General features: G+C 71.8%; 50 protein-coding genes and 2 tRNA genes (1 of these 52 cut by a window edge). 11 read left to right on the top strand and 41 right to left on the bottom strand.

The window, feature by feature from the left end:
- From ABT288_RS18450 to ABT288_RS18440, 3 genes are all read right to left on the bottom strand, one after another.
- On the bottom strand, positions 1–1,151 hold the 5' portion of the coding sequence (locus ABT288_RS18450) for a carbohydrate kinase family protein (protein ID WP_351608540.1). 7 nt of this gene lie to the left of the window's left edge; the window shows 1,151 of its 1,158 coding nt (coding positions 1–1,151); its start codon is at positions 1,149–1,151; its stop codon lies beyond the left edge, outside the window.
- A 64-nt stretch (positions 1,152–1,215) separates the two neighbouring features.
- The gene (locus tag ABT288_RS18445) at positions 1,216–2,505 is read right to left on the bottom strand and encodes a glucarate dehydratase family protein (protein WP_351608538.1); all 1,290 of its coding nucleotides are present in this window, start codon (positions 2,503–2,505) and stop codon (positions 1,216–1,218) included.
- Positions 2,502–3,398, bottom strand: a complete 897-nt coding sequence (locus tag ABT288_RS18440) for a 5-dehydro-4-deoxyglucarate dehydratase (RefSeq protein ID WP_351608606.1) — start codon at positions 3,396–3,398, stop codon at positions 2,502–2,504. Before ABT288_RS18440 ends, ABT288_RS18445 begins: the two co-directional genes overlap by 4 nt.
- 274 nt (positions 3,399–3,672) lie before the next feature.
- Between ABT288_RS18440 and ABT288_RS18435 the strand changes: the two genes are divergently transcribed.
- Positions 3,673–4,902 (top strand): MFS transporter, encoded by a 1,230-nt coding sequence (locus ABT288_RS18435; protein ID WP_351608535.1) that lies wholly within the window; start codon positions 3,673–3,675, stop codon positions 4,900–4,902.
- Here ABT288_RS18435 and ABT288_RS18430 read toward each other — a convergent pair.
- The 10 genes from ABT288_RS18430 to hrcA form a co-directional block, all read right to left on the bottom strand.
- Positions 4,854–5,858 carry an adenosine deaminase gene (locus ABT288_RS18430; RefSeq protein WP_351608534.1) on the bottom strand — a complete coding sequence of 335 codons (1,005 nt, stop codon included), beginning with the start codon at positions 5,856–5,858 and terminating at the stop codon, positions 4,854–4,856. The two genes, ABT288_RS18435 and ABT288_RS18430, sit on opposite strands and share 49 nt — an antisense overlap.
- 20 nt (positions 5,859–5,878) lie before the next feature.
- The gene (locus ABT288_RS18425; RefSeq protein ID WP_351608531.1) at positions 5,879–6,784 is read right to left on the bottom strand and encodes a ribonuclease Z; all 906 of its coding nucleotides are present in this window, start codon (positions 6,782–6,784) and stop codon (positions 5,879–5,881) included.
- A 6-nt stretch (positions 6,785–6,790) separates the two neighbouring features.
- Entirely contained in the window at positions 6,791–7,144 is a 354-nt protein-coding gene (locus ABT288_RS18420; protein WP_351608529.1) for a histidine triad nucleotide-binding protein, read from the bottom strand.
- A 49-nt stretch (positions 7,145–7,193) separates the two neighbouring features.
- Positions 7,194–10,388 (bottom strand): S41 family peptidase, encoded by a 3,195-nt coding sequence (locus tag ABT288_RS18415; RefSeq protein WP_351608526.1) that lies wholly within the window; start codon positions 10,386–10,388, stop codon positions 7,194–7,196.
- Positions 10,389–10,434: 46 nt separating this feature from the next.
- Positions 10,435–10,947, bottom strand: coding sequence for a hypothetical protein (locus ABT288_RS18410; protein ID WP_351608523.1), 513 nt, complete (start codon positions 10,945–10,947; stop codon positions 10,435–10,437).
- Between the two features lie 453 nt (positions 10,948–11,400).
- The gene (locus tag ABT288_RS18405; RefSeq protein WP_351608521.1) at positions 11,401–11,793 is read right to left on the bottom strand and encodes a VOC family protein; all 393 of its coding nucleotides are present in this window, start codon (positions 11,791–11,793) and stop codon (positions 11,401–11,403) included.
- A gap of 15 nt (positions 11,794–11,808) precedes the next feature.
- The gene (locus tag ABT288_RS18400; RefSeq protein WP_351608518.1) at positions 11,809–12,561 is read right to left on the bottom strand and encodes a 16S rRNA (uracil(1498)-N(3))-methyltransferase; all 753 of its coding nucleotides are present in this window, start codon (positions 12,559–12,561) and stop codon (positions 11,809–11,811) included.
- A complete protein-coding gene (locus ABT288_RS18395; RefSeq protein ID WP_351608516.1) occupies positions 12,558–13,634 on the bottom strand; it encodes a nitronate monooxygenase in 1,077 nt (358 codons plus the stop codon). Before ABT288_RS18395 ends, ABT288_RS18400 begins: the two co-directional genes overlap by 4 nt.
- A gap of 99 nt (positions 13,635–13,733) precedes the next feature.
- Positions 13,734–14,870: a molecular chaperone DnaJ gene (gene dnaJ / locus ABT288_RS18390; RefSeq protein WP_351608513.1), complete on the bottom strand. Its 1,137-nt coding sequence runs from the start codon at positions 14,868–14,870 to the stop codon at positions 13,734–13,736.
- Positions 14,871–15,887, bottom strand: a complete 1,017-nt coding sequence (hrcA, locus tag ABT288_RS18385; RefSeq protein ID WP_351608510.1) for a heat-inducible transcriptional repressor HrcA — start codon at positions 15,885–15,887, stop codon at positions 14,871–14,873.
- A gap of 171 nt (positions 15,888–16,058) precedes the next feature.
- On the opposite strand from hrcA, the gene ABT288_RS18380 reads away from it, so the two are divergent.
- Both ABT288_RS18380 and ABT288_RS18375 read left to right on the top strand, forming a co-directional pair.
- On the top strand, positions 16,059–16,781 hold the full coding sequence (locus tag ABT288_RS18380) for an MBL fold metallo-hydrolase (protein ID WP_351608508.1): 723 nt from the start codon (positions 16,059–16,061) through the stop codon (positions 16,779–16,781).
- 34 nt (positions 16,782–16,815) lie between these two features.
- Positions 16,816–17,634 (top strand): DUF3097 domain-containing protein, encoded by an 819-nt coding sequence (locus tag ABT288_RS18375; RefSeq protein WP_351608506.1) that lies wholly within the window; start codon positions 16,816–16,818, stop codon positions 17,632–17,634.
- On the opposite strand, the gene ABT288_RS18370 is transcribed toward ABT288_RS18375, so the two are convergent.
- The 5 genes from ABT288_RS18370 to lepA all read right to left on the bottom strand — a co-directional run bounded on the left by ABT288_RS18370 (position 17,612) and on the right by lepA (position 25,584).
- A complete protein-coding gene (locus tag ABT288_RS18370) occupies positions 17,612–18,190 on the bottom strand; it encodes a Uma2 family endonuclease (RefSeq protein ID WP_351608504.1) in 579 nt (192 codons plus the stop codon). The genes ABT288_RS18375 and ABT288_RS18370 overlap by 23 nt on opposite strands.
- A gap of 100 nt (positions 18,191–18,290) precedes the next feature.
- A complete protein-coding gene (hemW, locus tag ABT288_RS18365; RefSeq protein WP_351608502.1) occupies positions 18,291–19,523 on the bottom strand; it encodes a radical SAM family heme chaperone HemW in 1,233 nt (410 codons plus the stop codon).
- A 27-nt stretch (positions 19,524–19,550) separates the two neighbouring features.
- Positions 19,551–21,380, bottom strand: a complete 1,830-nt coding sequence (locus tag ABT288_RS18360) for a SpoIIE family protein phosphatase (protein ID WP_351608603.1) — start codon at positions 21,378–21,380, stop codon at positions 19,551–19,553.
- Positions 21,381–21,562: 182 nt separating this feature from the next.
- On the bottom strand, positions 21,563–23,437 hold the full coding sequence (locus ABT288_RS18355) for an AMP-dependent synthetase/ligase (protein ID WP_351608501.1): 1,875 nt from the start codon (positions 23,435–23,437) through the stop codon (positions 21,563–21,565).
- A 272-nt stretch (positions 23,438–23,709) separates the two neighbouring features.
- Entirely contained in the window at positions 23,710–25,584 is a 1,875-nt protein-coding gene (gene lepA / locus ABT288_RS18350; protein ID WP_351608498.1) for a translation elongation factor 4, read from the bottom strand.
- A 226-nt stretch (positions 25,585–25,810) separates the two neighbouring features.
- Between lepA and rpsT the strand changes: the two genes are divergently transcribed.
- Positions 25,811–26,077: a 30S ribosomal protein S20 gene (rpsT, locus tag ABT288_RS18345; RefSeq protein WP_067006864.1), complete on the top strand. Its 267-nt coding sequence runs from the start codon at positions 25,811–25,813 to the stop codon at positions 26,075–26,077.
- Between the two features lie 719 nt (positions 26,078–26,796).
- On the opposite strand, the gene holA is transcribed toward rpsT, so the two are convergent.
- The 8 genes from holA to leuS form a co-directional block, all read right to left on the bottom strand.
- Entirely contained in the window at positions 26,797–27,786 is a 990-nt protein-coding gene (gene holA / locus ABT288_RS18340; protein ID WP_351608495.1) for a DNA polymerase III subunit delta, read from the bottom strand.
- A gap of 87 nt (positions 27,787–27,873) precedes the next feature.
- Positions 27,874–28,119, bottom strand: coding sequence for a hypothetical protein (locus ABT288_RS18335; RefSeq protein ID WP_228620438.1), 246 nt, complete (start codon positions 28,117–28,119; stop codon positions 27,874–27,876).
- A gap of 172 nt (positions 28,120–28,291) precedes the next feature.
- Positions 28,292–29,128 carry an arylamine N-acetyltransferase family protein gene (locus ABT288_RS18330; protein ID WP_351608493.1) on the bottom strand — a complete coding sequence of 279 codons (837 nt, stop codon included), beginning with the start codon at positions 29,126–29,128 and terminating at the stop codon, positions 28,292–28,294.
- Positions 29,129–29,155: 27 nt separating this feature from the next.
- Complete coding sequence (locus ABT288_RS18325) at positions 29,156–31,795, bottom strand: ComEC/Rec2 family competence protein (RefSeq protein WP_351608600.1); 2,640 nt, start codon at positions 31,793–31,795, stop codon at positions 29,156–29,158.
- Between the two features lie 161 nt (positions 31,796–31,956).
- Complete coding sequence (locus ABT288_RS18320; RefSeq protein ID WP_351608492.1) at positions 31,957–33,204, bottom strand: ComEA family DNA-binding protein; 1,248 nt, start codon at positions 33,202–33,204, stop codon at positions 31,957–31,959.
- Positions 33,205–33,306: 102 nt separating this feature from the next.
- Positions 33,307–34,152, bottom strand: coding sequence for a DegV family protein (locus ABT288_RS18315; protein ID WP_351608490.1), 846 nt, complete (start codon positions 34,150–34,152; stop codon positions 33,307–33,309).
- A gap of 72 nt (positions 34,153–34,224) precedes the next feature.
- Positions 34,225–34,968, bottom strand: coding sequence for a hypothetical protein (locus tag ABT288_RS18310; RefSeq protein WP_351608489.1), 744 nt, complete (start codon positions 34,966–34,968; stop codon positions 34,225–34,227).
- 141 nt (positions 34,969–35,109) lie between these two features.
- Positions 35,110–37,992: a leucine--tRNA ligase gene (gene leuS / locus ABT288_RS18305; RefSeq protein WP_351608486.1), complete on the bottom strand. Its 2,883-nt coding sequence runs from the start codon at positions 37,990–37,992 to the stop codon at positions 35,110–35,112.
- Between the two features lie 462 nt (positions 37,993–38,454).
- Here leuS and ABT288_RS18300 point away from each other — a divergent pair, with 462 nt between their 5' ends.
- The gene (locus ABT288_RS18300) at positions 38,455–39,732 is read left to right on the top strand and encodes a cytochrome b/b6 domain-containing protein (RefSeq protein WP_351608484.1); all 1,278 of its coding nucleotides are present in this window, start codon (positions 38,455–38,457) and stop codon (positions 39,730–39,732) included.
- A complete protein-coding gene (locus tag ABT288_RS18295) occupies positions 39,733–41,343 on the top strand; it encodes an NADH-ubiquinone oxidoreductase-F iron-sulfur binding region domain-containing protein (RefSeq protein ID WP_351608482.1) in 1,611 nt (536 codons plus the stop codon).
- Between the two features lie 118 nt (positions 41,344–41,461).
- Here the strand turns inward: ABT288_RS18295 and ABT288_RS18290 are convergent.
- A tRNA-Ala gene (locus tag ABT288_RS18290) sits at positions 41,462–41,534 on the bottom strand.
- Positions 41,535–41,699: 165 nt separating this feature from the next.
- On the opposite strand from ABT288_RS18290, the gene ABT288_RS18285 reads away from it, so the two are divergent.
- Together ABT288_RS18285 and ABT288_RS18280 are read left to right on the top strand one after the other, a co-directional pair.
- A complete protein-coding gene (locus tag ABT288_RS18285; RefSeq protein WP_351608480.1) occupies positions 41,700–42,035 on the top strand; it encodes a glycosyltransferase 87 family protein in 336 nt (111 codons plus the stop codon).
- Entirely contained in the window at positions 41,981–42,688 is a 708-nt protein-coding gene (locus tag ABT288_RS18280) for a glycosyltransferase 87 family protein (RefSeq protein WP_351608598.1), read from the top strand. Before ABT288_RS18285 ends, ABT288_RS18280 begins: the two co-directional genes overlap by 55 nt.
- Here ABT288_RS18280 and ABT288_RS18275 read toward each other — a convergent pair.
- The 9 genes from ABT288_RS18275 to ABT288_RS18230 form a co-directional block, all read right to left on the bottom strand.
- Positions 42,667–42,900: a hypothetical protein gene (locus ABT288_RS18275; RefSeq protein ID WP_006136074.1), complete on the bottom strand. Its 234-nt coding sequence runs from the start codon at positions 42,898–42,900 to the stop codon at positions 42,667–42,669. The genes ABT288_RS18280 and ABT288_RS18275 overlap by 22 nt on opposite strands.
- Positions 42,901–42,903: 3 nt before the next feature.
- Positions 42,904–43,077, bottom strand: coding sequence for a hypothetical protein (locus ABT288_RS18270; RefSeq protein ID WP_014672673.1), 174 nt, complete (start codon positions 43,075–43,077; stop codon positions 42,904–42,906).
- A 392-nt stretch (positions 43,078–43,469) separates the two neighbouring features.
- Positions 43,470–43,542, bottom strand: a tRNA-Ala gene (locus tag ABT288_RS18260).
- 117 nt (positions 43,543–43,659) lie between these two features.
- Positions 43,660–44,328, bottom strand: a complete 669-nt coding sequence (locus tag ABT288_RS18255; protein WP_351608478.1) for a histidine phosphatase family protein — start codon at positions 44,326–44,328, stop codon at positions 43,660–43,662.
- Positions 44,328–44,771, bottom strand: coding sequence for a ribosome silencing factor (rsfS, locus tag ABT288_RS18250; protein WP_351020346.1), 444 nt, complete (start codon positions 44,769–44,771; stop codon positions 44,328–44,330). Before rsfS ends, ABT288_RS18255 begins: the two co-directional genes overlap by 1 nt.
- A 102-nt stretch (positions 44,772–44,873) precedes the next feature.
- The gene (locus tag ABT288_RS18245; RefSeq protein ID WP_351608475.1) at positions 44,874–46,580 is read right to left on the bottom strand and encodes an LCP family protein; all 1,707 of its coding nucleotides are present in this window, start codon (positions 46,578–46,580) and stop codon (positions 44,874–44,876) included.
- Between the two features lie 16 nt (positions 46,581–46,596).
- The gene (nadD, locus tag ABT288_RS18240; protein ID WP_351608472.1) at positions 46,597–47,283 is read right to left on the bottom strand and encodes a nicotinate-nucleotide adenylyltransferase; all 687 of its coding nucleotides are present in this window, start codon (positions 47,281–47,283) and stop codon (positions 46,597–46,599) included.
- Between the two features lie 56 nt (positions 47,284–47,339).
- Positions 47,340–47,495 (bottom strand): hypothetical protein, encoded by a 156-nt coding sequence (locus ABT288_RS18235; RefSeq protein WP_351608470.1) that lies wholly within the window; start codon positions 47,493–47,495, stop codon positions 47,340–47,342.
- Between the two features lie 119 nt (positions 47,496–47,614).
- The gene (locus ABT288_RS18230) at positions 47,615–47,779 is read right to left on the bottom strand and encodes a hypothetical protein (RefSeq protein WP_351608467.1); all 165 of its coding nucleotides are present in this window, start codon (positions 47,777–47,779) and stop codon (positions 47,615–47,617) included.
- Between the two features lie 102 nt (positions 47,780–47,881).
- Between ABT288_RS18230 and ABT288_RS18225 the strand changes: the two genes are divergently transcribed.
- Positions 47,882–48,970: a M48 family metallopeptidase gene (locus ABT288_RS18225; protein ID WP_351608465.1), complete on the top strand. Its 1,089-nt coding sequence runs from the start codon at positions 47,882–47,884 to the stop codon at positions 48,968–48,970.
- A gap of 76 nt (positions 48,971–49,046) precedes the next feature.
- Here ABT288_RS18225 and ABT288_RS18220 read toward each other — a convergent pair whose 3' ends face one another.
- The 5 genes from ABT288_RS18220 to proB all read right to left on the bottom strand — a co-directional run bounded on the left by ABT288_RS18220 (position 49,047) and on the right by proB (position 53,895).
- Positions 49,047–50,117, bottom strand: a complete 1,071-nt coding sequence (locus ABT288_RS18220; RefSeq protein WP_351608462.1) for an SCO2583 family membrane protein — start codon at positions 50,115–50,117, stop codon at positions 49,047–49,049.
- An 88-nt stretch (positions 50,118–50,205) separates the two neighbouring features.
- On the bottom strand, positions 50,206–50,769 hold the full coding sequence (locus tag ABT288_RS18215) for an SCO2584 family spore wall biosynthesis protein (protein ID WP_450862665.1): 564 nt from the start codon (positions 50,767–50,769) through the stop codon (positions 50,206–50,208).
- 120 nt (positions 50,770–50,889) lie between these two features.
- The gene (locus tag ABT288_RS18210) at positions 50,890–52,176 is read right to left on the bottom strand and encodes a glutamate-5-semialdehyde dehydrogenase (RefSeq protein WP_351608457.1); all 1,287 of its coding nucleotides are present in this window, start codon (positions 52,174–52,176) and stop codon (positions 50,890–50,892) included.
- 82 nt (positions 52,177–52,258) lie between these two features.
- Entirely contained in the window at positions 52,259–52,684 is a 426-nt protein-coding gene (locus ABT288_RS18205) for a DUF8830 family protein (RefSeq protein WP_351608455.1), read from the bottom strand.
- A gap of 122 nt (positions 52,685–52,806) precedes the next feature.
- Complete coding sequence (proB, locus tag ABT288_RS18200) at positions 52,807–53,895, bottom strand: glutamate 5-kinase (protein WP_351608595.1); 1,089 nt, start codon at positions 53,893–53,895, stop codon at positions 52,807–52,809.
- Between the two features lie 673 nt (positions 53,896–54,568).
- Between proB and ABT288_RS18195 the strand changes: the two genes are divergently transcribed.
- Positions 54,569–56,872 (top strand): bifunctional glycosyltransferase/CDP-glycerol:glycerophosphate glycerophosphotransferase, encoded by a 2,304-nt coding sequence (locus ABT288_RS18195; protein WP_351608452.1) that lies wholly within the window; start codon positions 54,569–54,571, stop codon positions 56,870–56,872.
- Positions 56,873–56,912: 40 nt separating this feature from the next.
- A partial coding sequence (locus ABT288_RS18190) for a UTP--glucose-1-phosphate uridylyltransferase (protein ID WP_351608592.1) occupies positions 56,913–57,298 on the top strand: 386 nt, incomplete at its 3' end.

Below are 57,298 nucleotides of genomic sequence, written 5' to 3'. Positions count from 1 at the left end.
GACCGGCGGAACCCGATGGTGGGCACGGCACGGCGCAACGGCCACGGCCGGTCCAGTTCCTCCGGAACCAGCGCGTCCAGGAAGCCGTACCTGCGAAGCGCCGCGGGGTCCTGCCCCGGCACCGACTGCACCCGCCGCCACCACGCCCCGATCTCCGACCACCCCGGCGCCGACAGCGACCCCCCGAACTCCTGCACCGACAGCGCCGCCGTGAGCCCGGCGAAGGCCAGCCGGTCCGCCAGCGGCCACCCCGCCAGCGACCCCGTCACGAACCCGGCGACGAACACGTCCCCCGCCCCCGTCGGGTCCAGCGCCTCCACGGCGATGGCCGGCACCTCCGCCGCCTCCCCCGTCCGCCGGTCCACGGCGTACGCCCCCTCCGCCCCCAGGGTCACCACGGCCACCGGCACATGCTCGGTCAGGGCGTGCGCGGCCAGCCGCGGACAGTCGGTGCCCGTGTACCGCTTCGCCTCCTCCGCGTTCGGCAGGAACGCCTCGCAGTGCTCCAGATCGGTGAGTCCGGCGAGATCCCACGCCCCGGTGTCGTCCCAGCCGACGTCGGCGAAGATCCGGGTCCCGTTCCGCGCGGCCTGCGCGATCCACGGCGCGCGCGTACCCGGCGTCAGTGAGGCCACGGCGGCACGCGCGCGGGGCGGGCAGGCCCGGGCCCCCTCCTGGATGAGCACGGCTTCCGGCGGCGGCTCGTGCCCGTGGGACACCATCGTCCGCTCGCCCTCGTACGCCATGGACACCGTCACCGGCGAGTGCCAGCCGGGCACGGTCCGCGAGGCCGACAGATCGATGCCCTCGCCCTGTGCGAGCGCGTCCCAGCAGTACTCGCCGTAGTGGTCGTCCCCGAAGGCCGCCGCCAGGGAGGTCCTCAGACCGAGCCGGGCCAGGGCCGTGGCCATGTTGGCGACCCCGCCGGGGCTGGACCCCATGCCCCGGGCCCAGGACTCGGTGCCGCGCACGGGCGCCGAGTCCAGGCCGGTGAAGATGATGTCGAGGAAGACCGTGCCCGTCAGATGGACGTCCCAGGGCGGGTCGCCGGGCCGGCGCAGCGCGGCGAGCGGGTCGACCTGGGCCCGACGGCGCGCGGCCTGGGTGAGGTGCTCCGGTTCCTCTCCGGTGATCGTGTGCGACGGGCTCACGGTGCGCTCCCTGGCGTGGTGCGGATCTGGCCAGTGTGCACCAATCAGCCCGTCGCGCAGGGGGTTACCAGCGGGGCATCACCGGTTGCCGCCAGCCCGGTTCGGCCACCCGCATCGCGGCCGCGTCGTCGCGGTCGCGCAGCGAGCCGTCGTCGTCGGCCCACCGCCGGTGCAGCCGGGCCAGTTCGTCCCGGTCGAGCTCGACCCCGAGACCGGGGGCGTCGGAGACCTCGGCCTTCCCGCCGCGGAAGGTGAGCCGCTCGGTCAGGACGTCCTCTGCCTGCCAGGGATAGTGCGAGTCGCACGCGTGGTGAAGTCCGGGGACGGTGGCCGCGACCTGGGTCATCGCGGCGAGGCTGATCCCCAGATGGGTGTTGGAGTGCATCGACACCCCGACCCCGAAGGCGGCGCAGATCGCGGCGAGCCGCTGGGTGTTGCGCAGTCCGCCCCAGTAGTGGTGGTCGGAGAGCACGACCTGCACGGCATCCCGCGTGAAGGCCTCCTTGATCTCCCCGAAGGTGGTCACGCACATGTTGGTGGCGAGCGGGACGTCTGTTCCCGCCGACACCTCGGCCATCGCCGGCGTGCCCAGCGTCGGGTCCTCCAGGTACTCCAGGACGTCCCCGAGTTCCTTCGCCACCTTCAGCGAGGTCTCCACCGACCAGGCGCCGTTGGGGTCGAGGCGCAGCGGATGCCCGGGGAAGGCCTCGGCGAGGGCCCGTACGGCCGCGATCTCCTCGTCGGGCGGGAAGACACCGCCCTTGAGCTTGAAGGACGTGAACCCGTGCCGCTCCTTGAACTTCCGCGCCTGCTCCACGACCCCGGCCGGATCGAGCGCGGCACCCCAGTCGTCCCGCTCGCGGGCCACGCCCTCGGGGTGGTCGGCCCACTTGTAGAACAGGTAGGCGCTGTACTCCACGGTGTCCCGCAGCCTGCCGCCGAGCAGCGCGTGCACGGGCAGCCCGAGCGCCTTGCCCTGGGCGTCCAGGCAGGCGACCTCGAAGGCGGACAGCACCGACAGCCGCAGCTTGTCGGCGCTCTGCACCCCGCGCAGCCCGCCGGCGTCCACCTCGCCCTGGACGCGGGACTCGTCCACGCCGAGGTCGATCGCGAACAGTCCGTTCACATCCATGACCGATCGCCCGGTGAGCCGGTCGGCCAGCGGACGGGCCAGTTCCAGGTACTTGGTGTCGCCGTAGGTCTCGCCGAGGCCGGTGATCCCGTCGGCGGTGACGAGCTCCACGATCAGCCGCGGGGTGTACGGCTGGTGCACGCCCTGGGTGTTGAGCAGCGGCGGGTCGGCGACCAGGATCGGCGTCAGCCGTACCTCGGCGATGGTCAGGTCACGGGTCACAGGGAGGCTCCTACGAGGTCGAGTCCGGCGGCGAGCAGAGCCTTGAGGTCGGCGAGGTCGGCGGGTGCGGGGTCGGTGAGCGGGGCGCGCACGGGTCCGACGCGCTGCCCGCGCAGCCGGGCCGCCGCCTTCACCAGGGACACGGCGTATCCGGGGGCGCGGTCGCGGAGTTCCACGAACGGGACGTAGAAGTCGCGCAGCAGCTTGTCGGCGGTCCCGTGGTCGGCGTCCCGCAGGGCGGCGAAGAAGGCGCCGGCGATCTCGGGGGCGAAGGCGTGCACGGCGGAGGAGTAGGCGGGGACGCCGACGGTGGCGTAGGCGCGGGCCTGGATCTCGGCGGTGGCGGCGCCGTTGAAGAAGAGGAAGCCGTCGGGGGCGGCGAGGGTGAGGCGCTGGAGCCGGTCGAGGTCGCTGTGGCCGTCCTTGAGGCCGATGACGTGCGGGATGCGCGCGATCCGCCTCAACGCGTCGGCGGAATAGGCGACTTGGCCGCGCTGGTAGGCGATCAGCGGCAGCCGGGTGCGTTCGGCGAGCCGCTCCAGCTGGGCGGCGAGGCCGTCCTGCGGGGCGTCGACCAGGTAGTGCGGCAGCACGAGCAGGGCGTCGGCGCCGGCCTCCTCGGCGATCCGCGCGAACCGGGCGGCCTGCGCCCAGCCGTACCCGGTCCCGGCCACGACCGGCACCCGGCCGGCGGCCTCCTCGACGGTGACGGCGACGACGGTCCGGTACTCCTCCTCGTCCAGCGAGAAGAACTCCCCGGTGCCGCAGGCCGGGAAGACGGCGCCGGGCCCGGCGGCGAGCCGGCCGGCGACATGGGCGCGCAAGCCGCCGGGATCGAGGGAGCCGTCGTCGTGGAACGCGGTGAGCGGGAAGGACAGCACCCCGCGCGCCATCCCCTCCCGCAGCCGCCGCACCACACCCTCGGGACTCGGATCGCCGCCCACCTGATCATCTCCCCTTGTGAATGACGTCTACATATGAGAACGAGTGTAGCCCCGTCTACCCGGGCCCACGCTCAGCAAACCGAAAAGTGACACAGATCGCACCGCCCGCCCTTCTTGCGGAAACCGCGTGCTTGATACAACTTGCTCGCGGGTTCCTGTCCGTCGACGGTCGCCGCCCCTCCCCCTTCTTCGAGCCCTTCCTTCCGCCTGCCTGGGAACGCCCGTGTCCGCCCCCCGCCGCCCCCTGCCCTGGCCCCTCGTCGCCCTTTTCACGGCCGGGTATCTCGCGCCCTATCTGCTGCCGACCACCGTCGGCCGGCTCGATTCCGCGCTTCCGCTCACCCCCACCCAGGCCGGGGCCATCGGCAGCGCCCTGCTGCTGAGTTCGGCGGCGGCGGGCTTCCTGCTGGCCTCCCGGGTCGACCGCATCGGCCCCCGCACGCTCGCCCGGGTCGGCCTCGCGCTCGCCGTCCTCGGCTACGGCGGTGCCGCCCTCACCGCCTTCGTACCGGCCGTCGTCGCGGGCGCGGTCATCGGCGGATTCGGGTCCGGCACGGTCACCGCGGTCGCCGCGAGCGGCATCGCCGCCCACCGGGACCCGCACCGGGTCACCACCCACGGCCTGCTCGGCGTCTCCGCCCTCGCCGGTGCCCTGTACCTGACGATCCCCCACCTCGGCCCCGGCCACGGCCTGCCGCTGCTCGCCATCGCGCTGACGGCACTCGCGGTCCTCCCGCTCACCGGCCGCCTGTCCGGTCGTAGCGCACCGGCCCGTACGACCGTCGCGCACGGCCGGCTTCCCCACCTCCGCGCCGGGCTGCTGCTGGCCGCCGCCATGCCCTGCTGGTCCCTCGCCCAGAACGCCCTGTGGGGGGTCAGCGGCCGGATCGGACTCGACCAGTCCCACCTCACCGAGGTCACCGTCGGCGCGGTGTTCGCGGTCGCGCTCGGCGCCGGGCTCGTCGGGGTCGTCGGCGCGGGCGCGCTCGGCCCCCGGCTGGGCCAGGCGGTGCCCATCGGCGCCGGTACGGCCCTGATCGCGGGCTGTATCGCGCTCAGCGCGTCCGCGACCGACCTCACGGACTTCGCGGCGGGCGAGATCTCCTGGAACCTGCTCTACCCGGTCGTCCTGTCGTACGTCATCGGCCTCGCCGCCTCCCTCGACCCGCGCGGCCGCTGGGCGGTCCTGGTCGGCTCGGCGGCGTCATTGGGGACGGCGGCGGGACCGCTGACGGGGAGTGTGCTGGCGGCGGGAGCGGGCTTCCCGGTGATGGGGAAGGTGCTCGGCGCCGGGCTGCTGCTGATCGCCGTGCCGATGACCGCGGTGGCGCTGCGGGCGGGCAGGCGGCCCCTTCCGGTGGTGGAAGTCCCGGTGGAGGCGCCCGCCGTGCCCGCCCGGAGCGCCTACGACATGGCGTCGCCGAACTCGTACGCGTCGACCTCGGCGATGTAGCGGGCCCGCAGTTCCTCGTCGCCCTCCAGGAAGGAGGCGAGGAAGGAGTTGCGGGCCAGCTCGCGCAGCCGGTCCTGCGAAAGGCCCAGGGTCCGGTGGACGGCCGCGAAGTTGTCGCCGGCGTACCCGCCGAAGTACGCGGGGTCGTCGGAGTTGACCGTGCACAGCAGGCCGGCGTCCAGCATGGCCGGCAGCGGGTGGTCGGCCAGTGTGTCGACCGTGCGCAGGCGGACGTTGGACAGCGGGCACAGGGTGAGCGGGATCCGCTCCCGCACCAGCCGCTCGACCAGCGCCGGGTCCTCCACGCAGCGCAGCCCGTGGTCGACGCGCTCGACGCCGAGCACGTCCAGGGCCTCGGTGATGTACTCCGGCGGCCCCTCCTCACCGGCGTGCGCGACCCGGCGCAGCCCGAGCGCGGCCGCCGCCTCGTACACCTCCCGGAACTTCGCCGGCGGATGCCCGACCTCGGCGGAGTCCAGACCGACCCCGGTGATCCGGTCCAGGTACGGCCGGGCCGCCCGCAGGGTCTCCATGGCCGACTCGGCGGACTCGTCCCGCAGGAAGCAGAGGATGAGCCTGGTGGAGATCCCGTGGTTGCGCTCGCTGCTGCCGAGCGCCCGCCACAGCCCCTCCACGACCGTGCCCATGGACATGCCCCGCGCGAGGTGGGCCTGCGGGTCGAAGAAGATCTCCGCGTGCCGCACGCCCTGCGCGGCCGCGCGGGCCAGGTAGGCGTTCGCCAGGTCGGCGAAGTCCTGCTCGGTGCGCAGGACGGCCATCAGCTCGTAGTACAGGTTCAGGAAGGACTGGAGGTCCTCGAACTGGTAGGCCTTGCGAAGGGCGTCCGTGTCGGCGTACGGCAGCTCGACTCCGTTGCGGGCGGCCAGCTGGAACGCCAGCTCCGGCTCCAGGGTGCCTTCGATGTGGAGGTGCAGTTCTGCTTTCGGGAGGGGCATCAAAGCATCGTACGGATGCTTCAGCGCCGTTTCGGAACCGGCACTCGCAGCAGATCGTGCGCCACGGTCAGCTCGCCCTCGAAACCGGCCGCCCGCGCCTGCCGCTCGAACTCCTCCGGTTCGGTGTAGCGCTGGCTGAAGTGGGTGAGGACGAGATGCCGTACGCCCGCGTCCCGGGCGACGGCGGCGGCCTGCCCGGCGGTCAGGTGACCGTGTTCCACGGCCAGTTCGACGTCCTCGTCCAGGAAGGTCGACTCGATGACCAGCAGGTCGCAGCCGTCGGCGAGCGCGCGGACGCCGTCGCAGAGCCGGGTGTCCATGACGAACGCGAACCGCTGCCCGCGCCGCACCTCGCTGACGTCCTCCAGCGTGACGTCCCCCAGCCGGCCCTCGCGCTGCAGCCGGCCGACGTCCGGGCCCGTGATCCCGTGCGCGGCGAGCCGGTCGGGCAGCATGCGGCGGCCGTCGGGTTCGATCAGCCGGTAGCCGTAGGACTCGACCGGATGCGACAGCCTGCGGGCCTCCAGCGTGTACGACGGGGACACCGCGAGGATGCCGTCGGCGGCGACCGGCGCCTCGGTGATGCCGACCGTCTCCCGGTAGGCCGTGGCATACCGCAGGCGGTCGAAGAAGCGCTGGCCGGAGCGTGGGTAGTGCGCGGTGACCTCGTGCGGCACCTGGTCGAGGTTGATGCGCTGGATGACACCGGCGAGGCCGAGGGAGTGGTCGCCGTGGAAGTGGGTGACGCAGATCCGGTTCAGGTCGTGGGCGGCGACCCCGGCGCGCACCATCTGCCGCTGCGTGCCCTCGCCGGGGTCGAACAGGATGCCCTCGCCGTCCCACCGCAGCAGATAGCCGTTGTGGTTGCGGTGCCGGGTGGGGACCTGACTGGCGGTGCCGAGGATCACCAACTCACGTACGGACACGGTGAGTTACCCGGGCGGCCACTGCAGTCCACGGCCGCCGAGGACGTGCGCGTGGGCGTGCCAGACGGTCTGGCCCGCGCCGGAGCCGGTGTTGAAGACGATGCGGTAGCTCTCGAGCTTCTCCTCGTCGGCCACGGCCTGGGTCTCGGCGAGGACATCGGCGGCGAGCTGCGGTGCTTCGGCGCCGAGGACGGCGGCGTTCTTGTAGTGGGCCTTGGGAATCACCAGGATGTGGGTCGGGGCCTGGGGGTTTATGTCCCGGAAGGCGACGGTGGTGTCTGTCTCACGGACGATCGTCGCCGGGATCGTGCCCGCGACGATCTTGCAGAACAGGCAGTCGTCCTGCGGTTCTCCCGCCATGCGGGTGCCTCCTCACGCTGGTGATCAATACCGGGGCATCGTAGTCGTATCAGGTCGGCATGCCCGGCGGGATTTTCGCGGGCCGTTCCTCCAGTGCCTCCAGCGCGAGCCGGATCGCCTCGTCGAGCTGGGTGTCGCGGCCCTCCGCCCAGTCCTGAGGCCGCTGGACGACCTCCACGTCGGGGTCCACCCCGTGGTTCTCCACGTCCCACCCCACCCCCTCCAGCCACATCGCGTACTTCGGCTGGGTGACCAGGGTGCCGTCGACCAGGTGGTAGCGGCTGTCGATGCCGATGACGCCGCCCCAGGTGCGGGTGCCGACGACCGGGCCGATGCCGAGGGCCTTGATCGCCGCGTTGACGATGTCGCCGTCCGAGCCGGAGAACTCGTTGGCGACGGCGACGACCGGGCCGCGCGGGGCGTCGAGGGGATAGCTGGTGGGGCGCATGCCGCGCGGGAGGTCCCAGCCGATGATGCGGCGGGCCAGTTTCTCCACGACCAGCTGGGAGGTGTGGCCGCCGCGGTTCTCGCGGACGTCGACCACGAGCCCCTCGCGGGCCACCTCCACGCGCAGGTCCCGGTGGATCTGCGCCCAGCCGGGGGCCTGCATGTCGGGGACGTGGAGGTAGCCGAGCCGGCCGTCGGAGGCGGCGTGGACGTGGGCGCGGCGGCCGGCGACCCAGGCGTGGTAGCGCAGGGGTTCCTCGTCGGCGATCGGGATGACGACGGTGTGCCGGGGCTCGCCGCCGCCCGCCGGGGAGACCGTCAGCTCCACCGGATGGCCGGCCGTGCCGACGAGCAGGGGACCCGGGCCCGGCACCGGGTCGACCGGGTGGCCGGCGACCGCGATGATCGCGTCGCCGGGGCGGACGGCGACGCCGGGCGCGGCGAGCGGGGAACGGGCGTCCGGGTCGGAGGTCTCCGAGGGCAGGATGCGGTCGATGCGCCAACTGCCGTCCGGGTGGCGGGAGATGTCGGCGCCGAGCAGACCGTGCCGGGGGCCGCCGCCCCGGCCGCCGGAGGGGATGACGTAGGCGTGCGAGGTGCCGAGTTCGCCGTGCAGCTCCCACAGCAGGTCGACGAGGTCGCTGTGGGTGGCGAGGCGGGCCAGCAGAGGGCGGTAGCGGGCGAGGACGCCGGTCCAGTCGACGCCGCCGAGGTCGGGCCGCCAGAAGTGGTCGCGCATCAGCCGGCCGGTCTCGTCGAACATCTGCCGCCACTCGGCCGCCGGATCGAGGGTCTGCCGGATGCGGGCGAGGTCGACGGTGACGCTGGTGTCGCCGTCGTCGTCGGTGCCGGTACGGCGGTCACTGGGGACGACCCGGAGCCGGTCGTCGGTCCACAGCAGCACGCGTTTGCCGTCGCCGCTGACCTCGAAGTGGTCGGCATTGGAGGCCAGGTGTTCCAGGCGCCGCTGGGCGAGGTCGTAGCGCTCCAGCTCGGTGTGCGGGCCGGGGTCCTCGGGGTGGGCGCGGGCGGTGCCGAGGACGCCGTGCACGGGGTGACGCAGCCAGAGCACGCCGTCCTTGGCGGCGCGGAGGGTGGAGTAGCGGCCGGCCTCGACCGGGAAGGGGACGATCCGGTCGGCGAGGCCTTCGAGGTCGATGCGGGTGGCGGGGGTGCCCTCGCTGTCGGGGGTCTCGTCCTTGTCCGGGGACTCGAAGGGGCGGCCGTGGCGCTGCGGGCCGAAGGGCGAGGGGGTGGTGGCGGCGAGGGTGATCAGGTGCGGGCGGGCGCCGACCACGAAGGCGAGGTCGAAGACGTGCTCGTCGTAGACCGGGTCGAAGGCGCGGTTGGAGAGGAACGCGAGGTGTTTGCCGTCGAGGGTGAAGGCGGGGGCGTAGTCCTGGAAGCGGAGCGGGGTCGCCTCGGTGACCGACAGGTCGGTGGTGTGGGCGATGCGCAGCTGTGAGAGCGGGCGCGGGCCGGGGTGGGCCCAGGCGAGCCAGGCGGAGTCGGGTGAGAAGGCGAGGCCGGAGACCTCGCCGTCGTCGCTGCTGTCGACCTCGCGGACCTCTCCGGTCTCGCGTTCGACGAGCAGCAGCCGTCCGTCGTGCGCGGCCACGGCGGCCCGGCTGCCGTCGGGAGCCATGGCCAGCTCCAGCACCCGGCCGAGCTGTCCGGCGGCCAGCCGGCGGGGCGGGGCGCCCGGTACCGTCCCGGTCGCGGGGGCGAACTCCAGGGCGTCGTCGCCCTCGGCGTCCGTCACCCACACCACCCACTCCTCGCCCTCGGCACGGAAGGCGCGCGGCATCCGGGCGCGGACCCCCGGGGTGGCGGCGAGGGCGCGGGCGGGCCCGGAGCGGTGGGTGACCCAGTGGATCCCGCCGCGCACGCAGACGGCGCTGCCGCGCCCGGTGTGGTCGGGGGCCGCCTCGCCGAACCAGCGGGCGGCGTCCACCGGACGGGGGCGCAGATCGATCCGGGGACCGCCGAGGCGCACGTCCAGCCGGCGCGGCTCGGCGCCCTCCAGGTCGTCCAGCAGCCACAGTTCACCGGCCGAGCCGTAGACGACCCGGCTGCCGTCGCCGGACGCGTGCCGGGCGTAGAAGCCGTCGAGGGGGGTGTGGCGGCGCAGGTCGGAGCCGTCGGCGAGGGAGGAGTAGAGGGCGCCGGTGCCCTCGTGGTCGCAGAGGAAGGCGATGCGGTCCCCCGCCCACACCGGACGCTCGATGTTGCCGTCGACGTCCTCGAGCAGCCGGACGAACTCCCCGTCCCCCTCCCGGTCGATCCACAGCTTGCCCGCCGTGCCGCCCCGGTAGCGCTTCCAGTGGGCGGCCTCGCGGCCCATCGGCGCGGACAGCAGCACGGTGGCGGGGCCGAAGGCCACGTCGCCGACCGGGCCGTACGGCAGGGTCTCGGCGGGGCCGCCGTCCAGCGGGACGGCGTACGCCCAGCTGTGGCGGAAGCTGTGCCGGCCGTGCGCGCCGAGCGCGAGCACCCGCCCGTCGGCGGTCCAGCCGAGCACCTCGGTGCGGCGGTTGCCCCAGTGGGTCAGCCGGTCGGCGGGGCCGCCGTCGACGGGGGCGACATGCACCTCGGGTGCGCCGTCACGGGTGGAGGTCCAGGCCAGGTGCCGTCCGTCCGGCGATATCCGGGGCGAGGTCACCGGCATGTTGTCGGCGCTGACCCGCCAGGCCCGGCCGCCGTCGAGAGGCGCGAGCCATACGTCGTCCTCGGCGACGAAGGTCACCAGATCGCCATGCACATGGGGGAATCGGAGATAGGCGGCACCCTGAGTCACCCCGTCACTGTACGCAGCGAGGGGTGCACCGCGCCCGGTGTTCGGATCACTTCCCCTCTACGGGCCAACAGGTGGGGTCGCCCTTGCACCAGAGGGTCCTCGTGACGGTGACGGTCACGGTCGGTCTCCCGCCTCCCGGCTGAGAGGTGGGCGGCCTGTACGTCGGTCCGTGCGGGGCGCCGCAGTCCCCGAGCCCGCTGACGTGGAACACCTGTCTGCCCCCGACCCTGGCGGTCAGGTCCCCGCGCACACAGGCGCCGTCGACGGCCTTGGTCACCTTCCCGGTGACGGTGATCTTCCGCCCGTCCTTGGTCTCGCCCTGGCAGTCGACGGAGACCACGGCGGTCTCGCTCGCCGAGGGCGCCTTCGCGCCCGGCCCGCCACCCTTGCCGTGGTCACCGGTACAGGTGAGCCAACTGACGTCGACCTGCTGGTGCTTGAGCCGGGCCGTCGCGGTGGTGGCGGTGGTGTAGGCGACGGACGTGGTGCTGAGGTCGTCCGGCTGACAGGCGACCAGGGCGCCGCCCGCCGCCACGACAAGTCCCGCGACAGCCACCACCCGTGTTCCGCGCGGCCCGCACCGAATCCACCTCAAAGCCCCCATGCAGGGCAGACTGCCACCGCCCCGCACACCACGGAAGGCCACATACGGCCACTCACCCCTAGGGGGAGCGGGTCCCCTAATCCGGCGGGATGCGCAGTGAACGCAGGCTCAGGCGGCTCGTCCTGCCGGACGGGACCGTCTGCCGCTGGACCGTGCGGCACCGGCACAGCCACCGTGAGGACGGCCCCTGCGCGGAGGTGCTGACGCTGTACCGGGACGGGTCCCGCACCCGGATCGTGTTCCCGGGGACCGGTGGCGCCTACGGGCACTCCGGCCTGGTCGGCGACGGCCGCGGTCACACCGTCAATCTCCACGAGCCCGGCGTGGTGCGGGCGTTCGCGGACGCGGTACGACGACTGCGGGCGGCCGGTGACGTGGACGGGTGGGCCTTGCTGCCCGCGGTCGCCGTCAGCCGCGCAGCAGCAGCCACTGCTGGAGTTCGACCAGGTTGCCCTCCGGGTCCTTGAGGTGGGCGACGCGCATACGGTCGGTCATGGGGGCCGGGCCGTGGAGGAGGGTGGCGCCGCGAGAGGTGATCTCGGCGCAGTAGGCGTCCAGGTCGTCCACGCGCAGCACCACCAGCGAACGGTGACCGGTGGCGGTGTCCCCCAGCTCCTCCAGCACCTCGGCCATCATCGCCCGGTCCTGCAGCGCGATCCCGGCCGAGCCGGCGTGCGGGCTGAACTTCTCGTACGGCCCCTCCGCCGCCCCGGACTGCGGCTTGAGGCCGAGAACGTCGGCGTAGAAGCGGTAGCAGGCGGCGAAGTCGGTGACCAGGAGCCGTACTTGGGCGAGTTCCACGGTGTCCCCCGGGTATCAGGACCAGCGGCCGGTGCGGCCCAGCAGCAGGGCCACGGCGGCGGTGCCGGCGGTTGATGTACGCAACACGGTAGGACCGAGGACGTACGCCTTCGCGCCCGCCCCCTCGAAGAGCGCCAACTCGTCGCGCGCGACGCCCCCTTCGGGGCCGACGACCAGCACGATCTCGCCCTCGGTGGGCAGTTCGGCGGTGGCCAGCGGCCGGCTCTCGTGCTCGAAGTCGGAGTGCAGCACGGCCGCGAAGTCGGCTTTGGCGAGAAGTGCGGCAACCTGCTTGGTGGTCGCCACGTCCGCGACCTCCGGGAACCGCAGCCGGCGGGACTGCTTGCCGGCCTCGCGCGCGGTGGCCCGCCACTTGGCGAGCGCCTTGTGACCCCGGTCGCCCTTCCACTGGGTGATGCACCGGGCGGCCTGCCAGGGCACGATCGCGTCGACGCCGGTCTCCGTCATCGTCTCGACGGCGAGTTCGCCGCGGTCACCCTTGGGGAGCGCCTGTACGACGGTGACACGGGGGCTGGGCTCCGGCTCCACCGGGAACTCGAACGGCTCGACCACCAGGTGATCCTTGCCCGACACGCTGACGACGACCCCGGCGGCCCCGCGCCCCTTGCCGTCCGTCAGCACCACGTTCTCCCCGGGCTGCAGCCGCCGTACCGAGACCGCGTGCCGCCCCTCGGGACCCGTGACGTCGACGAGTGAGCCGGGGCCCACGCCCTCGAGCGAGTCGACGACGAACACCGGCGCGGTCATCGCAGGCCCCCCTTGGCCGACAACGCTGTCCGGGCGGCGTCGAGTTCGGCGGCCAGCACCTCCACGAGCTCTCCGGCGGGCAGCTCGCGGGCCAGCCGATGCCCCTGCCCGGCCCACAGCGCCATGCCCTGCGCGTCCCCGGCCTTGGCGGCGGCCTTGCGCAGCGGCGAGGTGAGGTGGTGGATCTCCGGGTAGGCGGCGGGGGCGTACGGGCCGTGCTCGCGCAGGAAGCGGTTGACCAGGCCGCGCGCCGGGCGGCCGGAGAAGGCGCGGGTCAACTCGGTATGCGTGAACAGGGGGTTGGTCAGCGCCTGCTTGTGCACGGCCTGCGCGCCGGACTCGGGGGTGGCGAGGAAGGCGGTGCCGAGCTGGGCCGCGCTCGCGCCGGCGGCGAGGACGGCGGCGATCTGGCTGCCGCGCATGATGCCGCCGGCGGCGACGACCGGGATGCTCACGGCCTCACGGATCTGCGCGACCAGCGACAGCAGTCCGATGCCGGCGCCGTCGTTCTCGGGAAGGTCCCGGTGGGTGCCCTGGTGGCCGCCCGCCTCCACACCCTGCGCGATCACCGCGTCCGCCCCGGCCCGCTCCACGGCGCCGGCCTCCTCGGCGGTGGTGGCGGTGACCAGGGTGAAGGTCCCGGCACGGCGGAAGGCGTCGAGGACGTCCCGGCCCGGCACGCCGAAGTGGAACGAGACCACGGGCACCGGGTTGTCGAGGAGGACGGCGAGCTTGGCGTCGTAGCCGTCGTCCCGGCCGCTGTCCGGGTCGCCCAGCTCGGTCTTGTACCAGGTGGCCTCGCCGGCCAGCTGGTGGGCGTAGACCTCGACGGCGCCGGACTCGGCATACTCGGGCTGGGGCATGAACACGTTCACACCGAAGGGGCGGCTCGTGAGCCCCCGCAGCTGCTTGATCTCCTGGTACATGCCGTCGGCGGTCTTGTACCCCGCGGCGAGGAACCCGAGGCCCCCGGCCTCGGAGACGGCGGCGACGAGCTGAGGGACGGAGACACCGCCCGCCATGGGGGCCTGCACGATCGGGTGGGGGAAGAGATCGGTCAGCGCGGAGGACATGACCGCATGTTGTCACGTCCTCCGAAAGAGTCCGAATCGGGGCTTCCCACGGCATAGGACAAGGGCATACGGGGTGCCGAAGCACCCCGTACGCAGCGCTCAGCGGCCGTTGAACGCGTCCTTCAACCGCGAGAACAACCCCTGCTGCCCCGGCTGGAACTGTCCCTGCGGACGCTCCTCGCCGCGCAGCTTGGCCAGCTCACGCAGCAGCCGCTCCTGCTCGGGGTCCAGCTTGGTCGGGGTCTGCACCTCGACGTGCACGATCAGGTCACCCCGGCCGCCGCCGCGCAGATGCGTGACACCCCGGTTGTGCAGCGGGATCGACTGGCCGGACTGGGTGCCGGGCCGGATGTCGACCTCCTCCATGCCGTCCAGGGTCTCCAGCGGCACCTTTGTGCCGAGGGCGGCCGCGGTCATCGGGATGGTGACCGTGCAGTGCAGGTCGTCGCCGCGCCGCTGGAAGGTCTGGTGCGGCAGCTCGTGGATCTCGACGTACAGGTCACCGGCGGGACCGCCGCCCGGCCCGACCTCGCCCTCACCGGCGAGCTGGATCCGCGTGCCGTTGTCGACACCGGCCGGGATCTTCACGGTCAGGGTCCGCCGCGAGCGGACCCGGCCGTCGCCGGCGCACTCCGGGCACGGAGTGGGCACGACGGTGCCGAAGCCCTGGCACTGGGGGCAGGGCCGGGAGGTCATGACCTGGCCCAGGAAGGACCGGGTGACCTGCGAGACCTCACCGCGGCCCCGGCACATGTCACACGTCTGGGCGGTCGTGCCGGGCGCCGCGCCCTCACCGTTGCAGGTGTTGCAGACGACCGCGGTGTCGACCTGGATGTCCTTGGTGGTCCCGAAGGCCGCCTCGTCCAGCTCGACCTCGATGCGGATCATCGCGTCCTGGCCGCGCCGGGTGCGCGAGCGCGGCCCGCGCTGCGACGCCGTGCCGAAGAACGCGTCCATGATGTCGGAGAAGTTGCCGAAGCCACCGGCGCCGAAGCCGCCCGCGCCGGCCCCGCCCGACTGGGAGAGCGGGTCGCCGCCGAGGTCGTAGACCTGCTTCTTCTGCGGGTCCGACAGCACCTCGTAAGCGGCGTTGATCTCCTTGAACCGCTCCTGGGTCTTCGGGTCGGGGTTGACGTCCGGGTGCAGCTCGCGCGCGAGCCGGCGGAACGCCTTCTTGATCTCATCCTGCGACGCGTCGCGGCGCACGCCGAGAACGGCGTAGTAGTCCGTGGCCACTTACGACTCCGCCAGGATCTGTCCGACGTACCGTGCCACTGCGCGTACCGCTCCCATCGTTCCCGGGTAATCCATGCGGGTCGGTCCGACCACGCCGAGCTTGGCAACCGCCTCGCCGCCCGAACCGTAGCCGACCGACACCACTGAGGTGGAGTTGAGTCCCTCGTGGGCGTTCTCGTGCCCGATGCGCACCGTCACGCCCGGATCCTTCGCCTCGCCGAGGAGCTTGAGGAGCACGACCTGCTCCTCGAGCGCCTCGAGCACCGGCCGGATCGTGAGGGGAAAGTCATGCCCGAAGCGGGTGAGATTGGCGGTCCCGCCGATCATCAGCCGCTCCTCGTTCTCCTCGACGAGCGTCTCCAGGAGAGTGGAGAGCACCGTCGAGACCGTACCGCGGTCCTCGGGATCGAAGGCCTCCGGCAGGTCCTCGACCAGCGTCGGCACGTCCGTGAACCGGCGGCCCGCGACCCGGCTGTTCAGCCGCGCGCGCAGATCGGCGAGGGAGCTCTCGCCGAAGGGCGCCGGGCAGTCGACCATCCGCTGCTCGACCCGGCCGGTGTCCGTGATCAGCACGAGCATCACGCGCGCGGGGGCGAGCGAGAGCAGCTCCACGTGCCGCACGGTGGACCGGGTCAGGGACGGGTACTGCACGACGGCGACCTGCCGGGTGAGCTGCGCGAGCAGCCGTACCGTCCGCGCCACGACGTCGTCGAGGTCGACGGCGCCCTCCAGGAAGTTCTGGATCGCCCGCCGCTCGGGCGCGGTCATCGGCTTGACGCCCGCCAGCTTGTCCACGAACAGCCGGTAGCCCTTGTCGGTGGGGATACGCCCCGCGCTGGTGTGCGGCTGCGCGATGTACCCCTCGTCCTCCAGGGCCGCCATGTCGTTACGGACCGTCGCCGGGGACACGCCGAGGCTGTGCCGCTCGGTCAGGGCCTTCGACCCGACCGGCTCCTCGGTGCCGACGTAGTCCTGGACGATGGCGCGCAGTACCTGCAGCCTGCGTTCACTCAGCATCCGCGCGCACCTCCAGCACGTGTCCCCTCGGTTCCACTCGGTCCTGCGGTTCGTCCGCCTGGCACTCTTCGCACGCGAGTGCCAGCGTTCCCGGGCCCAGTGTACGGCTGTCGGGTACACCGAGGGCAAGGTCGGTGCGGTCCCGGCGGCTCCTGCGGCTAGCGTCGCGGTATGACGGTGACTTGGGAAGAGCTGGGGTGGGAGCGGCTGGCCGCGGGGGTCGGCCGGTGCCGGCTGCCCGGCTGGGACTGCACGGCCGGACTGGTCCTCGCAGAGGGTACGGCGTTGTTGGTGGACGCCGGCTCGAGCGTGGCCGAAGGCGCGCGGCTGCGGGCACAGGCCGAGCGACTGGCCGACGGCCGTGTGACCCATCTCGCGCTGACCCACCCCCACTTCGACCATGTCTTCGGGGTGCCGGCCTTCGCGGGGGCGGAGGTGTACGGGGCGGTGGGCCTGGACGCGGTCTTCGCGTACGAGCGGGAGGAGCTGCGCCTGGACGCGGTCAGGAACGGGTTGCCGGTCGCCGACGCCGACGAGGCGGTGGACGCGCTCGCCCCGCCCCGGCATCTGGTGTCCGGCGAGTGGACGCTGGACCTCGGGGGCGGCCGTCAGGCCTTGCTGGCGAACGTGGGCCCCGGCCACACCGCGCACGATCTGGCCGTGCTGGTCCCGGGGGATCCGGAGGTGGTCTTCTGCGGGGACCTGGTCGAGGAGTCCGGCGAGCCCCAGGCGGGGCCGGACGCGGTTCCGGCCCGCTGGCCGGACGCGCTCGACCGGCTGCTCGCGCTGGGCGGTGAGGACGCCGCGTACGTGCCCGGTCACGGAGCGGTGGTGGACGCGGCGTTCGTCCGCCGGCAACGCGACGAGCTGGCGGCCCGTTTCGGCGTGTCGTGAGCGCGGGTCCGCGGCTTCTCCTATCGTCACTCGAATGCGCCAGTACTCCGCCGACCTGACCCCACCGTGGAAGAAGCCGAAGCCCTCGCCGGAGGTACCGGCGGAGCCGGGTCTGGTGGTGGAGGAGCCCGGCACCGGGTTCTGCGGGGCGGTGATCCGCTGCGAGGCGGGCACGGTGACGCTGGAGGACCGCTTCGGCAGGCACCGGGTGTTCCCGCTGGAGCCGCGGGGCTTTCTGCTGGAGGGGCGTGTGGTGACGCTCGTACGGCCGTCCTCGGCCCCGGCTCCGGTACGGCCCGCCCGTACGGCCTCCGGTTCGGTCGCCGTCCCCGGCGCCCGCGCCCGCGTGGCCCGCGCCGGCCGCATCTACGTCGAGGGCCGGCACGACGCCGAGCTGGTCGAGAAGGTGTGGGGCGACGACCTGCGCATCGAGGGCGTGGTGGTGGAGTACCTGGAGGGCGTGGACGACCTGCCGTCGATCGTCGCCTCCTTCGCACCGGGCCCGGACGCCCGCCTGGGTGTCCTGGTGGACCACCTGGTGCCGGGCACGAAGGAGTGGCGGATCGCGCAGTCGGTGACGAGTGAGCACGCGCTGGTGGTCGGCCACCCGTACATCGACATCTGGGAGGCCGTGAAGCCGTCGTCCCTGGGCATCGAGGCCTGGCCCACGGTTCCGCGGGGGCAGGACTGGAAGACGGGGGTGTGCCGGGCGCTGGGCTGGCCGTCGGACAACACCGGCGCCGTGTGGCAGGCGATCCTGAAGCGGGTGGGGTCCTACAAGGACCTGGAGCCGGAGCTGCTGGGGCGGGTGGAGGAGCTGATCGACTTCGTCACGGGTAGCGGTGGGGCCTGACCTGCTTGTAGGTGCCGAACTCGGTGGTGTCGAGCTCGATGCCGAGCGATTCCAGCGGGAGGGAAGCGCCGAATTTGGTGATGCGCTGGGCCCGGTAGTCGGCCTCGTCCCCTTCACCGATGGGCTCCGTCAGCAAAACGCAATGTGCCATGATCGGGTCGATGATCAGGTAGGCGGGGATTTCGCCTGCTGCGTAGATGGAGCGCTTGACGCCGTAGTCCCGGTCGACACTCGTCTTGGAGACCACCTCGACCACCAGCGTGATCAACTGCGACGCCAGCAGACGGCCAGAGTCCGGGGCGACACCGCGCTGAATGACCACCAGGTCCGGAATGGGCTCGCTGGCCTCGTTGATGATGTGCACGTCCGTCGTCTGCAGCCGTTCCCAGCGCCTGCGCGGGATCTGGTCCTGCACCTCCTCCACAATCCGGTTGTGCACCAGATCTGGAGCGACCATCATCACGATTTCCCCCCGGAGAAGCTCGACCTTGATGCCCTCCGGAGGCTCGAACTCCTCGAAGAACCTGGTCATCCCACGCTCGTCCACAGCGGTCATCTCCGTGGCCCTCCACATCCGCCGCGTCCTTTTGGCGGCAGCCTAGGAACCAGGTTAGGGACCGAACCGGCGTTCCGGAGGGATTCACTCGCGGGAGTGATCAGTCCACCAGGTCCCGCACCACCGCGTCCGCCAGCAACCGCCCCCGCAGCGTCAGCACGGCCCGCCCCTCCTCGTACGGCCCCTCCTTGAGGAGCCCCTCCGCCAGCGCCCGCCGGGACGCCGCGAGCCCCTGTTCCTTCAGCAAGGACAGCGGCGCCCCCTCCCGCAGCCGCAGTTCCAGCAGGATCCGCTCCACCCGCCGGTCCTCGTCCGACAGCAGCTCCCGGCCCGCCCCCGGGGAGCGGCCGGAGGCGAGGGCCGCCGCGTACGCCCCCGGGTGCTTGACGTTCCACCAGCGCACCCCGCCCACGTGCGAGTGCGCCCCGGGTCCCGCGCCCCACCAGTCGGCGCCGCGCCAGTACAGCTCGTTGTGCAGGCAGCGGCCCGCCGGGGAGGTGGCCCAGTTGGAGACCTCGTACCAGTCGAAGCCCGCCCCGGACAGCACCTCGTCGGCGATCAGGTATCGGTCGGCGTGCACGTCGTCGTCGGTCATCGGGACCTCGCCCCGGCGGATCCGGCGGGCCAGCTGCGTGCCCTCCTCCACGATCAGCGCGTACGCGCTGACGTGGTCCGGCCCGGCTCCGATCGCCGCGTCCAGCGAGGCCCGCCAGTCGTCGTCGCTCTCGCCGGGGGTGCCGTAGATCAGGTCCAGGTTCACGTGCTCGAAGCCCGCCGCCCGCGCCTCCGCGACGCAGGCCTCGGGGCGGCCCGGGGTGTGGGTGCGGTCGAGCACGCGCAGCACATGCTGCTTCGCGCTCTGCATGCCGAAGGAGATCCGGTTGAAGCCGCCCTCCCGGAGGGTGGCCAGGTACGCCGGGTCCACCGACTCCGGGTTCGCCTCCGTCGTGATCTCCGCGTCCGGGGCCAGGCCGAACTCGTCGCGGATGGCGGCCAGCATCCGTACGAGATCGCCGGCGGCCAGCAGGGTGGGCGTGCCGCCGCCGACGAAGACCGTGCGGACCTGGCGCGGGTCGTCGCCGAGCACCTTCCGGGCGAGCCGGATCTCGTCCGTCAGTGTGTCCGCGTAGTTGTCGCGGGAGGCCAGCACCCCGCCCGTGCCGCGCAGCTCGGTCGCGGTGTAGGTGTTGAAGTCGCAGTAGCCGCAGCGGGTAGCGCAGTACGGGACGTGCAGGTAGAAGCCGAGCGGGCGGTCGGCCGCCGCGGCGAGCGCGTGCGCGGGCAGCGCGCCGTCGGCGGGGACGGGCTCGCCGTCGGGGAGTGCGGAAGGCATGTACTCCATTGTCCCGTACGACGGCGGTCACTCCGCCTGGAGCACCAGCAGGGCGAGGTCGTCCTCGAGCGGGCCCCCGCCGAAGTCGTCCACCAGGCGGCGGATCCTTTCCGCGATCAGTTCGGCGCCGAGGCCGGCACAGCCGGACAGGGCGCGGGCGAGGCCGTCGCCGTCGTCGAACTGGCGGGAGCCGGAGCGCCGCTCGGTCACCCCGTCGGTGACGCACAGCAGGCTGTCTCCGGGCCGCAGGTCCAGCGTCTCGCTGGTGTACGTCTCGTCCTCGACCACGCCGAGCAGGGTCTGCGGGCCGGCGGCGGTGCGCACGGTGCCGTCGGGGCTCAGGACGAGCGGAAGCGGGTGGCCGGCGGAGGCGAGGGTGCAGCGGACCCCGCCGTCGTACGGGGTCAGCTCGCCGTAGAGCAGGGACAGGAAGCGGGTCTGCGGGCCGTCCCCGGTGGACACCGGCCGGCCGCCGGCGGCGACGAGGGCGCGGGCGGCGGCGTCCGCGGCCTCGGTGGCGTCGTCCAGGAGGAGCTGGTTGAGGCGGTCGAGGACGTCGGCGACGCGGTAGCCCTCGCGGGCGAGCAGGCGCAGCCAGGGGCGGGCGAGGCCGATCACGACCGCCGCTTCGGGGCCCTTGCCCTGGACGTCGCCGACGGCGAAGCACCAGCGGCCGTCGCCGGCCGGGAACAGGTCGTAGAAGTCGCCGCTGGGGCCGCCCTTGTCGCAGGGCTCGTGGACGAGCGCGCTGCTCACACCGGGGATCTCGGCGACCGCGCCGGGCAGCAGGCCGCGCTGCAGTACGGCGCTGATGGTGGCCTGGCGGGCGTACTGGCGGGCGGCGCCGATCGCCAGGGCGACGCGGCGGCCGAGGTCCTCCACGAGCCCGGTGACCTCGTCGGGGAAGCCGAGCAGCCCGCACCGGCCGAGGACCAGCGTGCCGAGCGGCCGGCCGCCCGCGATCAGCCGGTACGACAGCGCCGTGCCGTCGGCGCCCTGCGGACCGAGCGCGTGGCCGGGCCACGGATACGGCTCGGGGCCGGAGCGCAGTCCCTCGCGCGGGCAGGGCGGCTCCTTCTCCAGGGCGCAGCGCAGTTCCTCGATGTGGTTCTCGCTGGCGTGCCAGACCCGGTCGGGACCGGAGGCGGCGCCGCCGCGCACGGTCGCTTCGTCCTCCAGCCACACCGCGCACCAGTCGGCGAGCCGGGGCACGATGAGCTGGCCGGTGAGGGCGGTGACCAGGTTCTCGTCCAGCTGTCCGGCGAGCAGGTCGGAGGCCTCGGCGAGGAAGGACAGCGCGCCCCGGCCGAGCCAGTCCCGGTCGCCGTCGGCGCGGTGCGGCTGCGGGGCCAGGTCCTCGGCGACCTCCAGGGCGGCGTCCGGGGCGGGGGCGCCCGGTTCCTCGACACCGCCCGGGGGCAGCCGCGCCCAGACGGTCTTGGCGCCGGCGCGGTAGGTGACGCCCCAGGACTCGGCGAGCGTGGTGACCAGCCGCAGGCCGCGCCCGTACTCGGGGGTGTCGTACGGCCCCTCGGCGCCGAGCGGGTCGCGTGGCGCGCGGGAGGGATGCCGGTCGCCCACCTCCACGACGAACGCGCCGGTCTGCTCCAGCAGCCAGTCGACCACCACGTCGGTACCGGCGTGCACGACGGCGTTGGTGACCAGCTCGCTGACGACGGCCATGGCGTCGTCGACGAGCCGCGCCGGTATCCCGGACACCTCCGACGCCTCGGCGAGGGCGGACCGCACCAGTGCACGGGCCGCCCCGGGCGCGAGAGGACTTCCGGGCAGCGTGGCCCGCCCCCGCACCTCCCGGGCCCGGGGCTCACTCTCCCGCTGTGTGGGTATGGCCGCCATGTCCATGCAGCCAGGGTGACAGACCGGGGGCGGCTATAAGCGCTGAGTCACCGAAGTGGACAGAAGACGGCCACTTTCGAACGCCGGTGAGCGCAACTTACCCAGGGGCGGGGGAACCGCACGAGCGACTGCGGAGGATCCGCGGCCGCCGGCGGTCCGCCGCCACCCCTGGCGAAAGCGCCCTACTTCTCCCTCGTCCCGGCGTACATCTCGTCGATGAGGTGCTTGTACTCGCGCTCCACCACCGGCCGCTTCAGCTTCAGGCTCGGCGTGATCTCCCCGTGCTCGACGTCGAGATCCCGCGGCAGCAGCCGGAACTTCTTGATCGTCTGCCACTTCTGGAGCCCCGCGTTGAGCTGCTGCACATACCCGTCGACCATCTCCACCGTCTGCGGCGCGGCGACGACCTCCGCGTACGGCCTGCCCTCCAGGCCGTTCTCCTTCGCCCAGTCCAGGATCGCGATCTCGTCCAGGGCGATGAGGGCGGTGCAGTAGTTCCGGTCGGCGCCGTGCACCAGGATGTTGGAGACGTACGGGCACACCGCCTTGAACTGGCCCTCGACCTCGGCCGGGGCGACGTACTTGCCGCCGGAGGTCTTGATGAGGTCCTTCTTGCGGTCGGTGATGCGCAGATAGCCGTCGGGCGAGAGCTCGCCGATGTCGCCGGTGTGGAACCAGCCGTCGGACTCCAGCACCTCGTCGGTCTTCTCGGGCAGCCCGTGGTAGCCCTCCATGATGCCGGGGCCGCGCAGCAGGATCTCGCCGTCGTCGGCGATGCGCACCTCGGTGCCGGGCAGCGGCTTGCCGACCGTGCCGGTGCGGTAGGCCTCGCCGGGGTTGACGAAGGAGGCCGCGGAGGACTCGGTGAGGCCGTAGCCCTCCAGGATGTGGATGCCGGCGCCGGCGAAGAAGTAGCCGATCTCGGGCGCGAGCGCTGAGGCGCCGGAGACACAGGCGCGCAGCCGGCCGCCGAAGGCCTCGCGAAGCTTGCCGTAGACGAGGGTGTCGGCGACCTTGTGCTTGGCGGCGAGGCCGAAGGGCACGGCGTGGTTGCCGGTGCGGCGGAAGTTGTCCTGGCTGACCTTGGCGTACTCGCGGGCGACCTCGGCGGCCCACTGGAAGATCTTGTACTTGGCCGGGCCGCCCTCGCGGGCCTTGGCGGCGACGCCGTTGTAGACCTTCTCGAAGATGCGCGGCACGGCCGCCATGTACGTCGGCTGCACCACCGGAAGATTCTCGATGATCTTGTCGACCCGGCCGTCGACGGCGGTGACGTGCCCGACCTCGATCTGGCCGGAGGTGAGGACCTTGCCGAAGACGTGCGCGAGCGGCAGCCACAGGTACTGCACGTCGTCCATGGTGACGAGGCCGGTCGCGGCGATCGCCTTCGCCATGTACGCCCAGTTGTCGTGCGGGAGCCTGACTCCCTTGGGGCGGCCGGTGGTGCCGGAGGTGTAGATGAGGGTGGCGAGCTGTTCCTTCTTGATCGCGCCGACCCGCTCCTTGATCAGCGACGGGTGGGTCTCCAGGTAGGCCGCTCCGCGCCGCTCCAGCTCCGCGAGCGTGATCACCCAGTCGCTCGTCTCCGCGCCCGCCGCGTCGATGACGACGACCTTGGTCAGCTCGGGCAGCTCGGCGCGCTTCTCGAGCGCCTTGGCGACCTGGGCCGCGTCCTCGGCGATCAGCACCCGGCTCTCGGAGTCGGAGAGGATGAAGGCGGACTCGTCCGCGTTGGTCTGCGGGTAGACGGTGGTCGTGGCGCCGCCGGCGCACATGATGCCGAGGTCGGCGAGGATCCACTCGACCCGGGTGGAGGAGGCGAGCGCCACCCGCTGCTCGGGCTGCACGCCCAGCTCGATGAGGCCGGCCGCGATCGCGTACACCCGCTCGGCCGCCTGCGCCCAGCTGAGCGACTTCCAGTCGTCGGGGCCCTGGCCGGACGCGGGCGGCACCGGGTATCGGTAGGCCTCGGCGTCCGGTGTGGCCGCCACGCGCTCCAGGAAGAGGGCCGCGACGGACGGCGGACGGTTCTCGATCAAGGTCTGTGTGTCGCTCACGACATCCTCCGGGGGCCCGCGACGGTGCGGCTGACTCGGTGCGGCTGGGTTAACTCACGGTGGGGGTTCGTGCTGTTGCTGCGCAGTTGTTTAACTCGCGAGTAACTATCGAGCAGGCATCAGAGTAAGGCGCGACCGGCCGCTGCGTAAGGGGCATCGGCCTGTCACTTTCCACGCAGAGCGACGCTACGCACGCGTAGGGGCCCGCCGCACTTTCGCACGACGGGCCCCTTTGTGTCCCGTTTATGGACGTAACCCGTTGTTACCGCTGGTTACTTCTTGCCCTTGGCCGACCCCGCGCTGTCATCGCTGGACAGGACGGCGATGAAGGCCTCCTGCGGAACCTCCACGGAACCCACCATCTTCATCCGCTTCTTGCCTTCCTTCTGCTTCTCCAGCAGCTTCCGCTTACGGGAGATGTCACCGCCGTAGCACTTGGCGAGGACGTCCTTGCGGATGGCGCGGATGGTCTCGCGGGCGATGACCCGGGAGCCGATGGCGGCCTGCACCGGCACCTCGAAGGCCTGCCGCGGGATCAGCTCCTTGAGCTTGGCGACGAGCCGCACGCCGTACGCGTACGCCTGGTCCTTGTGGGTGATCGCGGAGAACGCGTCCACCTTGTCGCCGTGCAGCAGGATGTCGACCTTGACCAGGGAGCTGGTCTGCTCGCCGGTGGGTTCGTAGTCCAGCGAGGCGTAGCCGCGGGTCTTGGACTTCAGCTGGTCGAAGAAGTCGAAGACGATCTCCGCGAGCGGCAGCGTGTAGCGGATCTCGACGCGGTCCTCCGAGAGGTAGTCCATGCCGAGCAGGGTGCCGCGCCGGGTCTGGCACAGCTCCATGATCGAGCCGATGAACTCGGTGGGCGCGAGGATGGTGGCCCGCACGACCGGCTCGAAGACCTCGTTGATCTTGCCCTCGGGGAACTCGCTCGGGTTGGTGACCGTGTGCTCGCTGCCGTCCTCCATGACCACGCGGTAGACCACGTTGGGGGCGGTGGCGATCAGGTCGAGGCCGAACTCGCGCTCCAGCCGCTCCCGGATCACGTCCAGGTGCAGCAGGCCGAGGAAGCCGACGCGGAAACCGAAGCCGAGGGCGGCGGAGGTCTCCGGCTCGTAGACCAGCGCGGCGTCGTTGAGCTGCAGCTTGTCCAGAGCCTCGCGCAGCTCGGGGTAGTCGGAACCGTCGAGCGGATACAGACCGGAGAAGACCATGGGCTTCGGGTCCTTGTACCCGCCGAGCGCCTCCGTCGCCCCCTTGCTCTGGCTGGTGACGGTGTCACCGACCTTGGACTGCCGGACGTCCTTCACACCGGTGATGAGATAGCCCACCTCGCCGACGCCGAGGCCGTCGGCCGGCAGCATCTCGGGCGAGTTGACGCCGATCTCCAGCAGCTCGTGCGTGGCGCCGGTCGACATCATTTTGATGCGCTCGCGCTTGTTGAGCTGGCCGTCGATGACACGGACGTACGTCACGACGCCGCGGTAGGAGTCGTAGACCGAGTCGAAGATCATCGCGCGGGCGGGGGCGTCGGCGACCCCGACCGGCGCCGGGATCTCCTTGACGACCTTGTTCAGCAGCGCGTCGACGCCGAGACCGGTCTTCGCGGAGACCTTGAGGACGTCCTCCGGGTCGCAGCCGACCAGGTTCGCCAGCTCCTCGGCGAACTTCTCCGGCTGGGCGGCCGGCAGGTCGATCTTGTTCAGTACGGGGATGATCGTGAGGTCGTTCTCCATCGCCAGGTAGAGGTTGGCGAGGGTCTGCGCCTCGATGCCCTGGGCGGCGTCGACGAGGAGGATGGTCCCCTCACAGGCGGCGAGCGACCGCGAGACCTCGTAGGTGAAGTCGACGTGACCCGGGGTGTCGATCATGTTGAGGATGTGGGTCGTGCCCTGGTCGGGGCCCTCGGTGGGGGCCCAGGGCAGACGCACCGCCTGGGACTTGATCGTGATGCCGCGCTCGCGCTCGATGTCCATCCGGTCGAGGTACTGAGCACGCATCTGCCGCTGCTCGACCACACCGGTCAGCTGGAGCATCCGGTCGGCGAGCGTGGACTTGCCGTGGTCGATGTGCGCGATGATGCAGAAATTGCGGATCAGAGCCGGGGCGGTACGGCTCGGCTCGGGCACATGGTTAGGGGTCGCGGGCACGCAGGGTCCTGTCTCTTGAGGCGCCTTATGCCTCGGGTCGGATCGATACGTAGTCTCCATGGTCCCACGCGGAGGGACCGGGCACCGTTTTGGGCCGCTCGCAGGGCCACTGGTACTGTAGATGGCTGTGCCTCATGCCCTCTCAGCACGAGGCACGTCCGAGAAATTTTGGATCACCGGTACGGGACCCTCGCGGCCCCGCACCAGAACCTGAAAAGGCTCCTTCGTGGCGAACATCAAGTCCCAGATCAAGCGGATCAAGACCAACGAGAAGGCTCGGCTGCGCAACAAGGCCGTCAAGTCCTCCCTGAAGACCGCGATCCGCAAGGCCCGCGAGGCCGCTGCCGCGGGTGACGTCGAGAAGGCCACCGAGCTGCAGCGCGCTGCCGCGCGTGCGCTCGACAAGGCTGTCTCGAAGGGCGTCATCCACAAGAACCAGGCCGCCAACAAGAAGTCGGCGCTTGCTTCCAAGGTCACGTCCCTCAAGGGCTGAACCCCCTCTTTGATCTGACCGCCGGAAGGACCCAGAGCGGGCCCTCTCTCATCCGCTCCCGCCCGGCACCCCGGATTCGCACGCGGCCTGCGTTCGCCACGCGGGTGCGAGTCCATCCAGCTTGATCCGAAGGCCCCGGCACCCTCCCTTCCCCAGGGCGGACACCGGGGCCTTCGGCATGCGCCGGCGAAGTCAACGGCAGCGGGTGGCTCCCGGCCACGTGATGCCCGGCGTCCGCCGCCGGCGGTCGGCCCTCGCGGTCTCTGTGTCCCGGTGGGAGAAGGCGTCGTAGCCCTTGCGGACGAGAGTGCGGACGACAGTTGTCCACGGGGATTCCGCCGCGTCCATCGCCGTCTTCCCTAGGTCGGTGATGCGGCCGAACCCATGAGACGTCGGTGATGCCAGCGGACGCCCACCGGTCTCTGTGGCTGCCGCTCCCGGGCGACGGGGGCTGCCACCGAGTCGGCTGCGGAGTCGGCTGCGGATCCGCCAGGTCGGCACCAAGTACGTCCCGGGGCGGCACCGGACCAGCCCGGCGCGGCACCGGACCAGCCCGGCGCGGCACCGGACCAGCCCGGCGCGGCACCGGACCAGCCCACCTCGGCAGCGAGTTCGCCCTGCGGCATCCGCGGGGCAGCTCTCCGGGCCGAAACCGAATCCACCCCGGGCGGCGGCCGATCAGCCCCGGGTCGGTGCTGGGCCGCCCAGGTCGGCGGCGGTCAGCTCCGGCCTCTCGACCGTGCTGCCCGGGCGATCGTCACGACCGCCTTCTCCAGGGCGTACTCGGGATCGTCGCCCCCGCCCTTCACCCCGGCGTCGGCCTCGGCAACGGCACGCATCGCCACCGCGACCCCGTCCGGCGTCCACCCCCTCATCTGCTGTCGCACCCGGTCGATCTTCCATGGCGGCATCCCCAGCTCCCGCGCCAGATCGGCCGGCCTGCCCCCGCGCGCGGAGGACAGCTTCCCGATCGCCCGCACGCCCTGGGCCAGCGCACTGGTGATCATCACCGGCGCCACGCCCGTCGCCAGCGACCATCTGAGCGCTTCCAGCGCCTCCGCCGTACGCCCCTCCACGGCCCGGTCGGCGACCGTGAAGCTGGAGGCCTCGGCCCGGCCGGTGTAGTACCGCCCGACGATCGCCTCGTCGATCGTTCCCTCCACGTCGGCGACCAGCTGGGAGACCGCCGAGGCCAGCTCCCGCAGATCGCTGCCGATGGCGTCGCACAGCGTCTGGCACGCCTCGGGCGTGGCCGACCGCCCGAAGGAGCGGAACTCCCCCCGCACGAAGGCCAGCCGGTCCGCCGGTTTGGTCATCTTCGGACAGGCCACCTCCCGCGCTCCCGCCTTGCGCGCGGCGTCGAGCAGCCCCTTGCCCTTGGCCCCGCCCGCGTGCAGCAGCACGAGCGTGATCTCCTCGGCGGGCGCCCCGAGATATGCCTTCACGTCCTTGACCGTGTCGGCGGACAGGTCCTGCGCATTGCGTACGACCACGACTTTCCGCTCGGCGAAGAGCGAAGGACTGGTGAGCTCGGCGAGCGTGCCGGGCTGCAACTGGTCCGGGGTGAGGTCGCGTACGTCCGTGTCGGCGTCGGCGGCCCTGGCGGCGGCCACCACCTCCTGCACGGCACGGTCGAGCAGGAGGTCCTCCTGGCCCACGGCGAGCGTCACCGGGGCGAGAGGGTCGTCATTCACAGTCTTCCTGGCCATCACTGACAGCATCCCACGCGGCACTGACAACGAACCGGCCCCGGCACCCCGACCGGTCCCGGAGCGGACCCGGAGTCCGTCTCGGGGTCACGGCTCCTCGCGCCAGCCGTCCCACTCCGCTGCGAACTCGTCCAGCTCCGCCGGGTCCAGCCGCGCGTCCTCGTCCCGCAGGACCACCAGCCACTGCGCGTCCTCGGCGTCGTCCTCGCCGGCCAGCGCGTCCCGGACGAGCCGCGGCTCCTCGTCCAGCCCGAACCGCTCCCCGAGCGCCCCGGCCACCTCCTCGGCGGCATCCCGGTCGGGCAGCACCAGCACGTGTCTCACATCACTCACGGGCCCATTCTCCGGCATCACACGAGACCGAACCGCCAGGTGAGGCCTCGGGAGCGGGCACGGCATGCCTCGGGAACGGGCACGGGCACGGACACGGACACGGACACGGACACGTCAGGGCCTTCGGCGCGATCCGCATCCGCAGTCCGCCCCGGATGCTCGCCTCGACGGCTCAGGGGTTCAGGTCCCGGTTCCGCGCGGTCGGCACGCGGTCCAGCTCGATCCCGAACCGCTCCCGGTACACGGCCAGCACCTCCTGGTCCGTCTCCAGCTCCCGCGTCTCGCGCGCACCGTCGGCGGCCGTCGTCGTCAGCACCCGCCCGCTGAGTGTGGCCCTGCCCCCGTCCTCGGTGACCCGTGAGCAGACCAGCGACCGGGTGAAGTGCGACAGCGGCGAGGTGCTGTGCCACCAGGCCCCGGCCACGAAGTCCCCGAGCGCCCGGGGCCGCGTCTCCAGCCGGTACTGCGGTCTCCCGTCCCGTATGACGTCCAGGTCCCCCTCCCCGGCCGAGCCGCCGCCGCTCTTCCCGGCCGTGTCCGGCCCGGCCTCGACCACCCGGAACACGCCGCCGGGGTCGATCTGCTCCTCACGCTCCGCGTACCTCAGCGGACAGTGGCTGTGCGCCCCGAAACCGACGTCCGCGAGCCAGGTGCCTCCCTCCACCGTCCGCACGCGCAGGGCGAGATGGTCGTACGGGATGCCGAGCCGCCCCTCGTCGCCGTACACACGTACCGCGAGCAGCTCGACCTCGTAGCCGAGCGCGCTGAGCAACGCGCCGAACAGACCGTTCAGTTCGTAGCAGAAGCCACCCCGCCCGCGTCCGATCACCTTGTCCAGCAGCCGCTCCTCCTCCAGCACGATCTCCTCGCCCAGGTGGATCGACAGGTTCTCGAAGGGGATGGTCCGCAGATGGCGCAGCTGCAGTTCGCGCAGCGCCCGGCCGGTGGGCTCCTGCGGATGCTCGGCCCCGATCCGGCGGAGATAGGCCTCGACCTGGCTTGGGTTCATGGACCCAGTCTGGGCGAAGCGCGGCCCTCAGTCTCTCGCCACCCGCAACTCCCCGCCCGTCCCTCCCGTCCCGCCGACCGCGAGCTCCCCGTCCCGGTCGGTGCGCAGCACCAGCGCCCCGCCTTCCCGCAGCGCTGCCACGGTCGCCGGTGCCGGGTGGCCATAGGGGTTGTCGACGCCGCACGAGATGAGCGCCACCCGGGGAGCCGCGAGCCGTATCAGCTCCGGGTCCTGATAGGCCGAGCCATGATGGGCCACCTTCAGCACGTCCACACCGGCCAGCTCGGCCGCCGCCGGTGACCGCACCAACGCCTGCTGGGCCGGCGGTTCGAGGTCGCCCAGCAACAGCAGCCGGAGCCCGCCCGAGCGCACCAGCATCGCGACGCTGGCGTCGTTCGGGTCGTCCGGCTCGGGCACCGGGCCCGGCCAGGCGGGGGTCTGCGGGTCCCCGGGCGGGCGGGTGCTCGGCGGGGGCCACAGGACCCGCCAGGACAGCGCTCCGGCACGCCGTTCCTCTCCCGCTACGGCGCGCGTGACCGGGATGTGCCGCGCCACCGCCTCCCTTGTGACGAACTCGGCCTGGTCGGCGGGCTCCTCGAAGCCCGTGGTCTCGATCGCGGCCACCGAACGGCCCCGCAGCACCCCGGGCAGTCCCGCGACATGGTCGGCGTGGAAGTGGGTCAGGACGAGTAGCGGGATGCGTGTGATGCCCAGCTGCCGCAGGCAGCGGTCGACCAGCACCGGATCGGGGCCGGCGTCCACGACCACCCCGGCTCCCTCGCCCGCCGCCAGTACGGTCGCGTCGCCCTGCCCGACATCGCACATCGCGAACCGCCAGCCCGGCGGTGGCCAGCCCGTGATCACCCGGGTCAGCGGCGCCGGCCGTACCACGGCCAGCAGGAGCAGCACTCCGAGCAGCCCGCACCACCACGGATGCCGCATGAGCCGGCGCCCGGCCAGGACGACGGCCACGATGACCGCCGCGAGCAGCAGCGCGCCCGGCCAGCTCCCCGGCCACTGCACTCCCGCGCCGGGCAGCGCCGCCCCCGTCCGCGCGACACCGGCGATCCACCGGGCGGGCCAACTCGCGCACCAGGCCAGCGTCTTGGCGGGCGCCATGGCCACCGGCGCCGTCGCCAGTGCCGCGAACCCCAGCACCGTGGCCGGTGCCACCGCCACCTCGGCCAGCAGGTTGCACGGCACCGCCACCAGGCTCACCCGCGCCGACAGCACCGCCGTGACCGGGGCGCACACCGCCTGTGCCGCGGCGGCCGCCGCCAGCGCCTCCGCGAGCCTCGGCGGCACCCGGCGCCGCCGCAGCGCCTCGCTCCAGCCCGGTGCCAGGACCAGCAGCGCGCCGGTGGCCAGCACGGACAGCAGGAAGCCGTAACTGCGGGCCAGCCACGGGTCGTAGAGCACCAGCAGCAGAACGGCCGTGGCCAGTGCCGGGATCAGGGATCTGCGGCGCCCGGTGGCCAGGGCGAGCAGCCCGACCGCACCGCAGGCGGCGGCCCGCAGCACACTGGGGTCGGGCCGGCACACGACCACGAATCCCGACGTGAGCGCTCCGGCGAGCAGTGCGGTCGCCCGCAGCGAGAGCCCGAGGCGGGGAGCGAGGCCACGGCGCTCGACGAGCCGGGCCAGTCCGGGTGGCCCGATGAGCAGTGCGAGCAGGACGGTGAGGTTGCTGCCGGACACCGCGAGCGTGTGCGTCAGGTCCGTGTCCTTGAACGCCTCGTCCAGCTCGGGCGTGATCCGTGCGGTGTCCCCGACGACCAGCCCGGGGAGGAGCGCCCGCGCGTCCCCCGGCAGACCGTCGGTCGCCTCCCGCAGTCCGGCCCTGAGCCGTCCCGCGAGCCGTTGCGGCCCGCTGGGCCCCGCCACGATCCGCGGCCGGGGCCGGCCACGCACCCGCAGCACGGCCGCGGTCCGTTCCCCGCCCGCCAGCGCGGGATCCAGCCGCCCGCTGACCCGCAGCCGTGTGGACGGCAACAACCCGAGCCATGCATCGGGCGCACCCCGCGGCCCCCGCGCGCCCCGATCGCCCTGAGCGCCTTTCGCACCCCGCGCGCCCGGGACAGAGGGCCCCGCCCCCGTTCCTTCTCCTGGAGAGGCGCCGTTGCGAGCAGCCGTCCCTTCCGGTGCCGGAACGTCCGTGTCGACGACCAGCAGCACCGGAGTGCGCGTCCGCACGCTCGTCCCGTCGCCCTGTTCGACGCGCCGCACCTCCGCCTGGGCCAGTACCGCCAGCGGCGCGGCGTGATCGCCGCGCACCCGTGGCCGGCTCAGCCAGGGGTCGCCGCTCAGCTCGACCTCGGCGGTCACGGTCGCGTACCGCCGGGCCAGTTCGGGCACGGGCCCGCGCCGCAGGTCCGCTCCGTGCAGTCCGGCCGAGGCGGCCGCCGCGGAAACGCACAGCAGCACGGCGGCGACGGAGGCGCGGGCCCAGTCGAACCGCCCGAGCGGCCTCCCGGCCCGGGCTCTCCGCGTCAGCGGCCCGGCCGGTGCGGACTGTGCGGGCCGCGGCGACCTCCGTGCCGCCAGCAGAGCGACCCCACCCACCAGGCAGGCGACTGCGATCCCGGCCGTCCAGCCCGCCGGGGTGTCCAGCGTGAGGGCCGCCGTGACCCAGGCCGCGAGCGCGGGCGGCACCAGGCGCAGGTCCATGGGCCCCGCCCGGTCGCCGCGGGCCGCGGTCCCGTCCTCCCCGGTGTCGCGGGCCACGGCGCCGTCGGCCCCCGGATCTCCAGACCGCTCGCCACCTCGCCGGTCTCGCGCGGGTACGCCGCTCGTCCCAGGCTCCGGCCTCCGGTCGACGATCGCGCGGCTCATGTCCGTACCAGCTTCCGCAGATCGCTGAAGCGGCGGTCGCCGATGCCGTTGACCTCGCGCAGTTCGTCCACCGAGCGGAAGCCGCCGTGCTGGGTGCGGTAGTCGATGATGTGCTGAGCGAGGACGGGGCCGACTCCCGGCAGCGCGTCGAGCTGGTCCGCCGTGGCCGTGTTGAGGGAGACGGGTGCCGCGGGGCCCGCGCCCGCCGGTCCTGAGGCCGGCCCCGCCGACGGGCCGGGTGGGGCCGCCGCCCCGGCGGACGCGCCGACGACGACCTGTTCGCCGTCGACCAGGAAGCGGGCCCGGTTGAGCCCCTCGGTGCTCACATCCGGACGGACACCGCCCGCGGCCCGCAACGCGTCGGCCACCCGGGATCCGGCCGGCAACCGCTGCAGCCCCGGGTTGCGGACCTTGCCGGTGACGTCCACGACGATCTGTCCGCCCGGCGCCGCCGAGGCGCCCGCGCCCGCACCGGCCTTCACGTCTCCTTCCTTCTCGGCGTGGGGCGTGTCCGCCTTGGCGTAGGGCGCCTTTGCGCGCACCACTTGAGGGGCGGTCACGGACTCGGTGCGCCCGGCCCAGAAGTGCTGAACGGCGAACACCGCGGCGGCCACGAGCACCACGGCGAGCGCCACGACACCCCGCCGCTCCACCCCGCACCGCGCCTGCAGCCACACCGGCATCCGCTCCCGCAAGGCCGGCCCGACCCGCTCCCGCCAGCCGGGGCCAACCGGGCCCGGCAGCTCCAACGGGCCCATGGCACCGGCTGGTTCGGGGTCGTGGGTGGTGCTCGGTGCCGGAGCCGGACTCGATGCCGGCATCAGCGTCGGTGTCGACCCGTCAGCCGGTACGGCGTGCGGTGGCTCGGTCGCGGCAGGCGCGAGCGTGGCCGTCCCGGCCCTCGCCTGGCTCAGTCCGGGCGCCGGGCCCGTGACCCATGCCGTAGCTGCCCTCGTCGCCGCCCCAGCCCCCGCCCCGGTCGCCTCCTCGGTCGCCGTCGCGGTCGCCGTCCTTGCGGACACCTCCCCCTCCGGCGGTCCGTTTCCCGACTCCCGCCATTGCACGGCTCGTTCGCCGAAGAGGAGTTCCGCTCGGCGGCGCAGTTCCTCGGCGGGCGCCGGCGGGCAGTGGCGGACACGGCCGCCGTCGATGCCCCGGCGGTGGCGGATGCGGCCGTCGGAGGTGGGACCACGGCCGGGGCCGCTGGTCGGAGTGGCTGAGCGTGAACGTGATCGAAGTGCCATGCGACGAGGATGGGACATCCCGCCGATTCGCGATGATCTTGGTCAATTCCCGTGGAGGACGGCCCTGTTGTGGATAAGTCCGCCACCCGGACGGGTGATGGCTCAGCGGGGTGAGACCACCGCTCCGAGCAGTCCGGGACCGGTGTGTGCCCCGATCACCGCCCCGACCTCGCTGACATGGAGGTCGGCCAGGCCCGGCACCCGTTCCCGCAGCCGGTCGGCGAGCGCGGCGGCACGGTCGGGGGCGGCCAGGTGGTGGACGGCGATGTCGACCTCGGCACCGCCCGCCCGTTCGGCGGCGATCTCCTCCAGACGCGCGATGGCCTTGGACGCCGTACGGACCTTCTCGAGCAGTTCGATGCGGCCGCCGTCCAGCTGGAGCAGGGGTTTGACGGCGAGTGCGGAACCGAGCAGGGCCTGTGCGGCTCCGATGCGGCCGCCACGGCGCAGATAGTCGAGAGTGTCGACGTAGAAGTAGGCCGACGTGCCCGCGGCCCGCTTCTCGGCGGCCGTGACGGCCTCGTCCACCGTGCCGCCGGCCTCGGCGGCCTCGGCGGCGGCGAGCGCGCAGAAGCCGAGAGCCATCGCGACCATCCCGGTGTCCACCACCCGTACCGGCACCGGCGCATCGCGGGCCGCGAGGACCGCCGCGTCGTAGGTGCCGGACAGTTCGGCGGACAGGTGCAGGGAGACGATGCCGTTCGCACCGGACTCGGCGACCCTGCGGTAGGTTTCCGCGAACATCTCCGGGCTCGGGCGCGAGGTGGTCACGGGACGGCGCTTCTGCAGGGCCTGGGCCAGGGAGCGGGTGGAGATCTCGGTGCCCTCTTCGAGTGCCTGGTCGCCGAGGACCACGGTCAGGGGCACCGCGGTGATGCCGTGACGCTCCATCGTCCGCGGCGGCAGGTAGGCCGTTGAATCGGTGACGATCGCGACATGGCGGGACATGAGCTGGAGGTTACCTGCCGTAGTGCTCGCGCGGCAGTCCGGCCCCCCTGGTGCGGGCCGGGAGCGGCCGGGTCAGGTGGTGCTCTCGGGACGCGGTTTCTTCTGCCAGGGGTGGACGAGGCGTGGCGACGGCGGGGTGATCGCCTGGCGCGCCTGCTCCTCGGCCTCGGCGGCACGCGACATCCACGAGCGGGCGCGTCGGGCCGCCGAGCCGTCGGGGGTGGATGCGGCGCTCACGTCGGGCTGCTGTCCCCCCGCCGTCGCGGGACCGGCCGGGGTCCAGTGGCGCAGGGCGTCGGCCTCGATGTCTATCTGATCGCTGAGCGCGCCCAGATCGTCGTCGACGAAGCGGCGGGCCCGGTCGCGGACCGCCCAGCGCAGGGAGTCCGCGGACTTGGTGATGCGCTCGGCACGGCTGCGCAGCTCGGGCAGCCGTGCGCGGAGTTCGGCGCGGTCCGGCTCCGACTCCAGTCGCCGGAGGTCGGCGTCCAGCTCGTGCCCGTGCGCGCTGAGCCGCTCGAAGAGAGCGAGGGACTCCTTGATCGACTCGTCCTCGGCCGCGCTCGCGCGCAGGGCGTCCTGGGTGGCACGCATGGAGGTGCGCAGCGCGAGCCTCAGCTGCGCGATCTCGGCGGCCGGACCGGCCTGGACAAAGGATTTGGCGCGCAGCGTGTGGTCCTCCACGGTGCGGCGGGCCTGCTCGACCGTCCGGTCCACGCCGCGCTTGGCGGCGCCGACCGCCTTGACCGTGGCGTACGCGCCCAGGCCGACGAAGAGCAGGAAGAGCAGGGCGAACACGGCGATCACTGCTTCCACGATGCTCCTCCTCCGGATGGAGCGGCACACGCCGCCGCGCTTTCCACAGTAAACGCAGCGGGCAGGCCCGGAGTTCCAGAAAAACCCCGAACCTGCCCGTAGGGGACTACCCCGAGACAGCTCGCCGCGGCGTCCTGACGGTCACGCCGGGACGATGTTCACCAGCTTCGGCGCCCGGACGATCACCTTGCGGATGTCCGCGCCGTCCAGCGCCGCGACGACCTTCTCGTCGGCCAGCGCCACCTTCTCCAGCTCCTCCTCGGAGATGGCCGGGGGCACCTCCAGGCGGGCCTTGACCTTGCCCTTGATCTGCACGACGCAGGTCACGGTCTCGTCCACGACGTACTCGGGGTCGGCGACCGGGAAGTCCTGGTGGACGACCGAGTCGGTGTGGCCCAGCCTGCGCCACAGCTCCTCGGCGATGTGCGGGGCCAGCGGGGCGACCATCAGCACCAGCGGCTCGGCCACCGAACGCGGCACCGCGGTACCGGCCTTGGTCAGGTGGTTGTTCAGCTCGGTGACCTTGGCGATGGCGGTGTTGAAGCGCAGCCCCTCCAGGTCCTGGCGGACGCCGTCGATCGCCTTGTGCAGGGCGCGCAGCGTGTCCTCGTCGGGCGCCGCGTCCACCACGGTCGGCTCGCCGGTGTTCTCGTCGACGATGTTGCGCCACAGTCGCTGCAGCAGCCGGAACTGGCCGACCACCGCGCGCGTGTCCCACGGGCGGGAGACGTCCAGCGGGCCCATGGCCATCTCGTACAGGCGCAGGGTGTCGGCGCCGTACTCGGCGCAGATCTCGTCCGGGGTCACCGCGTTCTTCAGGGACTTGCCCATCTTGCCCAGCAGGCGGGTGACCTTCTCGCCCTGGTAGTAGTACGCGCCGTCGCGCTCCTCCACCTCGGCGGCCGGCACCGCGATGCCACGGCTGTCGCGGTAGACGTAGGCCTGGATCATGCCCTGGTTGAACAGCTTGTGGAACGGCTCGGCCGACGACACGTGGCCCAGGTCGTACAGGACCTTGGACCAGAAGCGCGCGTACAGCAGGTGCAGCACGGCGTGCTCGGCGCCGCCGACGTACAGGTCGACGCCGCCGTGCGGCCGGCCCTCGCGCGGGCCCATCCAGTACTGCTCGATCTCGGGGTCGACCAGCCGGTGCTCGTTGTGCGGGTCCAGGTAGCGGAACTCGTACCAGCAGGAACCCGCCCAGTTGGGCATGGTGTTGGTCTCGCGGCGGTACTGCTTCGGCCCGTCGCCCAGGTCCAGGGTGACGTTGACCCACTCCTCGTTGCGCGACAGCGGGGTCTCGGGCTGGGTGTTGGCGTCGTCCGGGTCGAAGGTGCGCGGGCTGTAGTCCTCGACCTCGGGCAGCTCCAGCGGCAGCATCGACTCGGGCAGCGAGTGGGCGATGCCGTCCTCGTCGTAGACGATCGGGAAGGGCTCGCCCCAGTAGCGCTGGCGGCTGAACAGCCAGTCGCGCAGGCGGAAGTTGACGGTGCCCTCGCCGATGCCCTTGCCCTGCAGCCATTCGGTGATGCGGGCCTTGGCGTCGGCGACGCCCAGGCCGTCCAGGGAGATCTCGTCGTTGGACGAGTTGATGATCTTCGCGTCGTACGACCCGAAGGCGTTCTCCCAGGCCGAGGTGTCGGTGCCACGGCCGTCGGTCGGCTCGACGACGCAGCGGATCGGCAGCTCGAAGGCGCGCGCGAACTCGAAGTCGCGCTGGTCGCCCGCCGGGACGGCCATGATCGCACCGGTGCCGTAGCCCATCAGGACGTAGTCGGCGATGAAGACCGGGATCTGGTCGCCGTTGACCGGGTTGGTCGCGTACGCGCCGATGAAGACGCCGGTCTTGTCCTTCGCCTCGGCCTGGCGCTCGACGTCGGACTTCGAGGCGGCCTGCGCGCGGTAGGCGGCGACGGCCTCGGCCGGGGTGGCGTGTCCGCCGGTCCACACCTCGTGCGTGCCCTCGGGCCAGGCCTCGGGGGTGAACTTCTCGACCAGCGGGTGCTCGGGCGCCAGCACCATGTAGGTCGCGCCGAACAGGGTGTCCTGGCGGGTGGTGAAGATCGTGATGTGCTCGCCGTCGATCGGGAAGTCGACGCGGGCGCCCTCGCTGCGGCCGATCCAGTTGCGCTGCTGCAGCTTGATGGCCTCGGGCCAGTCCAGCTGCTCCAGGTCGTCCAGCAGCCGGTCGGCGTAGGCGGTGATGCGCATGTTCCACTGGCGCAGCTTGGCCTTGAAGACCGGATAGTTGCCGCGCTCGGAGCGGCCGTCGGCGGTGACCTCCTCGTTGGCCAGCACGGTGCCCAGGCCCGGGCACCAGTTGACCGGCGCGTCGGAGGCGTAGGCCAGGCGGTACTCGCCCAGGATGTCGGCGCGCTCGCGGGCGCTCAGCTCGCTCCACGCGCGCGTGGTGCCCGGAATCGCGCGCTCACCGGACTCGAACCGTGCGATCAGCTCGGAGATCGGACGGGCCTTCTTCGCCTCGTCGTCGTACCAGGAGTTGAAGATCTGCAGGAAGATCCACTGGGTCCACTTGTAGTAGTCCGGGTCGATCGTGGCGAAGGACCGGCGCTTGTCGTGGCCCAGGCCCAGCCGGCGCAGCTGGGCCTTCATGTTCTCGATGTTGGCCTCGGTGGACACGCGCGGGTGCGTGCCGGTCTGCACGGCGTACTGCTCGGCGGGCAGGCCGAAGGCGTCGAAGCCCAGGGTGTGCAGGACGTTGTGGCCGGTCATGCGCTGGAACCGGGCGAAGACGTCGGTGGCGATGTAGCCCAGCGGGTGGCCGACGTGCAGGCCCGCACCCGAGGGGTACGGGAACATGTCCATGATGAACTTCTTGGGCTTGGCGACCAGCCCGGCGTCGCCCGCCAGGTCGCCCTTGGGGTTCGGCGCCGCGTAGGTGCCGTCGGCGTCCCAGAAGTCCTGCCAGCGTGCCTCGATCTCGGCTGCCATGGCGGCCGTGTAGCGGTGCGGCGCGGCCTCCGCCGACGTGGCGGCGGCCGCAGCGGGGTTCGTCTCGCTCATGATCCTCAAAGCTCCATCGATCGTCTCTGCCTGCGGCTGCGACATTCAAAGAAACGAAAAATCCCCTCACACAGGAGGGGACGCCGCGCCGATGCCGACCTCACGGGTTCGACCGGGGTCGGTACTGATCAGCGCGGCCCGCTAAGCAGAAGGCGTACGGCACGCATGGCGTTAGGGTACCGCAGGCCCCGAGCGGGCGGCGACGGCCTTCGGCGAGCCGCGACACGCTTGAGCAAGCGACGGCGCGCTTCCGTATCCCTTGTGGACATGCCAGGAACCAAGGGGAGAGGGAGTTGAACCAAGGTCAACAATTACCTCGCGTACCGTCCACCAAGGGACATCGGCCCAGTCGCATTGTCCGTTGATAACAACGCAATAACTCAAACCCCGTACTGATCGGTATGGCGCCACCTAGAGTTCGGCAGCGGGACCGCTTTCCCGAAACTGCTCGGAGTTGCCCCCATGAACCCTCGTCGTAGTACCAGCTCCCTCCCCAAACCGGGCCGCTCGGCCTACGGGGTGGCATCGGCTGTCGTCCTGCTGCTCATACCCGTGGTCGTGCTGGTGGGAGGCAGCCAGGTCCAAGACTTCCTGAACTTCGGCGCGGGCGTGATGTCCCTGGTCTCGCTCAGCTGCTCGGTGATCTGGGGCCTGTTCGCCCAGGACCGGATCTTCCTGAACATCCGGCAGCGGATCATCGGCCAGGCGGTGCACCGCACGCTGGGGGTCGCCTCGATCGCGTTCCTGCTGCTGCACATCACCATCAAGATCGCACTCGGGCACACGCAGCTGATCGCCGCGATCATCCCGTTCTCGCTCGGCGTCACCGGCATCGGCGGCCTGATCGGACTGGGCTCGCTGGCAGGCCTGCTGATGATCTTCGTGGGGGTCACCGGCGCCCTGCGCAGCAATTTCGCCACCCCGGCCCCGGTCGCAGCCCGCTGGCGCGCCATGCACATGCTGTCCTACCCGGCCTGGTGCGCCGCACTGATCCACGGCCTGTACGCGGGCCGCCCGGTGAAGAGCCCGCTCTTCACCTACCTGTACGCGCTGTCCCTGATCGCGGTCATGGCCGCCCTCGCCCTGCGCGCCGCCCCGCGCCCGGTCAAGCGCAAGGTCGCCGACCGGCTGGTGGCGCTGTTCGGCAGCTCGGAGCGGCCGGGACTCGAGGAGCTGGACGCGAGCCGGTCCCGGGTGGCCGAGCCGGCTCCGGCGGGCTTCGAGGGCCGGCGCGAGCCCAGGGGGGCCGCCGCCCCCTCCGCGCCGCTGTACCAGTCCCCCGCCACCCCCGCGCCGGAACCCGCGTCGGGCTTCGCGGCGGCCTACCGCGCCGTCTCAACGCCGCGCCGCTCCCGGCCGTCGTACACCGCCGGCCAGACCGCCCGCATGGACCTGCCGCTGGACATGCAGGCCACGGAGGCCATGCCCCGCGTGGACGGCGGTTCCAGCACCTCGGGCAGCTGGCCGATCCCGTCCCCGCCGCCCGTCGGCGAGGCCCCGCCGTCCGCGTACGACCCGTTCCAGGACACCGGGCAGACCATTCCGGTCTACGGCAATTCGGGCACCCCTGGATACGGCGGAAGTGACATGTACGACACCGGTGAGACAAACGGCTTCTACGGCGCGTACAACGCCAGTGACACGTACAACAGCGGTCCCGCTACCGAAACGCTGCCCGGCGCGTCCTACGACACTCCGGGTTCGGGCGAATCCTGGAACACGCCGTCCGGAGGCTTTTAAGTGAACGAGGCCCTGCCCGACGTCCCCGAAGTCCGCGTGGTCGGCCTTCCGCAGCTCACGTCGGGCTTCGACCTTGTGGAACGACTCGACCTGCCCATGCACCTGAAGGTGCACGGGCCGCTCGACCCGCTCGGCGGCGAACAGCTCGCGCAGCTCGCCGAACGCATCAACCTCAGGGGCCGCGGCGGCGCCGGTTTCCCCTTCCACAAGAAGCTGCGCTCGGTCGCCGAGTCGGCGATCAAGCGCGGGGTGCGGCCGGTCGTCGTGGTCAACGGCAGCGAGGACGAACCGGCCTGCCGCAAGGACACGGTGCTGATCAACCGTGCCCCGCACCTGATCCTCGACGGCGCGCTGCTGTGCGCCGAGGCGCTCGGCGCCCGGACGCTCGTGATCGGTGTCACCCGCGAGTCCACGCAGCGCTCCATGGAGGCCGCACTCGCCGAACGCGGGCTGAGCAACAGCCGTAGATCGGCGCTGCGCGCGTGGGTGCAGCGCAACCCGGTGCGGATGGTCACCGGCGCCGCCGCCTCCCTGATCCGCTCGGTCGACGGCGGCCCGGCGATCCCGCCCGGCCGCAAGATCAGCGCCTCGCAGAGCGGCGTCGGCGGCGCACCCACGCTGCTGTCCAACGCGGAGACGTTCGCACAGCTGGCCATCGCCGCCCGCATCGGCCCCGAGCGCTACGGCAACACCGGCCTGTACGACGAGCCGGGCACCGTCATGCTCACCGTGTCCGGCGCGGTCGCCCGCCCGATGGTGATCGAGGTGCCCACGGGCGTGCCGCTGCGCTACGTGCTGCAGCTGGCGGGCGCCCCGCCGGTGCCGCAGGGCGTGCTGACCGGCGGCTATCACGGCAAGTGGATCGACGCGGCGACCGTCGACGAGGCGATCGTCTCCCGCAACTCGCTGGACGCGGTGGGCGGTTCGCTGGGCGCGGGCGCGATCCTGCCGATCAGCCAGGAGACCTGCCCGCTCGGCGAGTCGCTGCGGGTGGCGCAGTGGCTGGCCGAGGAGAGCGCGGGCCAGTGCGGGCCCTGCTACCTCGGGCTGCCCGCCGCCGCGCGCGGCATGGAGGACATCCTCAACGGCGGGGGGCCGGCCGCGCTGGAGGCGCTGAAGCAGGTCGCGAAGAACGTCAAGCGCCGTGGCGCGTGTTCGCATCCGGACGGCTCGGCGATGTTCCTGGAGTCGACCATCAAGGCGTTCACCGACGACCTCGCCGCGCATGTCCTCGGAAACGGCTGCGGACGGCCCGTGGAGGGCGTTCTGCCGCTCTTCGAGGGGGGCAGGGCCCCCACGGGCATCCCGGGTGGCGGAGAGCCCGAGGAGACCGGCGCCAGCCGTCAGAAGATCTACGTCGACTGGACGCTGTGCCGGGGCCACGGACTGTGCGCCGACATCCTCCCGGAGGTGTTCGAACTCGGCGCCGACGGTTTCCCGACCGTCGCCCAGGCGCAGGTGCCCAGGTACGCCGAGGCGAAGGCGCTGCGCGCGGTGCGCCGCTGCCCGGCGCTCGCCCTGCGCCTCGAGGAGGACACGCGCGGGCAGGCACCGTCCCGCAACCTGCCGGTCGTCTCCCAGGGCCGCGGCCGGCGCGCGCTCGGCCGCTGAGCACCCGAAGGGGCGGTCACCCGGGCCGGGTGACCGCCCCTTCGTCCGGCCGCGGCTCCCGGCAGCGCAACACGCCGAAGGCGGACCATCCGTCGGGATGGTCCGCCTTCGATTTCTGTGGAGCTAAGGAGAATTGAACTCCTGACCTCCTGCATGCCATGCAGGCGCTCTACCAACTGAGCTATAGCCCCTTGTTCTGTTGTTTCGCCTGGTTTCCCCGGCGACGACGTAAACATTACAGGCCTGGGGGCACAGCGCCAAATCGGTTTCGGCTTCGCACCGACACTGTCGCTAATGTCCGATTTTGTGACACTGATCGCGTCGTCCGCAGCCCACCGCCGGCCGAGGGGGCCACCGTGCGCGCCGGCGGCGACCTGAACGCGCTGCGGGCGACGGCCGCCCACCTGCCCACCACCTACCCGCCGTTCGCCGCCCTGCTCTTCACGCCGCTGACCCTGCTGGACCCCGCGCCGCTGCGTGTGCCGGCGACCGCGGGGAACCTCGCACTGCTGGTGGCCTTCGTCCGGCTGTCGCTGAAACTCGTCGGCCACGCGCGCGTGGACGCCGTGTGGTGGGTCGCGGCGCCGGCCGCCGCCCCACCGGGCGGTACGACCCCTGGACGGGAGCGGGCCCGGGGCTGGCCGCGGCGGTCAAACCGACGCCCGCGCTGTTCCCGGTGTGCCTGCTCGTGACGGGTGTCACGGCCCACCTGCGGAGCAGAGACGCGACGCCATGGTTGCGGCACGCGCGCGGGGCGGCCGTCGCGTTCGCCGCTGCGACCCTGCCGGCGGCGGCCGTCCTGCCGTACGACTCCTGGCGGTTCTGGACGGACGTGGTGTTCCGCGCGGGCCGGGTCGGCCATGCCGAGGACGCCGCCAACCAGGCCGTGCGCGGCGTTCTGGCGCGCGTTCTGCACACGCCCGACCCGGGAGACCTCTGGGCAGCCTCGGCGGCCGTCCTGGCCTCTCTGGGCCTCGCGGCCGCCGTGGCGGGCGGAGTTGCGCGGGCGGCGGGACCGGGCGGTGTGCGCCTGCGCGGTCACCGCGCTGCTGATCAGTCCGGTGTCCTGGACGCACCACTGGGTGTGGTGTGTGCCACTCGTACTGCTGCTGTGGGCACGCGGACACAGGACGGCGGCCCTGGGCACGCTGCTGGTCTTCTGCTCGTACGCCCCGTGGTGGGTGCCGCACGGCACCGGACGGCCCGAACTGCACCAGGAGGTCCTGGAATTGATGCTTTCGGCCCTCTACCCGGCAACCGGTGCGCTGTTCCTCGTGCCGGGCCGGACATCGTTGCCGGACCGCGGCGGCGGTGCACCCGGGGTCAGGCGGTCACGAAGGAGTAGAACCGCTTGAGTGTGCAGTGCTCTTCGAGAAGACGGCCGTAGATCGGCTCGCCCTCCAATTCCCGGTACGTCTCGATCGGGTCGCCTTTTATGATCAGCGCCCGCGCGCATTCCTCGCACCAGTACTGGTAGTCGGGATTGATCGGCTCCATGTCACGGACGATCGGCGTACCGCTCCCACACCAGTCGCACTTTCGCCTGTGTGCACCCATCGATCAGCTCCAGCTGTGGCCGCAGGCCGTGCACACGTAGGAGATTCCGCCGTTGTCGCCGAGAACTTGGGCAACATGCGCGGAACCACAGGAAGGGCAGCTCAGCCGGGTGGTCGTGTCCCGTATCAACGCCGCACCGAGGAGGTGGCCGACCTCCTCAAGGATGCTCGCAGGCATCGCTACTCCCTCCCGTCGGGCCGCGCCCCCTTCCGGCCGTTTGATTCTGCCACGGCCGGAGCAATACGGTCAGCGACGCCTCAGTACCAGTCCGGACACGGCGCCCGCCGCGGCCGCTGAGGCCAGCGCCCGGGCACACACCGAGAACGCCTCCGAAGAGGTATACGAGCGCGGAACGCCGAGTGACTCAACCCGGTTCAGGAACAGTGTGCCGCGGTGCCGCTGGTGCTCGGGCAGGAGGAGGACCGGTCGCTGTGTTGACGAGGATCACCGGCCGCCGCACCGGTGTCCTGGATCAGCCGGAAGACGATCAGCCAACAGAAAATCCCGCCCCTTGGAGGGGGCGGGACCTTCATCATCGATCTTTGTCCACTCGACAGAGTGTCGATCAGTGGAGCTAAGGAGAATTGAACTCCTGACCTCCTGCATGCCATGCAGGCGCTCTACCAACTGAGCTATAGCCCCTTGCGCCACGCGGCGGAGCCGCATGGTGTCTCGCCCCGCTCGGCGGGGCGAACAAGAAGAACTTTAGCCTGTGACCTGCCAGAAAGTGAAATCCGGGGTCCGCGAGCCTCCTGAGGCTCAGTCGTCGTCGCCGAGGACCGGCTCCGGGAGGGTGCCGGCGTTGTGCTCCAGCAGGCGCCAGCCGCGGGCGCCCTCACCGAGCACGGACCAGCAGCAGTTGGAGAGGCCGCCGAGGCTCTCCCAGTGCCCGGCCTCCAGGCCGAGCAGCCGGCCGATGGTGGTGCGGATGGTGCCGCCGTGGCTGACGACGACGAGAGTGCCGTCCTCGGGCAGCTTCTCGACGTGCCGCAGGACGACGGGTGCGGCGCGGTCGGCGACCTCGGTCTCCAGTTCGCCGCCGCCGCGGCGGACCGCCTCGCCGCGTTTCCAGGCGGCGTACTCCTCGCCGTACCGGACGATGATCTCCTCGTGCGTCAGCCCCTGCCAGACGCCCGCGTAGGTCTCGCGCAGGCCCTCCTCGCGGGTGATGTGGAGGCCGGTGAGGGCGGCCAGCTCGGCGGCCGTGTGCGCCGCCCGCTGCAGGTCCGAGGAGATGATCGCGTCCGGCCCCAGGGAGGCCAGCAGCCGGGCGGCGCGGCGGGCCTGGCCGATCCCGGTCTCGGTCAGCGCGACGTCCGTGCTGCCCTGGAAGCGGCGCTCGACGTTCCAGGCGGTCTGGCCGTGCCGCCACAGGATGATGCGGCGGCCGCGGGTCTTGCGGTCGGTCACCTCGCCGGTGGCGCTCATCACCACTCCCCGCCCGGCTCCCGCTCGGCCTCGGCGGCCTGCAGCTTCGCGTGCTCCTCCGCCTTGCCGCGGGTGGCCTTGGCGTCGGCGGGCAGCTCCAGCTCGGGGCAGTCCTTCCACAGCCGCTCCAGAGCGTAGAAGACGCGCTCCTCACTGTGCTGGACGTGCACGACGATGTCGACGTAGTCGAGCAGGATCCAGCGGGAGTCGCGGTCGCCCTCGCGGCGCACCGGCTTGGCGCCGAGTTCCTTCAGCAGGCGCTCCTCGATCTCGTCGACGATGGCCTTGACCTGGCGGTCGTTCGGCGCGGACGCCAGCAGGAAGGCGTCCGTGATCGACAGCACGTCGCTCACGTCGTAGGCGATGACGTCATGGGCGAGCTTGTCGGCCGCCGCCTGCGCGGCGGTGTTGATGAGCTCAAGGGAACGGTCGGTGGCGGTCACTACGAAGCTTTCGGGTCGGCGGTCACTGGACCTCAAGGGTCTCACGGTCCGCCGGGCACACCCCACGTGATTACGGTGGCACGTGGGGTGCCCGGGACCCGGTCAGGAACTGGCGGGCTTGTAGTCCTGGCCGAGGACCACCGAGATGTCGGCGCCGGGGGAGACGGTGCCCTTGGCCACGGATCCGGCGGGCAGGCCGAGGGTCTTGGCGACCTCGGTGGCGTCCGCCTTGTGGGAGGCGTCCGAGTAGACCACCTTCGAGGTGGGCTGCGTGCCGGCGGCGGTGCCGCCCTCCAGGAAGGTGAAGCCGCCGTTGAGGAGCACCACGCGGGCCTTCTCGGTGTCGTCCTTCACACCGGTGGCGTTCTGCACGGAGACCCGGACGGCGGAGCCGGCGTCGGGGCTCTTGGCGGTGCCGCCGAGGATGTCCTTCACCACGCTGTCGCTGGTCCTCGCGCTGATGGTGCCGTCGGGCTGGACGGGCAGCAGGGCGGTCTTGTAGGCGCCGCTCTTGGCGAGGTCGGCGAGCTTGGCGAGGAAGGTGCCGAGGTCCTTGTCGGTGAGCGGCGGGTCGAGGATCTGCGCGAGGGTCTGCACGGTGACCGTGGCCGCCGACGGGTCGGAGGACATCTTGCGCAGCACGCCCTGCATGACCTGGCCGAACCGCTCCAGCTGGGCGTTCTGGGACTCGCCGGCGGCGCGGTAGGTGGCGTAGGCGACGGCCATCTTGCCGCTGAGGGTCTGGCCGCTGCCCTTGTGGACGAGGGGTTCGGTGCCCTTCTTGCCGGCGTCCGGGTCGGGCACGTCGGTATTGGTGTCGATGTCGATGTTGCCGACCAGGTCAACGAGGTTCTGCAGGTAGGGGGTGTCCAGGCGCCAGGTGCCCTGGATGTCGGTGCCGAGGACGGTGCCGAGCTGGTCGCGGGTGCCGGAGGCGCCGTCGTCGTCCACCGACTTGGCGAGGGTGGTGGTGGAGCCGTCGTCGGCGCTCAGCGCGAGGGAGTTGGGCAGCAGCACGGTGCTGCCCTGCTTGGTGGTGGTGTTGTCGACCAGCAGCACCGTCGAGGTGCCGCCCTTGCCGGTGTTGTGCAGGTGGACGACGATCACATCGCGTTTCTGGGCGCCGACCGGGGTGGCCGCGCCGGGCTTGGAGCCGGAGGAGGACAGGCCGGGCAGCTTTCCGGCGTACCAGAGGTAGCCGACGCCGCCGGCGGCTACGAGGGCGAGGACGACGACGAGGGCGATGACCCGGCTGCGGGCCCGGCGGCGGGCCTCCTCGCGGCGCTCGGTGCGGTTCTCGGTGAACTTCAGCCAGTCGATGACGTCCTCGGGGTCACCGTCCGGGTCCTCGACGAACGCGAACTGCTCGGTGTGGTAGTCCCGTTCACCGTCGTCGTGCGGCCCCTCGGGCCGAGCCGGGACGTGCGGGCCCGTCTGCTGCGGGATGTGGGCCGTCTGCCCGGTGACCCGGGGCTGCTGTCCGCTGCTCGCGGCCTGCCCGTAGGGGTCGTGGCCGACGGGATGCTGGGTGCCGGTGTCGTAGGGGTCGTACGGGGCCTGGGAGCCGTAGGGGTCGTACCCGGGTGCGGGCCGGCCCGTGTCGTAGGAGGGCACCGGCGGCTGCTGGCCGGTGGCGTACGGGTCGTAGCCGTAGCCCTGCTGCTGGGCGTACGGGTCGTAGGTCGCCTGCTGAGCCTGTTGCTGTGCCGGGACCTGCCGGTACATGGGCCGGCCGTACTCGTCGTAGCCGACGATTTCGTACGGACCGGCGCCGTAGCCGCCGTCACCCGCGTCGTATCGGTCGTTCACCGGTGCCCCTCTCGGCTCACTCGCCGCGGTACAGCTCGCGCTTGTCGATGTAGCGCACGACTCCGTCCGGCACCATGTACCAGATGGGTTCTCCCTTGGCGACTCTCGCACGGCAGTCCGTGGAGGAGATCGCGAGCGCGGGCACCTCGACGAGCGAGACGCCGCCCTCCGGCAGGCCGGGGTTGGTCAGGTGGTGGCCGGGCCGGGTCACGCCGATGAAGTGCGCCAGGGAGAACAGCTCCTCGCTGTCCCGCCAGGTCAGCAGCTGTGCGAGGGCGTCGGCGCCGGTGATGAAGAACAGGTCCGTGTCGGGGTTGAGCGCGCGGAGGTCGCGCAGGGTGTCCACGGTGTAGGTGGGGCCGCCGCGGTCGATGTCGATGCGGCTGACGGAGAACTGCGGGTTCTCGGCGGTGGCGATGACCGTCATCAGATAGCGGTCCTCGGCCGGGGAGACCTTGCGGTGGGACTTCTGCCACGGCTGGCCGGTGGGCACGAACACCACCTCGTCGAGCTGGAACTGCGCGGCGACCTCGCTGGCCGCCACCAGGTGGCCGTGGTGGATCGGGTCGAAGGTTCCGCCCATGACGCCGAGGCGGCGCTTACCCGTGTGGGCGGGGCCGCCGAACGGCCGGTACTGCGGGTGCTCGACCGTGTCGCCGGCGGTCTCGTACGCCGGACCGGTAGGCATGTCCTGCTCTCCCATGCGTGCAGACCCTACCGGCCCGGCCTCGGGCGTCCGGCCGGGGACGGGGTCCCCGCTCAGCGGTCGCGGTTGAAGCGGGTGGTGATCCACAGCAGGAGCAGCAGGATGGCAAGGGCGCTGCCGCCCGTGACCGCCGGGTTGAGGCTGTTGTGGTGGCCGCCCGTGGCTTCGGCGAGGGGGACCAACGGGGCTGCGGCGCTGTGAAGGCTCATCTTCGGCAGGACCTAACGCGTGTGGGCGGGATAAAGATGTCGGCTCATCGTATGCGGGCGCCCCGGCGGCGATCACGCCGACTCTGCCGTTCGGCCACGCGGGGAACTCATCCGAGCTGTCAGTCGTCTTTCCGCTTGTAGCCGCTCAAGAGGAACCAGGCGGTCAGTGCGCAGCCCAGGACCATCACGATCAGGATGATACGGAGCAGATTGCCCGATCCGTGCTGTTGGACGGCGCTCGCGGCGGCCTCGTTCAGCCGGGCGGCTGCGGGATGGTGCTCCATCAGTGGACTCCTTCGGCTGTACTGCCCGTCCACGGTATCTCCGCCTAGGCTGGGCTTCGCTTCGGGGGCACAGTGGGCACTCATACGCACATGGGGGATGACATGTCCGACGACGGCCACCAGCAGACGGGGCACGAGCGCGTGCCGAGCAGGCAGCGCAGGCGCTTCCCGGGGATCTCCTCGCGTGCCTACGAGCATCCGGCCGACCGCTCGGCCCTGGTCGCGCTGCGCAAGCTGAGCGGATTCGACACCGTCTTCAAGGCGCTCAGCGGGCTGCTGCCCGAGCGGAGCCTGAGACTGCTGTTCCTGTCCGACTCGGTGCGCGTCTCCGAGCGGCAGTTCCAGCATCTGCACGACATGCTGCTGGACGCCTGTTACATCCTGGACCTGGAGAAGGTCCCGCCGATGTACGTCAACCAGGACCCGCAGCCGAACGCGATGTGCATCGGCCTGGACGAGCCGATCATCGTGGTCACCACGGGGCTCGTGGAGCTCCTGGACGAGGAGGAGATGCGGGCGGTCGTCGGGCACGAGGTGGGACACGCGCTGTCCGGGCACTCGGTGTACCGCACGATCCTGCTGTTCCTGACCACCCTCGCGCTGAGGGTGGCCTGGATCCCGCTGGGCAACCTCGCGATCATGGCGCTGGTGACGGCGCTCAGGGAGTGGTTCCGCAAGTCGGAGCTGTCCGCGGACCGGGCCGGGCTGCTGGTGGGGCAGGACGTCCGGGCCTCCATGCGCGGCCTGATGAAGATCGCGGGCGGCAACCATCTGCACGAGATGAACGTGGACGCGTTCCTGGAGCAGGCCGAGGAGTACGACGCCGGGGGCGATCTGCGCGACTCCGTGCTGAAGATCCTCAACGTGCTGCCCCGCTCGCACCCCTTCGCCACGATCCGTGCGGCCGAGCTGAAGAAGTGGGCCGAGTCCCGGGACTTCCAGCGGATCATGGACGGCCACTACCCGCGGCGCGACGAGGACAAGGACACCTCGGTCAGCGACTCCTTCCGCGAGTCGGCGGCCAGCTACGCGAGCGATGTGAAGACCTCCAAGGATCCGCTGATGAAGCTGGTCACGGACCTCGCGGGCGGCGCGGGCGACCTGGGCGGCCGGGTCCGCCGCGGCTTCGACGGCTTCCGCAGCCCGCCCCCGGCGAAGGGGGGCCCGTCGGACGCCCCGGCAGAGGGGTGATGTCACCTCTCCGCGAGGGCACCGGGCTCCTGGCCGCCCTGCCCCTCACCCCGGCCGGCCCCGAGGGCTGCCCCGCTCACACCGTCGGCTGCGCCGCGGCGGCCAGCGTCCCGCACAGGGCCGCGGGGCTGTCCGTCTCGTAGGGGTCGGTGCCCGCGGGGCCGCCGGTGCGGGCGGTCTGGCCGGCCAGGAGGGGGCGGAAGTAGGCCGCGGAGTCCTCGGCGCAGGTGAGGGGGCCCGCCTGGACGTACGAGGTGAGCAGCTGGACCTGGTGGGTGCGCAGGTCGTCGCGGGTGAAGCGGAAGGTCAGCTCGCGGCGGACGGTGAACAGGGACACCGGCGCGTTCGCCGCGGCACCGGTGGGGCGCAGGGCGTAGACGAAGGTGTGGTCGGCGGTGACCTCCAGCGTGCCCGAGTCGGCCTCGACGGCCTGCAGGTCGCCCTGGACGCGGATCCGGTCGTCGGCGAGCTGGGCGCGGGAGGGGTCGATGCGGACCAGCCAGCCGGTGGGGGCGTGCCGGCCGTCCGCCGCGGGGTGGTCGAAGCTCCGGTCGAACTGGTCGAGCTGGTCGGAGTCGAGGAGGGACCGGGCGGGGCCGACCTGACGGCCGGTGAGCACCTCGGGGTAGAGCGAGGAGCGGACGATGTAGTCCTTGGCCGCGGTGAGCGCGGTCACCACCTGGCTGTCGGAGAAGTGGGCGGTGCTGCGGGAGGCCGGCAGGGGTATGCCCTCGGCTCCGACCTCGTACGGGGCGGCGGGGCTGTGCGCGTACAGGTACTCGGCGTCGGCGGTGCCGGGCACCCTGCCCGTCGGGGCGAGCGGGATCACCGTCGACCGCAGGGGCTCGACGGGGCGCCGGGTCTCCGGGGTGCCGTAGGGGTGGCGGACGCCCATGTAGACCGCGGTGCCGAAGGCGACGGCGATCAGCAGGACGAGGATCAGGGCCTGCCGGGTGAGTCCGCGGTGCAGGGGCGGGCGGCGGCGTACGGCCGGCGCGTGGTCGGCCATCCGCTCCTCGGCGGAGTACTCCTGGAGGCGGGCAGCGCGGACGAACGACTCGTCGAACACGACGGATCGGTACTCGTCCTCTCCACCTGCGGGGCCGCCCTCGGGTGTGCCCTCCGGTGGGTCTCCAGGCCCGCCCATACTTTCAGAGTAGGTCGCGTGGGCCTCAGGTAAACGCCCTGCTACACGACAACTTCTGACAGGTGCTCACCAAGAGCGGGGCGGGAGTTCAGGGCGAGCGCGGGATGGCCGAGGCCGCCGGCTGGGAGGTGTCGGCGGAGACGGAGGGCGCGGCGGCGCTGCCCTGTTCCAGGCCGGTCGGGGCGGGCGAGGGGATCCCGTCACGGGTGTCGGCCGAGCCGCCCCGGTAGACGGCGGCGAAGGCCAGGGCGACCATGCCGATGCCCATCACGACGGCCAGCAGCCAGGCCACGGGGCGGTGCCAGCGGATCTGCCTGCCGTAGCCCCCGAAGTGGCGGTCACCGAGGCCGTAGGTGTCCTCCAGCTCGTCGTCCGGATCTTGGCCGAGATCGGTCCCCTCGGGGGAGTACTTGTCGTCGTAGCGCTCGCCTCGGGCGTGGGCGCGGCGGGCCTCCGCCTCGGAGGCCTCGGCTCTCGCCTGTGCGGCGGCCAGGAGGCGCTCGACGGCGGTCGGCTCATGGACCGCGGCCGCCTGTACGAAGGCCTCGTCGAAGACCACGGAGGCGAACTCTTCGTCCGACACCCCGTGGTCGTGGTCGTCGTCGGGCTCCCAGCCGTCAGGGAACGGCGTGCCCCCCACGTCCTCCGGCACGCATCCAGAGTAGACCTGGGGGGTCAATTTGGGCAGACGGTATGGAAATTCGTCTGACTGGTGAGACGACGTTTCGGCCGCCCGCCACGGCCGGCGGCCGTGCGGCCGAACGGGTGGGCCTCAGGGGCGCACGTGGCCGTCGCCGGTGACGATGTACTTGGTGCTGGTCAGCTCCGGCAGGCCCATCGGGCCGCGGGCGTGCAGCTTCTGGGTGGAGATGCCGATCTCGGCGCCGAAGCCGAACTGGCCGCCGTCGGTGAAGCGGGTGGAGGCGTTCACGGCGACGGTGGTGGAGTCGACCAGCTGGGTGAAGCGGCGGGCGGCCTGCTGGGAGGTGGTGACGATCGCCTCGGTGTGGCCGGAGGTCCACAGCCGGATGTGCTCGACGGCCCTGTCCAGCGAATCCACCACCGCGGCGGCGATGTCGTACGAGAGGTACTCGGTCTCCCAGTCCTCCGCCACGGCCTCCACGACCGTCGCCTCGGAGTCCTTGGCGTAGGCCATCACACGCTCGTCGGCGTGCACGGTGACGCCGGCCTGGGCGAGGGCGTCGAGGGCGCGCGGCAGGAACTCGGGGGCGATGTCCTGGTGGACGAGGAGGGTCTCGGCGGCGTTGCAGACGCTGACCCGCTGGGCCTTGGAGTTGATCAGGATGTCGATGGCCATGTCGATGTCGGCGTGGGCGTCGACGTAGACGTGGCAGTTGCCGGTGCCGGTCTCGATGACCGGGACGGTGGACTCGCTCACCACGGTCTGGATCAGGGAGGCGCCGCCGCGCGGGATGAGGACGTCGACCAGCCCCCGGGCGCGCATCAGCTCACGGACGGACTCACGGCTCTCGCCGGGCACCAGCTGGACGGCGTCGGCGGGCAGCCCGGCGCCGCCGACGGCGTCCCGGATGACGCGGACGAGGGCCGTGTTGGACTCGTAGGCGGAGGCGGAGCCGCGCAGCAGCACCGCGTTTCCGGACTTCAGGCACAGGGCGGCGGCGTCCACCGTCACGTTCGGGCGGGCCTCGTAGATGATGCCGACGACACCGAGCGGGACGCGGACCTGGCGCAGGTCGATGCCGTTGGGGAGGGTGGAGCCGCGGACGACCTCGCCGACCGGGTCGGGCAGCTTCGCCACGTCACGGACGTCGGAGGCGATGGCGCGGACCCGCTCGGGGGTGAGGGTGAGCCGGTCGACGATGGCCTCGCTGGTGCCGTTCTCCCGGGCCCTGGCGACGTCCTTGGCGTTGGCCTCGACGATCTCGCTGGTCCGGACCTCGAGGGCGTCGGCGATGGCGAGCAGCGCGTCGTCCTTCACGGCTCGCGGGAGCGGCGCGAGGTCGGCGGCGGCGGCCTTGGCCCGGTAGGCGGCCCGGGTGACCGGAGACATCGAGTCGTACGGCGAGAGCGTGGTCATGAGGGAAGGGTAGTGCGCGGGGCGGGCCGCCCACCGCTCATCCCAAACCCCGAGACAAGGTCTCAGAAGGGATCAAGGGGACTCAAAAGGGATGGACCCCTACCGGTGTCGCGGGCGGCGGGCCGTAGCCCTCGGCGAGGCGCTGGTGGTAGGTCTCGCGGTCGATGACCTCCAGGCCGACGATCTCCCACGGGGGCAGTCCGGCGGTCTGCCGGTGCTCGCCCCACAGGCGCAGCGCGACGGCGGCGGCGTCATGCAGGTCGCGGGCCTCCTCCCAGTACCGGATCTCCGCGTGGTCGCTCGCGTACCGGCTGGTCAGCAGGAAGGGGTGGTCGTGAGCCAGCTGCTCCAGGGCCCGCCGCAGATCGGTGAGGGGGACGTCCGGCCCGGCGACGCTGAGGGTGACATGCCAGAGCCGGGGCAGGTCCCTGGGCTCCTCATAGGTGTCTCCGGCCGCGACGCTCGTCAGGGCACCGCGGGTGGCCACCCCAGGGCGCACTCGTCTCACGACGGCCTCCTTCACCCACCGCTCGGGAACGTCTCTCTCCAGACAAAGTTGAGCAGGCCCTACGGCACCGCGGGGCGGTTTTACGGAACGTCCCCCAGCGGGGGCTGCCGTTACGTCCCGTTTTACGTGTGCAGGAGCACCAGGTCGTCCCTGTGTACGACCTCGCGTTCGTAAGCGGAGCCGAGTTCCCGGGCCAGTTCGCGGGTGGAACGCCCGATCAGCCGGGGGATCTCCTTGGCGTCGAAGTTGACGAGTCCACGGGCCACCGCGCGCCCCGAGGTGTCGCGCAGTTCGACGGGATCACCGGCGCTGAACTCACCCTCCACAGCGGCGATTCCGGCGGGCAGCAGCGACTTGCGCCGCGTCACGACGGCGTCCACCGCGCCGTCGTCCAGGGTCAGCGCCCCTTGCGGGGTGGAGGCGTGCTGGAGCCACAGAAGCCGGTCGGCCGAGCGTTTGCCGGTGGGATGGAAGTAGGTGCCGGTGTCGCCGCCGCTCAAGGCGTCCGCCGCGTGCACGGCGCTGGTGAGGACCACGGGGATGCCGGCCGCGGCCGCGATCCGGGCGGCCTCGACCTTGGTGACCATCCCCCCGGTGCCCACGCCGGCCTTGCCCGCGCTGCCGATCTCGACACCCGCGAGGTCCTCCGGACCCCTCACTTCCGCTATCCGCGAGGTGCCGGGCCTGCTGGGGTCGCCGTCGTAGACGCCGTCGATGTCGGAGAGGAGGACGAGCAGGTCGGCGTGGACGAGGTGGGCGACGAGGGCGGCGAGGCGGTCGTTGTCGCCGAAGCGGATCTCGTCGGTGGCGACCGTGTCGTTCTCGTTGACGATCGGGAAGGCACCCATCGCGAGGAGCTTGTCGAGGGTGCGCGAGGCGTTGCGGTGGTGGGCGCGGCGGCTCATGTCGTCGGAGGTGAGCAGGACTTGGCCGACGCGGACGCCGTAACGGGCGAAGGAGGCGGTGTAGCGGGCGACCAGCAGACCCTGGCCGACGCTGGCGGCGGCCTGCTGCCGGGCGAGGTCCTTGGGGCGGCGGCGCAGGCCGAGCGGGGCGAGCCCGGCGGCGATGGCGCCCGAGGAGACGAGGACGATCTCCCGCTCTCCCCCGCTGCGGATCTTGGCGAGCACGTCGACCAGCGCGTCGACGCGGTCGGCGTCGAGGCCGCCCGCGGCTGTGGTCAGCGACGAAGAGCCCACCTTGACGACCATCCTGCGGGCCTCGTGTACGGCCTGCCTTGCCCTTGCCACCTTGCCGTCCGTCCCCTCACGCGGTCTTCTGCCCGCTTCGCAATCTACGCGAAGCGGTGCGGCCGGCGCGCTCGGGTCCGGTGGGTGGACGGCGGAAAAAGCCGCGGTACGGGGCAGGGCCGCGGCAGGCGTCGGCGAACGCAAACGGTCAAAAAGAGCGGGTCAGCAGTATGCGGACGGGAGGTCAGCCAGTTACTCAACTTGGTCATACCTCACCAATGCGGCTCACCGGACCGATATACCGAAGGCGCGGACATCGACGCTTTTCTCTTTCCCCATTTCAGAGGGGCTTCCGTCACCGGTACGACTCGCCTCGTTCTCTCGCCGACACGGCCCCGCCCTGACGGCGAACTCGAGCGGCTTCGCCCTATACACCCCCGGCACAGGCCAGAGCAAGAGGGCGAGTATCTATTACAAGGGCGTTCCGGTCGGAAAAGGACAGTTGAGACTTGGGTGAGTCTTGCCACAACCCTGCTGACCAGGAGCGGAGGGGCTGTAGTAAGAACAGTCCTGGAGTCGCGTTAGGGTAGGCTTAAACCAACCTTAACCTAGCACTCCTTGTGCCTCTCGCCTCTCGCGCCACATCGGCAGCGGGAGGCGGTTGACTCTGACCGACAGCCCAGGAGCTCCAAGCATGCCCCTCGCGAATGGAAGCACTTCGCCGAAAATAAGCGTGGTCGTCCCCGTTTATAAAGTTCAGGGGTATCTGCGCGCGTGCTTGGACTCCATTCTCTCCCAGTCCTTCGAGGACTTCGAGATCGTCGCCATCGACGACCACTCTCCCGACTCCTGCGGGCGCATACTCGATGAATACGCCGCGCTGGACGACCGCGTCGTACCCGTGCACTTCGAGGAGAACCGGGGCATCGGAAAGGCGCGGGACGCCGGTGCGCTGAAGGCCCGCGGCGAGTACATCCTGTTCCTGGACAGCGACGACACCCTCGCCGACGGGGCACTGCAGGCGATGGCCGACCGTCTCGAGGTCACGGACAATCCGGACATCCTGCTGCTCAACCACGTCCGCACCTACTGGAACAACCGCGTCCAGGCGAGCGCGGCCGGCGAGATGCTCGCCGAGGCCGGCACGGACGTCTTCACGGCGCTGGAGCGGCCCGAGTACCTCAACATGTTCGCCGTGGTGTGGAACCGCGCCTACCGCCGCGAGTTCTACGTCGACGACCACGGCTTCACCTTCACCGACGGCATCTACGAGGATGCCCTCATGGTCTACAAGACCATGCTGACCGCGGAGCGCATCGCCGCCACCGACCACGTCTGCGTCGAGTACCGCCAGCGCCGCCAGGGCAACTCCATGCGCACGCCCGGCCGCAAGCACTTCGGGATATTCGAGCAGTACGCCCGGCTCTTCGAGTTCCTCGACGAGCGCCCCCACCTGGAGCCGGTCCGGGCGCTGCTGTTCGAGCGCGCGGCCAGCCACTACCTGTTCACCCTGGCCCGTGAGGACCGCATCGTCCCCAAGGACCGCGCGGAGTTCTTCAAGCTCTCGGCCGCCAACTACAAGCGCTTCAAGCCCAAGGGCTTCGTCGTTCCGGAGGGCACGCAGGGCACCAGGTTCCAGCTGCTGGAGCGCGGCTCCTACACGGCGTACGCGGCGGTCATGGCCGCCAGCAACACCCGGCGCCAGGTGATCCAGCGGGCCACCAAGGTCAAGACCAAGCTCGGCAAGACCGCCTACAACCGCCTGTACCAGCTGCACCTGCGCCGCCCCGTCGACGAGAACCTCGCGGTCTACGCGGCCTACTGGAACCGGGGCGTGGCCTGCAACCCGGCGGCCGTGTACCACAAGGCCAAGGAGCTGGCCCCGAACGTCCACGGCGTCTGGATCGTCAAGAAGGACGCGGTGGACAGCGTCCCCGAGGGAATCGACTACGTGGTCGCCAACTCGCCGCGCTACTGGGAGGTCATGGCCCGGGCCAAGTACCTCATCAACAACGTCAACTTCCCGAACAACTTCGTGAAGCGTCCGGAACAGGTCCACCTGCAGACCCACCACGGCACCCCCCTCAAGCAGATGGGCATCGACCAGCAGAGGTTCCCGGCGGCCGCCAAGAACATGAGCTTCGCCAAGATGCTGGAGCGGGCGGACAAGTGGGACCTCAGCCTCACCTCCAACCAGCACTCCACCGAGATCTGGGAGCGGGTCTACCCCTGCGCCTTCGAGGCGGTCGAGTACGGCTACCCGCGCAACGACGTCTACTTCCGCAGCACCGCCGAGGACGTCCGGCGGATCCGCCGTGACCTCGGCATCGAGGAGGGCAAGACCGTCATCCTCTACTGCCCGACCGTGCGCGACTACCAGAAGGGCTATGTGCCCCGCATCGACCTGGAGCGCTTCTGCCGCGAACTCGGACCCGACCACGTGGTCCTGGTGCGCACCCACTACTTCTACGGTGCCGACCCCCGGCTGGAGGCCCTTCAGGAGCGCGGGCTGATCAAGGACGTGTCGAGGTACCCGGTGGTGGAGGACCTCTGCCTGGCCGCCGACGCGCTGATCACCGACTACTCCTCCATCATGTTCGACTACGCGTGCCTGGACCGCCCGATCGTCGCCTACGCGGACGACTGGGAGGTCTACCGCAAGGCCCGCGGTGTCTACTTCGACATCCTCTCCGGCCGGCCGGGCGAGACCCCCGGCGCGACCGCCACCTCCGAGGACGAGCTGATCTCGGTCTTCCGCTCCGGCGCCTGGAACAGCGAGGAGGCCGCCGAGCTGCGGGCCGCGTTCCGGCAGCGGTTCGTGCAGTTCGACGACGGCAACGCGGCGGAACGCGTGGTGCGCCGCCTCTTCCTGGGCGAGGAGCCGTCTCCCGCGGTGCTGCCCCTGGCCGAGCGGACCCCGGCGCCCGCGCCGGCCGCCATCGCCATGGCCCACATCCCGCGGCAGCCGACCGGTGAGCGCGGCCTCATCGGCGCCTGAATCGGCGCCTGACATGCACAACGACAAGGACGAGCACCCCATGGTTCCCCGCCCCGCCCTGCGCAAGGCCGTCATCCCGGCGGCGGGCCTCGGCACCCGGTTCCTGCCGGCGACCAAGGCCACTCCGAAGGAGATGCTGCCGGTCGTCGACAAGCCCGCGATCCAGTACGTGGTCGAGGAGGCCGTCTCGGCGGGGCTCGACGACGTCCTCATGGTCACCGGGCGCAACAAGCGTCCCCTCGAGGACCACTTCGACCGCAACTACGAGCTGGAGTCGGCGCTCGAGAAGAAGGGCGACGCCGAACGGCTCGCGAAGGTGCGGGAGTCCAGCGACCTGGCGACCATGCACTACGTCCGCCAGGGCGATCCCCGGGGTCTGGGCCACGCCGTGCTGTGCGCCGCCCCGCACGTCGGCCACGAGCCCTT

Source organism: Streptomyces sp. NPDC001093 (genome assembly GCF_040298985.1).
GTDB lineage: Bacteria > Actinomycetota > Actinomycetes > Streptomycetales > Streptomycetaceae > Streptomyces.
The sequence above is the reverse complement of the archived record's forward strand: the minus strand, read 5'-3'. Positions and strand labels throughout refer to the sequence as shown.

Bases quoted from the DNA above. Each gene is read 5' to 3' on its own strand.
- hrcA (WP_351608510.1), bottom strand. From the start codon at position 15,887: ATGCTGAGTGAACGCAGGCTGCAGGTACTGCGCGCCATCGTCCAGGAC.
- ABT288_RS18400 (WP_351608518.1), bottom strand. From the start codon at position 12,561: ATGACCGCGCCGGTGTTCGTCGTCGACTCGCTCGAGGGCGTGGGCCCC.
- ABT288_RS18230 (WP_351608467.1), bottom strand. From the start codon at position 47,779: ATGGAGCACCATCCCGCAGCCGCCCGGCTGAACGAGGCCGCCGCGAGC.
- ABT288_RS18420 (WP_351608529.1), bottom strand. From the start codon at position 7,144: ATGGCGGGAGAACCGCAGGACGACTGCCTGTTCTGCAAGATCGTCGCG.
- ABT288_RS18270 (WP_014672673.1), bottom strand. From the start codon at position 43,077: ATGCCTGCGAGCATCCTTGAGGAGGTCGGCCACCTCCTCGGTGCGGCG.
- hemW (WP_351608502.1), bottom strand. From the start codon at position 19,523: ATGCCTTCCGCACTCCCCGACGGCGAGCCCGTCCCCGCCGACGGCGCG.
- leuS (WP_351608486.1), bottom strand. From the start codon at position 37,992: ATGAGCGAGACGAACCCCGCTGCGGCCGCCGCCACGTCGGCGGAGGCC.
- ABT288_RS18430 (WP_351608534.1), bottom strand. From the start codon at position 5,858: ATGCCCCTCCCGAAAGCAGAACTGCACCTCCACATCGAAGGCACCCTG.
- holA (WP_351608495.1), bottom strand. From the start codon at position 27,786: ATGGCCAGGAAGACTGTGAATGACGACCCTCTCGCCCCGGTGACGCTC.
- ABT288_RS18210 (WP_351608457.1), bottom strand. From the start codon at position 52,176: ATGACCACGCTCTCGCCGTACGACTCGATGTCTCCGGTCACCCGGGCC.
- ABT288_RS18195 (WP_351608452.1), top strand. From the start codon at position 54,569: ATGCCCCTCGCGAATGGAAGCACTTCGCCGAAAATAAGCGTGGTCGTC.
- ABT288_RS18370 (WP_351608504.1), bottom strand. From the start codon at position 18,190: ATGACCGCTGTGGACGAGCGTGGGATGACCAGGTTCTTCGAGGAGTTC.
- ABT288_RS18440 (WP_351608606.1), bottom strand. From the start codon at position 3,398: ATGGCGCGCGGGGTGCTGTCCTTCCCGCTCACCGCGTTCCACGACGAC.
- ABT288_RS18325 (WP_351608600.1), bottom strand. From the start codon at position 31,795: ATGGACCTGCGCCTGGTGCCGCCCGCGCTCGCGGCCTGGGTCACGGCG.
- ABT288_RS18255 (WP_351608478.1), bottom strand. From the start codon at position 44,328: ATGAGCGCCACCGGCGAGGTGACCGACCGCAAGACCCGCGGCCGCCGC.
- ABT288_RS18235 (WP_351608470.1), bottom strand. From the start codon at position 47,495: ATGAGCCTTCACAGCGCCGCAGCCCCGTTGGTCCCCCTCGCCGAAGCC.
- ABT288_RS18315 (WP_351608490.1), bottom strand. From the start codon at position 34,152: ATGTCCCGCCATGTCGCGATCGTCACCGATTCAACGGCCTACCTGCCG.
- ABT288_RS18380 (WP_351608508.1), top strand. From the start codon at position 16,059: ATGACGGTGACTTGGGAAGAGCTGGGGTGGGAGCGGCTGGCCGCGGGG.
- nadD (WP_351608472.1), bottom strand. From the start codon at position 47,283: ATGGGAGAGCAGGACATGCCTACCGGTCCGGCGTACGAGACCGCCGGC.
- ABT288_RS18300 (WP_351608484.1), top strand. From the start codon at position 38,455: ATGAACCCTCGTCGTAGTACCAGCTCCCTCCCCAAACCGGGCCGCTCG.
- ABT288_RS18360 (WP_351608603.1), bottom strand. From the start codon at position 21,380: ATGGCGGCCATACCCACACAGCGGGAGAGTGAGCCCCGGGCCCGGGAG.
- ABT288_RS18275 (WP_006136074.1), bottom strand. From the start codon at position 42,900: ATGGGTGCACACAGGCGAAAGTGCGACTGGTGTGGGAGCGGTACGCCG.
- ABT288_RS18320 (WP_351608492.1), bottom strand. From the start codon at position 33,204: ATGGCACTTCGATCACGTTCACGCTCAGCCACTCCGACCAGCGGCCCC.
- ABT288_RS18220 (WP_351608462.1), bottom strand. From the start codon at position 50,117: ATGGGCGGGCCTGGAGACCCACCGGAGGGCACACCCGAGGGCGGCCCC.
- ABT288_RS18375 (WP_351608506.1), top strand. From the start codon at position 16,816: ATGCGCCAGTACTCCGCCGACCTGACCCCACCGTGGAAGAAGCCGAAG.
- ABT288_RS18330 (WP_351608493.1), bottom strand. From the start codon at position 29,128: ATGAACCCAAGCCAGGTCGAGGCCTATCTCCGCCGGATCGGGGCCGAG.
- ABT288_RS18225 (WP_351608465.1), top strand. From the start codon at position 47,882: ATGTCCGACGACGGCCACCAGCAGACGGGGCACGAGCGCGTGCCGAGC.
- ABT288_RS18395 (WP_351608516.1), bottom strand. From the start codon at position 13,634: ATGTCCTCCGCGCTGACCGATCTCTTCCCCCACCCGATCGTGCAGGCC.
- proB (WP_351608595.1), bottom strand. From the start codon at position 53,895: ATGGTCGTCAAGGTGGGCTCTTCGTCGCTGACCACAGCCGCGGGCGGC.